This is a genomic window from Nocardia sp. NPDC049526, from assembly GCF_044465765.1.
Lineage (GTDB): Bacteria > Actinomycetota > Actinomycetes > Mycobacteriales > Mycobacteriaceae > Nocardia.
In genome coordinates, this window is the sequence record NZ_JBITMA010000015.1 from 1 (window position 1) to 56,577 (window position 56,577).

Annotated in this window: 56 protein-coding genes and 1 pseudogene (1 of these 57 only partly in view); 24 read left to right on the forward strand and 33 right to left on the reverse strand. The window is 65.7% G+C overall.

Annotation, left to right across the window (positions count from 1 at the left end):
* The 5 genes and pseudogenes from ACIBW7_RS34990 to ACIBW7_RS35010 form a co-directional block, all read right to left on the reverse strand.
* Positions 1–149: pseudogene (locus tag ACIBW7_RS34990) on the reverse strand (ATP-binding protein); the annotation flags it as partial.
* The gene (locus ACIBW7_RS34995; RefSeq protein ID WP_397053959.1) at positions 130–504 is read right to left on the reverse strand and encodes a DUF742 domain-containing protein; all 375 of its coding nucleotides are present in this window, start codon (positions 502–504) and stop codon (positions 130–132) included. The gene ACIBW7_RS34995 and the pseudogene ACIBW7_RS34990, both read right to left, overlap by 20 nt.
* Positions 501–896 carry a roadblock/LC7 domain-containing protein gene (locus ACIBW7_RS35000; RefSeq protein WP_062982063.1) on the reverse strand — a complete coding sequence of 132 codons (396 nt, stop codon included), beginning with the start codon at positions 894–896 and terminating at the stop codon, positions 501–503. Before ACIBW7_RS35000 ends, ACIBW7_RS34995 begins: the two co-directional genes overlap by 4 nt.
* The gene (locus ACIBW7_RS35005) at positions 874–3,312 is read right to left on the reverse strand and encodes a nitrate- and nitrite sensing domain-containing protein (RefSeq protein WP_397053962.1); all 2,439 of its coding nucleotides are present in this window, start codon (positions 3,310–3,312) and stop codon (positions 874–876) included. Before ACIBW7_RS35005 ends, ACIBW7_RS35000 begins: the two co-directional genes overlap by 23 nt.
* 148 nt (positions 3,313–3,460) lie before the next feature.
* The gene (locus ACIBW7_RS35010; RefSeq protein WP_397053964.1) at positions 3,461–3,829 is read right to left on the reverse strand and encodes a DoxX family protein; all 369 of its coding nucleotides are present in this window, start codon (positions 3,827–3,829) and stop codon (positions 3,461–3,463) included.
* A gap of 174 nt (positions 3,830–4,003) precedes the next feature.
* On the opposite strand from ACIBW7_RS35010, the gene ACIBW7_RS35015 reads away from it, so the two are divergent.
* Positions 4,004–5,557, forward strand: a complete 1,554-nt coding sequence (locus ACIBW7_RS35015; RefSeq protein WP_397053966.1) for a succinic semialdehyde dehydrogenase — start codon at positions 4,004–4,006, stop codon at positions 5,555–5,557.
* Positions 5,558–5,709: 152 nt separating this feature from the next.
* Here the strand turns inward: ACIBW7_RS35015 and ACIBW7_RS35020 are convergent, their stop codons facing one another.
* The 3 genes from ACIBW7_RS35020 to ACIBW7_RS35030 form a co-directional block, all read right to left on the reverse strand.
* Positions 5,710–6,114 (reverse strand): DUF779 domain-containing protein, encoded by a 405-nt coding sequence (locus tag ACIBW7_RS35020; protein WP_397053968.1) that lies wholly within the window; start codon positions 6,112–6,114, stop codon positions 5,710–5,712.
* Complete coding sequence (locus tag ACIBW7_RS35025; protein WP_397053970.1) at positions 6,114–7,631, reverse strand: aldehyde dehydrogenase family protein; 1,518 nt, start codon at positions 7,629–7,631, stop codon at positions 6,114–6,116. Before ACIBW7_RS35025 ends, ACIBW7_RS35020 begins: the two co-directional genes overlap by 1 nt.
* 87 nt (positions 7,632–7,718) lie before the next feature.
* Positions 7,719–8,939, reverse strand: a complete 1,221-nt coding sequence (locus ACIBW7_RS35030) for a transcriptional regulator (RefSeq protein ID WP_397053972.1) — start codon at positions 8,937–8,939, stop codon at positions 7,719–7,721.
* Positions 8,940–9,086: 147 nt separating this feature from the next.
* Between ACIBW7_RS35030 and ACIBW7_RS35035 the strand changes: the two genes are divergently transcribed.
* Complete coding sequence (locus tag ACIBW7_RS35035) at positions 9,087–9,512, forward strand: MmcQ/YjbR family DNA-binding protein (RefSeq protein WP_397053974.1); 426 nt, start codon at positions 9,087–9,089, stop codon at positions 9,510–9,512.
* 23 nt (positions 9,513–9,535) lie between these two features.
* Here ACIBW7_RS35035 and ACIBW7_RS35040 read toward each other — a convergent pair whose 3' ends face one another.
* The 3 genes from ACIBW7_RS35040 to ACIBW7_RS35050 are packed head-to-tail and all read right to left on the reverse strand — an operon-like array spanning position 9,536 to position 11,724.
* Positions 9,536–10,423, reverse strand: coding sequence for a TIGR03621 family F420-dependent LLM class oxidoreductase (locus ACIBW7_RS35040; protein ID WP_397053976.1), 888 nt, complete (start codon positions 10,421–10,423; stop codon positions 9,536–9,538).
* A 26-nt stretch (positions 10,424–10,449) separates the two neighbouring features.
* Positions 10,450–10,665, reverse strand: coding sequence for a hypothetical protein (locus tag ACIBW7_RS35045; RefSeq protein WP_397053978.1), 216 nt, complete (start codon positions 10,663–10,665; stop codon positions 10,450–10,452).
* A 9-nt stretch (positions 10,666–10,674) separates the two neighbouring features.
* Positions 10,675–11,724, reverse strand: a complete 1,050-nt coding sequence (locus tag ACIBW7_RS35050; RefSeq protein WP_397053980.1) for an SDR family oxidoreductase — start codon at positions 11,722–11,724, stop codon at positions 10,675–10,677.
* A 111-nt stretch (positions 11,725–11,835) separates the two neighbouring features.
* Here ACIBW7_RS35050 and ACIBW7_RS35055 point away from each other — a divergent pair, with 111 nt between their 5' ends.
* The 4 genes from ACIBW7_RS35055 to ACIBW7_RS35070 all read left to right on the forward strand — a co-directional run bounded on the left by ACIBW7_RS35055 (position 11,836) and on the right by ACIBW7_RS35070 (position 14,389).
* Positions 11,836–12,450, forward strand: a complete 615-nt coding sequence (locus ACIBW7_RS35055) for a TetR/AcrR family transcriptional regulator (protein WP_397053982.1) — start codon at positions 11,836–11,838, stop codon at positions 12,448–12,450.
* 83 nt (positions 12,451–12,533) lie between these two features.
* The gene (locus ACIBW7_RS35060) at positions 12,534–12,845 is read left to right on the forward strand and encodes a nuclear transport factor 2 family protein (RefSeq protein WP_397053984.1); all 312 of its coding nucleotides are present in this window, start codon (positions 12,534–12,536) and stop codon (positions 12,843–12,845) included.
* 14 nt (positions 12,846–12,859) lie between these two features.
* Positions 12,860–14,002, forward strand: a complete 1,143-nt coding sequence (locus ACIBW7_RS35065; RefSeq protein WP_397053986.1) for an alkaline phosphatase family protein — start codon at positions 12,860–12,862, stop codon at positions 14,000–14,002.
* Positions 14,003–14,074: 72 nt separating this feature from the next.
* Entirely contained in the window at positions 14,075–14,389 is a 315-nt protein-coding gene (locus ACIBW7_RS35070; protein ID WP_357481685.1) for a hypothetical protein, read from the forward strand.
* A gap of 77 nt (positions 14,390–14,466) precedes the next feature.
* Here ACIBW7_RS35070 and ACIBW7_RS35075 read toward each other — a convergent pair whose 3' ends face one another.
* Genes ACIBW7_RS35075 through ACIBW7_RS35085 form a run of 3 tightly spaced genes read right to left on the reverse strand, consistent with a single transcriptional unit; the run spans position 14,467 to position 15,834 of the window.
* Positions 14,467–14,679: a DUF397 domain-containing protein gene (locus ACIBW7_RS35075; RefSeq protein WP_397053988.1), complete on the reverse strand. Its 213-nt coding sequence runs from the start codon at positions 14,677–14,679 to the stop codon at positions 14,467–14,469.
* A 38-nt stretch (positions 14,680–14,717) separates the two neighbouring features.
* Positions 14,718–14,933, reverse strand: coding sequence for a DUF397 domain-containing protein (locus tag ACIBW7_RS35080; protein ID WP_327099303.1), 216 nt, complete (start codon positions 14,931–14,933; stop codon positions 14,718–14,720).
* A complete protein-coding gene (locus ACIBW7_RS35085) occupies positions 14,923–15,834 on the reverse strand; it encodes a helix-turn-helix transcriptional regulator (protein ID WP_327099302.1) in 912 nt (303 codons plus the stop codon). The genes ACIBW7_RS35080 and ACIBW7_RS35085 overlap by 11 nt, the downstream gene beginning before the upstream one ends.
* Positions 15,835–16,070: 236 nt before the next feature.
* Here ACIBW7_RS35085 and ACIBW7_RS35090 point away from each other — a divergent pair, with 236 nt between their 5' ends.
* From ACIBW7_RS35090 to ACIBW7_RS35100, 3 genes are all read left to right on the forward strand, one after another.
* Entirely contained in the window at positions 16,071–16,340 is a 270-nt protein-coding gene (locus ACIBW7_RS35090; protein WP_397053991.1) for a hypothetical protein, read from the forward strand.
* Complete coding sequence (locus ACIBW7_RS35095) at positions 16,337–16,573, forward strand: hypothetical protein (RefSeq protein ID WP_397053993.1); 237 nt, start codon at positions 16,337–16,339, stop codon at positions 16,571–16,573. The genes ACIBW7_RS35090 and ACIBW7_RS35095 overlap by 4 nt, the downstream gene beginning before the upstream one ends.
* A gap of 196 nt (positions 16,574–16,769) precedes the next feature.
* Positions 16,770–19,055 carry an ATP-binding cassette domain-containing protein gene (locus tag ACIBW7_RS35100; RefSeq protein WP_397053995.1) on the forward strand — a complete coding sequence of 762 codons (2,286 nt, stop codon included), beginning with the start codon at positions 16,770–16,772 and terminating at the stop codon, positions 19,053–19,055.
* Between the two features lie 3 nt (positions 19,056–19,058).
* On the opposite strand, the gene ACIBW7_RS35105 is transcribed toward ACIBW7_RS35100, so the two are convergent.
* From ACIBW7_RS35105 to ACIBW7_RS35115, 3 genes are all read right to left on the reverse strand, one after another.
* Complete coding sequence (locus tag ACIBW7_RS35105) at positions 19,059–19,790, reverse strand: arginase family protein (protein WP_397053997.1); 732 nt, start codon at positions 19,788–19,790, stop codon at positions 19,059–19,061.
* A 51-nt stretch (positions 19,791–19,841) separates the two neighbouring features.
* A complete protein-coding gene (locus ACIBW7_RS35110; RefSeq protein WP_397053999.1) occupies positions 19,842–20,306 on the reverse strand; it encodes a DUF4189 domain-containing protein in 465 nt (154 codons plus the stop codon).
* Between the two features lie 110 nt (positions 20,307–20,416).
* Positions 20,417–21,325 carry an NmrA family NAD(P)-binding protein gene (locus ACIBW7_RS35115; protein WP_397054001.1) on the reverse strand — a complete coding sequence of 303 codons (909 nt, stop codon included), beginning with the start codon at positions 21,323–21,325 and terminating at the stop codon, positions 20,417–20,419.
* A gap of 81 nt (positions 21,326–21,406) precedes the next feature.
* Here ACIBW7_RS35115 and ACIBW7_RS35120 point away from each other — a divergent pair, with 81 nt between their 5' ends.
* Together ACIBW7_RS35120 and ACIBW7_RS35125 are read left to right on the forward strand one after the other, a co-directional pair.
* Positions 21,407–21,817: a helix-turn-helix domain-containing protein gene (locus ACIBW7_RS35120; RefSeq protein ID WP_357481673.1), complete on the forward strand. Its 411-nt coding sequence runs from the start codon at positions 21,407–21,409 to the stop codon at positions 21,815–21,817.
* Positions 21,818–21,878: 61 nt separating this feature from the next.
* Entirely contained in the window at positions 21,879–22,535 is a 657-nt protein-coding gene (locus tag ACIBW7_RS35125; protein WP_397054003.1) for a hypothetical protein, read from the forward strand.
* A gap of 178 nt (positions 22,536–22,713) precedes the next feature.
* Here the strand turns inward: ACIBW7_RS35125 and ACIBW7_RS35130 are convergent, their stop codons facing one another.
* The gene (locus tag ACIBW7_RS35130) at positions 22,714–23,562 is read right to left on the reverse strand and encodes a helix-turn-helix transcriptional regulator (RefSeq protein ID WP_397054005.1); all 849 of its coding nucleotides are present in this window, start codon (positions 23,560–23,562) and stop codon (positions 22,714–22,716) included.
* Positions 23,563–23,663: 101 nt separating this feature from the next.
* Here ACIBW7_RS35130 and ACIBW7_RS35135 point away from each other — a divergent pair, with 101 nt between their 5' ends.
* Positions 23,664–24,383, forward strand: a complete 720-nt coding sequence (locus ACIBW7_RS35135; RefSeq protein WP_397054007.1) for an SDR family oxidoreductase — start codon at positions 23,664–23,666, stop codon at positions 24,381–24,383.
* 111 nt (positions 24,384–24,494) lie between these two features.
* Here ACIBW7_RS35135 and fabG read toward each other — a convergent pair whose 3' ends face one another.
* Positions 24,495–25,247: a 3-oxoacyl-ACP reductase FabG gene (fabG, locus tag ACIBW7_RS35140; protein WP_397054009.1), complete on the reverse strand. Its 753-nt coding sequence runs from the start codon at positions 25,245–25,247 to the stop codon at positions 24,495–24,497.
* A 34-nt stretch (positions 25,248–25,281) separates the two neighbouring features.
* On the reverse strand, positions 25,282–26,430 hold the full coding sequence (locus tag ACIBW7_RS35145; protein WP_397054011.1) for an acyl-CoA dehydrogenase family protein: 1,149 nt from the start codon (positions 26,428–26,430) through the stop codon (positions 25,282–25,284).
* 129 nt (positions 26,431–26,559) lie between these two features.
* On the opposite strand from ACIBW7_RS35145, the gene ACIBW7_RS35150 reads away from it, so the two are divergent.
* Positions 26,560–27,207 carry a TetR/AcrR family transcriptional regulator gene (locus tag ACIBW7_RS35150; RefSeq protein ID WP_397054013.1) on the forward strand — a complete coding sequence of 216 codons (648 nt, stop codon included), beginning with the start codon at positions 26,560–26,562 and terminating at the stop codon, positions 27,205–27,207.
* On the opposite strand, the gene ACIBW7_RS35155 is transcribed toward ACIBW7_RS35150, so the two are convergent.
* A complete protein-coding gene (locus ACIBW7_RS35155; protein ID WP_397054015.1) occupies positions 27,204–27,803 on the reverse strand; it encodes an HAD family hydrolase in 600 nt (199 codons plus the stop codon). The two genes, ACIBW7_RS35150 and ACIBW7_RS35155, sit on opposite strands and share 4 nt — an antisense overlap.
* 176 nt (positions 27,804–27,979) lie before the next feature.
* On the opposite strand from ACIBW7_RS35155, the gene ACIBW7_RS35160 reads away from it, so the two are divergent.
* Entirely contained in the window at positions 27,980–30,088 is a 2,109-nt protein-coding gene (locus ACIBW7_RS35160; RefSeq protein WP_397054017.1) for a serine/threonine-protein kinase, read from the forward strand.
* 118 nt (positions 30,089–30,206) lie between these two features.
* Entirely contained in the window at positions 30,207–31,295 is a 1,089-nt protein-coding gene (locus ACIBW7_RS35165) for an IS110 family transposase (protein WP_397054019.1), read from the forward strand.
* Between the two features lie 302 nt (positions 31,296–31,597).
* Here the strand turns inward: ACIBW7_RS35165 and ACIBW7_RS35170 are convergent, their stop codons facing one another.
* The 5 genes from ACIBW7_RS35170 to ACIBW7_RS35190 all read right to left on the reverse strand — a co-directional run bounded on the left by ACIBW7_RS35170 (position 31,598) and on the right by ACIBW7_RS35190 (position 37,359).
* On the reverse strand, positions 31,598–32,722 hold the full coding sequence (locus ACIBW7_RS35170; protein ID WP_397054021.1) for a BTAD domain-containing putative transcriptional regulator: 1,125 nt from the start codon (positions 32,720–32,722) through the stop codon (positions 31,598–31,600).
* A gap of 356 nt (positions 32,723–33,078) precedes the next feature.
* Positions 33,079–34,119 carry a crotonase/enoyl-CoA hydratase family protein gene (locus ACIBW7_RS35175; protein ID WP_397054023.1) on the reverse strand — a complete coding sequence of 347 codons (1,041 nt, stop codon included), beginning with the start codon at positions 34,117–34,119 and terminating at the stop codon, positions 33,079–33,081.
* 108 nt (positions 34,120–34,227) lie between these two features.
* Complete coding sequence (locus tag ACIBW7_RS35180) at positions 34,228–34,641, reverse strand: YybH family protein (RefSeq protein ID WP_397054025.1); 414 nt, start codon at positions 34,639–34,641, stop codon at positions 34,228–34,230.
* Between the two features lie 139 nt (positions 34,642–34,780).
* The gene (locus tag ACIBW7_RS35185) at positions 34,781–36,205 is read right to left on the reverse strand and encodes an APC family permease (RefSeq protein WP_397054027.1); all 1,425 of its coding nucleotides are present in this window, start codon (positions 36,203–36,205) and stop codon (positions 34,781–34,783) included.
* A gap of 266 nt (positions 36,206–36,471) precedes the next feature.
* On the reverse strand, positions 36,472–37,359 hold the full coding sequence (locus ACIBW7_RS35190; RefSeq protein ID WP_397054029.1) for an AraC family transcriptional regulator: 888 nt from the start codon (positions 37,357–37,359) through the stop codon (positions 36,472–36,474).
* A 155-nt stretch (positions 37,360–37,514) separates the two neighbouring features.
* Between ACIBW7_RS35190 and ACIBW7_RS35195 the strand changes: the two genes are divergently transcribed.
* Positions 37,515–38,645, forward strand: a complete 1,131-nt coding sequence (locus ACIBW7_RS35195) for a saccharopine dehydrogenase family protein (protein ID WP_397054031.1) — start codon at positions 37,515–37,517, stop codon at positions 38,643–38,645.
* Between the two features lie 82 nt (positions 38,646–38,727).
* Positions 38,728–40,245: a flavin-containing monooxygenase gene (locus tag ACIBW7_RS35200; protein ID WP_397054033.1), complete on the forward strand. Its 1,518-nt coding sequence runs from the start codon at positions 38,728–38,730 to the stop codon at positions 40,243–40,245.
* Positions 40,246–40,537: 292 nt separating this feature from the next.
* Here ACIBW7_RS35200 and ACIBW7_RS35205 read toward each other — a convergent pair whose 3' ends face one another.
* Positions 40,538–41,149: a TetR/AcrR family transcriptional regulator gene (locus tag ACIBW7_RS35205; RefSeq protein WP_397054035.1), complete on the reverse strand. Its 612-nt coding sequence runs from the start codon at positions 41,147–41,149 to the stop codon at positions 40,538–40,540.
* A gap of 49 nt (positions 41,150–41,198) precedes the next feature.
* Here ACIBW7_RS35205 and ACIBW7_RS35210 point away from each other — a divergent pair, with 49 nt between their 5' ends.
* Entirely contained in the window at positions 41,199–44,468 is a 3,270-nt protein-coding gene (locus ACIBW7_RS35210; protein WP_397054289.1) for a carboxyl transferase domain-containing protein, read from the forward strand.
* 19 nt (positions 44,469–44,487) lie between these two features.
* On the opposite strand, the gene ACIBW7_RS35215 is transcribed toward ACIBW7_RS35210, so the two are convergent.
* A complete protein-coding gene (locus ACIBW7_RS35215; protein ID WP_397054037.1) occupies positions 44,488–45,654 on the reverse strand; it encodes a serine hydrolase domain-containing protein in 1,167 nt (388 codons plus the stop codon).
* A 394-nt stretch (positions 45,655–46,048) separates the two neighbouring features.
* Here ACIBW7_RS35215 and ACIBW7_RS35220 point away from each other — a divergent pair, with 394 nt between their 5' ends.
* The 4 genes from ACIBW7_RS35220 to ACIBW7_RS35235 are packed head-to-tail and all read left to right on the forward strand — an operon-like array spanning position 46,049 to position 48,785.
* Positions 46,049–46,453, forward strand: coding sequence for a YciI family protein (locus tag ACIBW7_RS35220; RefSeq protein WP_397054291.1), 405 nt, complete (start codon positions 46,049–46,051; stop codon positions 46,451–46,453).
* Between the two features lie 10 nt (positions 46,454–46,463).
* The gene (locus ACIBW7_RS35225) at positions 46,464–47,708 is read left to right on the forward strand and encodes an RNA polymerase sigma factor (RefSeq protein WP_397054039.1); all 1,245 of its coding nucleotides are present in this window, start codon (positions 46,464–46,466) and stop codon (positions 47,706–47,708) included.
* A complete protein-coding gene (locus ACIBW7_RS35230; RefSeq protein ID WP_397054041.1) occupies positions 47,701–48,084 on the forward strand; it encodes an NYN domain-containing protein in 384 nt (127 codons plus the stop codon). Before ACIBW7_RS35225 ends, ACIBW7_RS35230 begins: the two co-directional genes overlap by 8 nt.
* A gap of 56 nt (positions 48,085–48,140) precedes the next feature.
* Positions 48,141–48,785 carry a pentapeptide repeat-containing protein gene (locus tag ACIBW7_RS35235; RefSeq protein WP_397054043.1) on the forward strand — a complete coding sequence of 215 codons (645 nt, stop codon included), beginning with the start codon at positions 48,141–48,143 and terminating at the stop codon, positions 48,783–48,785.
* Here the strand turns inward: ACIBW7_RS35235 and ACIBW7_RS35240 are convergent.
* Positions 48,782–50,161 carry a bifunctional lysylphosphatidylglycerol flippase/synthetase MprF gene (locus ACIBW7_RS35240; protein WP_397054045.1) on the reverse strand — a complete coding sequence of 460 codons (1,380 nt, stop codon included), beginning with the start codon at positions 50,159–50,161 and terminating at the stop codon, positions 48,782–48,784. The genes ACIBW7_RS35235 and ACIBW7_RS35240 overlap by 4 nt on opposite strands.
* Positions 50,162–50,691: 530 nt before the next feature.
* Here ACIBW7_RS35240 and ACIBW7_RS35245 point away from each other — a divergent pair.
* Complete coding sequence (locus tag ACIBW7_RS35245; protein WP_397054049.1) at positions 50,692–51,552, forward strand: SDR family oxidoreductase; 861 nt, start codon at positions 50,692–50,694, stop codon at positions 51,550–51,552.
* Between the two features lie 128 nt (positions 51,553–51,680).
* On the opposite strand, the gene ACIBW7_RS35250 is transcribed toward ACIBW7_RS35245, so the two are convergent.
* On the reverse strand, positions 51,681–52,034 hold the full coding sequence (locus tag ACIBW7_RS35250; RefSeq protein WP_397054051.1) for a hypothetical protein: 354 nt from the start codon (positions 52,032–52,034) through the stop codon (positions 51,681–51,683).
* Between the two features lie 366 nt (positions 52,035–52,400).
* Positions 52,401–53,123 carry a CAP domain-containing protein gene (locus tag ACIBW7_RS35255; RefSeq protein WP_397054053.1) on the reverse strand — a complete coding sequence of 241 codons (723 nt, stop codon included), beginning with the start codon at positions 53,121–53,123 and terminating at the stop codon, positions 52,401–52,403.
* 123 nt (positions 53,124–53,246) lie between these two features.
* Between ACIBW7_RS35255 and ACIBW7_RS35260 the strand changes: the two genes are divergently transcribed.
* Positions 53,247–54,578 carry a serine/threonine-protein kinase gene (locus tag ACIBW7_RS35260; protein WP_397054055.1) on the forward strand — a complete coding sequence of 444 codons (1,332 nt, stop codon included), beginning with the start codon at positions 53,247–53,249 and terminating at the stop codon, positions 54,576–54,578.
* 18 nt (positions 54,579–54,596) lie between these two features.
* Here ACIBW7_RS35260 and ACIBW7_RS35265 read toward each other — a convergent pair whose 3' ends face one another.
* On the reverse strand, positions 54,597–55,103 hold the full coding sequence (locus ACIBW7_RS35265; RefSeq protein ID WP_397054057.1) for a hypothetical protein: 507 nt from the start codon (positions 55,101–55,103) through the stop codon (positions 54,597–54,599).
* Between the two features lie 9 nt (positions 55,104–55,112).
* Positions 55,113–56,577, reverse strand: partial view of an ATP-binding cassette domain-containing protein gene (locus ACIBW7_RS35270; protein ID WP_397054059.1) — the 3' portion only. The gene runs 1,001 nt beyond the window's last position; 1,465 of the gene's 2,466 nt are visible here — the last part of the coding sequence; the start codon falls outside the window, past its right edge; its stop codon occupies positions 55,113–55,115.

Sequence of the window (56,577 nt, forward strand, 5' to 3'; positions counted from 1 at the left end):
TCTTCGGTGCGTAGTGGTGCGACCTCGCTGATGGAGGACACCATGGTTGTTTTGCCGACGCCGAATCCACCGGCTATGAGGATTTTGACCGAAGCCGCCAGCTGCGGTGTCGCAGCCGGCCGGGTCGGATCAAAGCTTTCGGATGCCATCCAGTACCGCTCGCAATATGTTGAGATCGCCGGGACCCGCGTCCGGCTGCACCGGCGCCCGGAAGATCAAGTGGCCCTCGCCGATCAGATCGCCGACGAGAATCTTGGTCACCGCCAAGGGAAGTTTCAGATACGCCGCCACCTCGGCGACCGACTGTGGTGCGCGGCACAGTCGTACGATATCCGCGTATTCCGGATCTGTCCGCCGCAGGGTGGGCGGCGGATCGGCCGTGACGACCACGGTGAGCATGTCCAGGTCATGGCCTGCCCCCATCACCCGCCCGCGGGTGACCGCATAAGGCCGGACCAGCGGACCGGCCTCGTCGTCGAACCATTGCCCACCGCCGCGTGTCATGGCAAACGCGCTGGGGTGGATAGATAGGTGCCGACACGTTGGACGGTGACATTCATTTCGTAGGCCACCATCCCGAGATTGGCCGACTCGGCCGCCTGTAGCGCCAGGCAGGCGTTGTCGCCGGCGGAGGTCACGAACAGCACCGCACGATCGAGTTCGATCACGGCCTGGCGGACCCCGCCGCCGTCGAAGCGGCTGCCCGCGCTGCGGGCCAGACCGTAGAGGGTGGAGGACATGGCGGCGAAATGTTCGGCGTCCTCGCGGGTCATCGCGGTCGAGCGGCCGAGCAGCAGGCCGTCGGTGGACAGCACCACCGCGTAGCGCACGCCGGCCAGTCGATCTACGAGATCGTCGAGGAGCCAGTTGAGATCACCGGGGCTGGAAGAAGTCACCGTTGCCTTCCTGTTCATCGGAGTGTTTACCGCTCGGTCCCTGATAAGTGCCGAATTGCTCGGCCCGCGCCACTTCGGGCAGCGCGGCATCGGGGACAGCGCGGCGGCCCTGCCTGGTCCCGTTTTCGATGGCGGACATCAGATCTCGGGCCTGCTCAGCAGAGCGCTCCCGCTCCGGCGGCTGCTCCGCTTCGGGCTCGGCCGGGGTCGGCTGCGCCAATTGCGGTGCGATGCTGGCCTGCCGGTTCCGGCGCGGCAGCGCGGGCCTGGTATCCGCGGCGGTCGGCTGCGGCGCCTCGAACGAGGGGCGCGGCGCCGGTGCCTCGATGGCGGGTGGTGCCACCGGGGGTGCGGTGAGCACCGCGGCCTCGGTTTCCGCACCACCGTAGGGGGAGGAGTCGACAAAGGGGACCGGATGTCGTCGCCTGCGCGCCGATTCCAGCGGTTCGGAATCCGTTGTCAGAGTAGGTACTTCATTGGCCAGCAGGGCCGACGGGATGAGCACGATGGCGCGGATGCCGCCGTAATCGGACTCCGAGAGCCGAATCGAAACCCCGTGCCGCGCGGCCAGCTGCGCCACCACGAACAGTCCGAGCCGGGAGTCCGTGGACAATGCCGCGACACCGAAATCCGGTGGATTGCGCAACATCTCGTTGACCCGGGCGATCTCGGACTCGGTCATGCCCATGCCCTGATCGCTGATCTCGACGACTACCCCCTTGCCGACCACATTGCCGCTCAACTCCACCCGCGACTGCGGCGGCGAGAACGAGGTCGCATTGTCCACCAGCTCGGCGAGCAGATGGATCAGGTCGGCCACGACCGCGCCGAGCACATGCGTCTCGGGCAGTCGCGACACACGCACCCTGGCATAGTCGAGGGTTTCGCCGACTGCACTGCGCACCAGATCGATCAGCGGCACCGGATTGCGCCACTGCCGACCCGGCTGACCACCGCCGAGAATGATCAGATTCTCGGCATTGCGGCGTTCGCGGGTGGCGAGGTGATCGAGCCGGAACAGGGTGTCCAGCAGGGCCGGATCCTCCTGGCGGTCCTCGGCCTTGTCGAGAATTTCCAGCTGCCGGTGCACCACGATCTGGCTGCGGTGCGCGATATTCAGGAATACCGCCTTCACACCCTCACGGGTGCGGGCCTCGTTCACCGCGCCCGCTACGGCCGCGGCATGCGCGTGCTGGAATGCCTTGGCCACTTGGCCGATCTCATCGTGGCCGTAATCCAGTTCCGCGGATTCGGCCTCCGGATCGATGAGTTCACCCTCGCCGAGGCGGCGCATCAGCGCGGGCAGGCGCTCATCGGCCAGGGCGAGGGTTTCACCGCGAAGCCGCTTGAGCCGGTTGATGACTCGGTTGGCCAATACGATCGCGATCAAGAACGCCAGCAGGCTGACCACGACGACACCGCCACCGGCCCATGCGGATCGCGCGGTGGCATCGGCGGCCTTGTCCTCGGCCAGCTTCTGCGAGTACTTGTTCTGGGCGATCCACACATCGATCAGTCCGCGGTTCACCTCGGTGGCCGCGCTGTGCCATTCCTGGGTGCTCAACGGCAGGGCCGGCGGCGTCGCCTGTTTGGTGCTGCTCGACGAACTCGACGAACTGGAGTTGCTACTCGTCGTATTGCGTTGGGCCAGTGCGTTTTCCATGGCGCTCAGCTGCTGCCAGGCCTGGCTCGACATCAGCGTGTGCAGGCTCTCCTGCTGATTCGGGTCCAGTTCGCCGGCCAGATTGGCGGCCTCGGCGTGATAGAAGCCGATCTGGTGCAGGAACTCCTCCACCGGAATTGGGGTCGGCCCGTTCGCATTGACGATCATGCCCGCGAGTGCGGTGCTGCGCGACATCGCCTCGGCCACCAGGAATATCCGCATACCGTCGGCGATATGCACGCCGATCTCGGCATCCGGCGCGGACCGCTCCGCGAGCTCGGTGCCGAAGGAGATGATGTCGAGCAGCCGGTTGTAGAAGTTGTAGGCGTCGGCGACCGGCAGCGTACCCGCGTCGGTGAGCGTGCGGACCTGGCTCATCGACGTCGACAGTGTCATGAAGTTCGCGGCGTTGTCGCCGATCTTCGAATCATCCACCGCCCGCAATCCGGCGGAGGCATCGATCAGGCCCTTCAGCGCGCCGTCGAGGCGCATCCGGGCCACACCGAGCGCGGGGGTGGCCGTATCGTCGCCGGTCAGCGCGGCCACCGTGAGTTGACGTTCGCCCTGGACCGCCTCCAGCAATTCGCGGGTAGAGGGTATCGCCTGCTGATTCTGCGACGCCCAGTCCTTGGCCTTATTTCCCTCGGCAACCAGATACCCCGCCGCGCCCACGCCGACCACGAGCAGAGTCAGGCTCGGCACGAGCGCGATCGCCAGAATCCGCGTTCGGACCCCGAGCCTCGCTCTGAACATCGCCATAATCTAAACCAGTTGTGACCATTTCGTTGCTCATGTCCCGCTGAGCGGGACTCGAGTTGACATACCTGCCGTACGTGGGCAGGCCCGTTCGATGAGATGTCGGACCAGCGTCAGCGGGGTGTTCTTGCCGGACTTTTGGGCGTCACAGGCCCGCGAAGCGGCCGATGGCGACCAATACGGCAATGATCAGGATCGTCGTGGTGATCGCGATATTGCGGGGTTCGTGCAGACGGATGTGCGAGCTGATCGCACCGATCATCACCACGGCGAAACCGACCGCCGCCAATGGGGTGAGCACTGGTGCGATCCCGGTCCACCACGGCACGATAATGCCGATGACACCGAGCAATTCGGCGTAGGCGGTCACGCGCACCACCGTCTTCGGGAACACCGCGACACCCGTCTGGCCCATCTCGACCAACTTCTCCTTGGATTGCGTGGCTTTCGCGATCCCGGATGCGGCGAACACGACGGCCAGCACGATCTGTCCGATCCAAAGCGCGATATTCATGATTCCTCCCTCGCTTGGGTTCAGGTGCCCATGAGACAAATCAGCTCTCGCGACCGTGACAGTTTCGGCCGAATAGGCGTTGTCATCTGCCAAACCCTGGTTGTGGCCGCTATGGCTACCGCAGGCGGCGTATGTTGTGTGTATCCCGGGGTTACTCACAAGTAGGAGGCACCGATGCCCGCGCCGAATGCCGAAGTCTTCGACCGCCTGAGTGCGCTCGCCGCGATCGCCGATCCGGACGCTCGTGCGCGCAAACACATCACCGAAACCTTCACCAGCACCGCACTCGGCAGCGTACCCGTGGGCACCGCCGATGACGTGGCCGCCGCACTCGACAAGGCCAAGGCCGCGCAGTCCCGATGGGCCGTGCGCTCGGCCGAGGACCGTGCCGCGGTACTCGAGCGATACCGCGAATTGGTCGTCGAACAGCGCGAATTCCTGATGGACGTGATCCAGGCCGAAACCGGCAAAGCGCGCTGGGCGGCCCAGGAAGAGATCATGGGCCTGATGTTCGCGGCCCGCTACTTCGCCAGGGTCGCACCCGATCTGCTCGACGCGCACCGTGTGCCCGGCGCCTTCCCGGTGCTCAACCGGGCGACCGTGCGCCACCACCCCAAGGGCGTCGTCGGTGTGGTCGCGCCGTGGAACTATCCGATGCTACTGTCCATCGGCGATTCGATCCCGGCACTGCTCGCGGGCAACGCGGTGATCGTCAAACCCGATAGCCAAACCCCGTTCTCGGCACTGGCCAGCGCCGAACTGCTCTACCAGGCCGGACTGCCCCGCGACCTGCTCGCCGTAGTCCCTGGACCGGGCACCGTGGTCGGCACCGCCATCGTGGACAACTGCGACTACCTGATGTTCACCGGCTCCTCCACGACCGGGCGCACCCTGGCCGAACAGTGCGGGCGCAGGCTCATCGGCTTCTCCGCCGAACTCGGCGGCAAGAACCCGATGATCGTCACCCGCGGCGCGAAGCTCGACAAGGCCGCCAAGGCCGCGGTGCGCGCGTGTTTCTCCAATGCGGGTCAGCTGTGTATTTCGATCGAACGGCTGTATGTGGAGAAGGCGGTCGCCGCGGAGTTCACCGAGAAGTTCGTCGCCGCCGTGCAGGCCGCGAAACTCGGTGCGACCTATGACTATTCGACCGATATCGGCAGCCTCATCTCCGAGGCGCAATTGGAGACCGTCTCCAAGCACGTCGCCGACGCGACCTCCAAGGGCGCTCAGGTGCTCGCGGGCGGCAAGGCGCGCCCGGATCTGGGACCACTGTTCTTCGAACCCACCGTGCTCGCCGATGTCACCGACGAGATGGAATGCGGCCGCAACGAAACCTTCGGCCCGCTGGTCTCGATCTACCCGGTCGACAGCGTCGAGGAGGCGATCGGGCTGGCCAACGACACCGAATACGGCCTGAACGCGAGCGTCTGGGCGGCGAGCAAGGACGCGGGGGAGCGGATCGCCGAGCGGCTGCACGCGGGCACCGTCTGCGTCGACGAGGGTTACGCCCCGGCCTGGGGCACCACCGCCGCCCCGATGGGCGGTATGGGCATCTCCGGTGTCGGGCGCAGGCACGGCCCGGACGGGCTGCTGAAGTTCACCGAACCGCAGACCGTGGTAGTCACGCGATTCATGAATCTCGATGCGCCGCCGGTGATTTCGCAGGACAAATGGCAGCGGCTGCTGATGACGCTCACCCGCAGCTTCCGTTTCCTGCCCGGCCGGTAAGACACCGGACCCCGCCGTCCCGGTCTGCAGCGGGACGGCGGGGCATCGCGGTGTCGGCCCAGGGCTGCGGACCCCTGGGCCGATCACCCGTCGGCCGCCCGCGGACGCACCCGCGGGCGTGAATCAGGCACCGGCGACTGCCTTTCCGGCAGTCAACTCATCCGATCGGCTCCCGTGCGCGGTGGCGGTCCCGCAGCCAGCACCGCTGTCTCCTCATCGGTCAGCAGTCGCGATCTGATGATGAACCGCACGCCCTCGGGCGCCTCCAGCGAGAATCCGCTGCCGCGCCCGGTCACCACATCCACGGTGAGATGGGTGTGCTTCCACAGTTCGAATTGATCGCCGCTGATCCAGAATTCGGTATGCCACGGCAGCCGACCCAGCAGTACATCGGCGCCGCCGACCCGAAATTCGCGCACTCCGAAGCACATCGGTGAACTGCCGTCGCAGCAGCCGCCGGATTGGTGGAACAGCACCGGTCCGTGCTGTTCTATCAACCGGCGCAACACTTCTCGCGCCCGGTCGGTGATCGCGACGCGGGCTACTCTGCCATGCATCAGAAAAATCCGAGTTTTGTCGGTGAATAACTGACCAGCAGATTCTTGGTCTGCTGGTAGTGCTCGAGCATCATTTTGTGGTTTTCCCGGCCGATGCCGGACTTCTTGTACCCGCCGAAGGCGGCGTGTGCGGGGTACGCGTGGAAACAGTTGGTCCATACTCGCCCTGCTTTGATCGCCCGGCCCATCCGGTAGGCGGTGGTGATATCCCTGGTCCACACCCCGGCGCCGAGGCCGTAGAGGGTGTCGTTGGCGATCATGGTCGCCTCTTCGACGGTGTCGAACCTGGTCACCGCCACCACCGGGCCGAAGATCTCCTCCTGGAAGATCCGCATCGTATTGGTGCCCTCGAAAATCGTCGGCTGGATGTAGTAGCCACCCGGCAGTCCGTCCACCTTGCGTGCTTCCCCTCCGGTGAGCACACGGGCACCTTCCCGCCTGCCGATGTCGATATAGGACAGGATCTTTTCGAATTGGTCGTTGCCGGCTTGGGCTCCGATCATGGTGGCGTCGTCGAGCGGATTACCGCCCCTGATGGCTCTGGTCCGCTCGATGCAGCGGGCCAGGAATTCGTCGTAGATCGACGAATGGATCAGTGCGCGCGAGGGACAGGTGCACACCTCGCCCTGGTTGAGCGCGAACATCACGAAACCCTCGACGGCCTTGTCCAGGAACTCGTCATCGGCGGCCATGACATCGGGCAGGAAGATATTGGGGCTCTTGCCGCCCAACTCCAGGCTGACCGGGATGATGTTCTCGCTCGCGTACTGCATGATCAACCGTCCGGTGGTGGTCTCACCGGTGAAGGCGACCTTGGCCACGCGCGGACTCGCCGCGAGCGGCTTACCCGCCTCGACACCGAAACCGTTGACCACGTTGAGGACTCCGGGCGGCAGTAGATCGGCGATGAGCTCGATCACCAGCAGAATCGACGCCGGGGTCTGCTCGGCGGGTTTGAGCACCACGCAGTTGCCCGCCGCCAGGGCCGGGGCCAGCTTCCATGCGGCCATCAGAATCGGGAAATTCCACGGGATGATCTGACCGACCACGCCGAGCGGTTCGTGGAAGTGGTAGGCGATGGTGTCGACATCGATTTCGGCGATGCTGCCCTCCTGGGCGCGGATGGCCCCGGCGAAATAGCGGAAGTGATCGACCGCCAAAGGCAGGTCGGCTGCGAGGGTTTCGCGAACGGGTTTGCCGTTGTCCCAAGTTTCGGCGATGGCGAGGGGTTCGAGGCTGTGCTCGATCCGGTCGGCGATCTTGTTGAGGATATTCGCGCGCTCCGCGGGCGAGGTGGCGGCCCATTTCCCGGCGGCGAGGTGCGCGGCTTCGAGGGCCATATCGATATCGGCCGCGGAGGAGCGCGCCACCGAGCAGAAAGTTTCGCCGTCGACCGGTGACGGGTTCTCGAAGTACCTGCCCTCGATCGGAGCCGCCCAGTCACCACCGATGAAGTTGTCGTAACGACTGGCGTAGGTGACGATGCCGGTGGCGGACCCCGGTTTGGCGTAGATCATATGTGGGCTCCTCGCGAATCTTGCCTGCCGGGCCACTATGTCCGGAGAAGGTTGGTGCGAGGTTGGTTCCGCTGTTGCAGGGGTGACTCAAGAGCGCAGCGCGGTGTACAGCCGGGCGACGACCACGGCCCGGCGCACATCGTCGGCGGGCAGCAACCGCAGCGCGTGTTCGTGCACTTCGATATCGCCGGGGGAGCGCTCGCCGAAGGCCACGGCGTGATCGGCGCGGTCACTGGCCAGTACCGCGGTGCGCACCCCGACATCGAGATGGTTGCGCCACTGAAGCACGCCCGGGGTGTCCGAACCGGGCAGCAGCGGTCCGCGGTAGAGCCAGACCGCCGAGGTGGTGTCGCCCGCCTGGATAGCGGCGAGCAGATCGACCGCGTCGCAGGAGACCGGACCGGTGAGCATGTAGCGGCGGTTGCTGATCTCACCGCCGGTGGTGCGCCGCAGATGCGAAACATCTGCCTTGAGCGTGCTGGAAGAGACCGGACGGTCGCCGTATACCGCGGCCTGCAGTTGTTCAGGAGTGAATCCGTCGGGCTCCAGCGCGAGCAGCGCCAGGATTTCCAGGTGACGCGGCGGCAATGGCACCGGCCTGCCGTCGCGGACCAGCCGTGCACCGCCCAGACATTCGAGCCGCACACCGCGCGCCGGTGTCGGTGCGGCCGCCCGCAACATCGTCTCGACCGCGGTGACAAGCGCGCGGACCGAGGTCATCACCATCGGATGCGAACGCTCCCAGGAACTGGACAGATCTAGCGCACCGACCTGGCGGCCGTCAGGTGCGTGGATCGGCGCGGAATAGCAGACCCAGCCGTGTAGCGCGGCGACCAGATGTTCGGCGGAGAACACGGTGGTCGGGCGGTCGCTGTGCAGGGCGAGCGACAATCCGTTGGTACCCATATGGCTTTCGTCCCAGCAACCGCCGGGCGCGAAGTTCACCGCCTCGGCCTGGCGGCGCAGCGCGCGATCGCCGCAGGACCAGAGGATGGTGCCCGCGGCATCGGTGACGACCGCGAGATAGCCGGAGTCCTCGGAGATGTCGCGCAGATCACCGGCTAGCTCGGTAATCGGCTGGCGCAGTGGCGATTCGGTCCAGCGATCGCGGACATCGCCCAAACCGGGCGCCTCGGTGCAATTCGGATCGACGGTCGTCAGCGAACGCTGCCAGGACTGGATGACCTCATTGCGTAGCGAGGTCGAACCTGCGGGTATGCCGAGAGTGCTACTCGGAGCCGTCGCCCAACGCGCCCATTCTTTTTCCAGTGCGGCCCGTTGTTGGGTGAGGGTGCGGAATTGTGCCACCTCGTCAACCCCATCGTCAGTGTGAGCTCACATTCGCTATCTCATGATGGCGTACGCATATAGGTCGAGTCGAGAGTTCGACGGTAAACCGACCGTCCGCCATTGAAGATTCGACTCCGCTGTGCGATCGCGGTCTACGCTGCTGATATGGCGAAAGTTTCGCGACGGGCCAAGGTGGCCGACGTGCACGAACTGGCCACCGGCATGCCGTTCGTCAACCGGGTGGACGGACCGCACGGCAATGCGGTGTACCAGGTCGGCGGCAAATCCTTCGTCTTCTTCCGCAATCCGCGCCCCGACGCATTCGACCCGGACACCGGTGAGCGCTATACCGATGTGATCGTGATCTGGGTGCCCTCGGAGTCGGACAAACTAGCACTGGTGCAGGATCCGGATTCACCGTTCTTCACCACCGGACATTTCGACGGACATATGTCGGTCCTGCTGCGCGGCAGCCGCATCGGTGAACTCAGCAAGCAGGAGTTGGCCGATGTCATCCAGGACGCCTGGCTGAGCCGGGCCTCCCGTAAACGGGCGGCCGACTGGCTGGCCGCGCACAATGTCGCGGACTGACCTGCGGTGGCATGTCTGCGAATTCAGCGCAGCAGTTCGATTACCGCGCCCATCGGCTCCATACTGCTCTCGAGCACCGAGACGTAGCTGAATCCGAACCGTTCCCGGCGCTCTTCCAACTGTCGCGCCATTTCCTTCGGCGTGCCGATCAGCAGGGCGGGCAACTCCTCTGGCCGGTCGGCGACATCGGTGGGCAGATGCGGCCCATACAGTTCCAGTGCGGCCGACCGTTCCTCCGGTGGAATTACGCGCTGCAGCAGGATATTCAGCTCGACCTCCTCGGCTCGTGACCCGAGCAACTCCCACAGGTACGTCATCCGCGCATCGGTGGCAGCGGGCCCGACGAACTGCAGCGGTCCACCGTTGTACGCCGGAGCGGCGCCGGGCAGCGCGATGACATCGGCATATTCGGACGCCACCCGCAACAGCCGATCGCCCCAACCGGCAATGACCAGTGGCGGACCCGAGGCCTGTGCGGGCCGGGGCTGATACTCGGGATCGGCGAACAACCGCCGCAATGTCGCGGCGGTCGCCGCCAGCTGCTCGACCCGCTTGCCTGCGCTCTCGAAAGTGATTCCGGCCGTTTCGAATTCCTCCCGGACATATCCGGCTCCGAGTCCCAACTCGACCCGTCCATCGGTGAGTAGATCGGCCGTCGCGGCCTCGCGCGCCAAGAGAGCCGCGTTGTAGAACGGCGTATTCAATACGAACGTCGTCAGCCGAACCCGCTCGGTCGCCTCGGCCGCGAGAATCATTGCCGGAAACGGTGCGGGCAAACCCAGATGGTCGGCCACACCGACCACGTCGTACCCGAGTTCCTCGGCCCTGCGACACTTTCGTATCCATTCCGCCCGCGAAGCGGGAGCGAGCAGAGTGACACCGAACCGGAACTTGCGTCGCGCAGTCGTCACCCTTCCTGTCTACCAGGCCGAACCGATCAGCACGGCGCGATCGCCAGTCCCACCCAAACCATCCCGGCCGAGGTCACTACCGCCGCCAGCACCGGCCCCGGTCGGCGCAACCTGGCCGAACCGACGATCCGGCGCAACGCATTTCGCCATTGCGGCGCATCGGATTTCGTCTCCGGTGTCCGCCTGCCCAAACAGCGTCGGACCAACCCGATGGTGCCGATGATGAGTGTCGCGATCAGCATGGCCCCGCCCTACGCATTCACCGCTGTCCGATGCGCCGACGCACCGGCAGCCCGCGGCACGATGCCGAATTCGATCAAACTCTCCGCGGTATCCAGCACCGTCTCGCGCACCGGCCGCATCGACCATCCGAGCTCACGCCGAGCCTTCTCGCAGCTGAGCTGCTCGGTACGACCCAACGTCGGCACGGTCAATCGAATCCCCTTGTCGAACAAGGCAATCGCTCGCACGAGAATATCCGGGATCACGCGAGTCGGTACCCGGTATCCACGCGGCCCGAACTCCTCGGCCAACGTCCGCCCCATATCCGCCATCCAGACATGTTCGCCCGCGCAGATATACCGATTCCCGACCGCTTCGGGAGCCTCCAACGCCAGCCGATGCGCCACCGCGAGATCCCGCACATCCACCACTGCCCATCCCACCCGCGGTGAACCCGGCGCATCGCGGGCGAGCAGTCGGCGCACCGGCTCGTGCGAGGTGCTCGTCGCCGCGGATTGCAATGGTCCCAACACCATTCCGGGATTCACCACCACCAGATCGAGATCCGAATTCGCGGCGAAATCCCATGCCGCCCGTTCGGCCAGCGTCTTGCTCTTCTGATAGGCCGCACTGCGTTCGACCACCGACCAATCGGCCTCGGTGCGTACCGCATCCGTCTCGTGGCCATAGGTGATCGCAGCGATCGAGGAGGTGAGCACGACCCGCTGAACACCACCGTCGGCACACGCCCGCAAAACCCGCAATGTCCCGTCGACCGCGGTATCGATCAGTTCCCGTTCGTCGTCCGGTGGCGTCGCCGGAAACGGTGATGCCACGTGCAGGACGGACGCGCAGCCCGAAACGGCGGCCGCCCACCCCGCATCGTCGTCGAGATCCGCCGCCACGAACTCCAACTCACCGCCGAGTCGATCCGCAAGTGCCACCAGATGTGCGCGTTTATCCGCTTTTCCGAGGTCGCGAACCGTGCCACGCACGGCATATCCGTGCTCGAGCAGTTCGGCGATGACGTGTCCGGCGACGAATCCTGTTGCGCCGGTGACGAGTACCCGTGAGCTCATATGCTTACCCGCTTCGAAGGAGGGAATGCGGCCAGCCCATCTGAGCGCCGCTCAGATAATCTAAGCACTGCATAGTTAGGCTGTCCAGCAGGCGTCGAATACGCTCGATTGGTGACGCGGACCAGTTACCACCACGGCGCGCTGCGCGACACGCTCCTCGCTGCCTGCCTGCGGCTGATCGAGACCGAGGGCCTCGGTGCGGTGAGCCTGCGTCGGGTGGCCCGCGAGGCGGGCGTGAGCACCGGCGCGCCGTACCACCATTTCGCTGATCGCTCGGCCCTGCTCGCCGCACTGTCGACCCAGGGTTTCCGACAGCTCGGCAGCGACTTGGCCGACGCCCGAGCCGCCGCCGAGACACCGCTGCAAGCGTTGACCGCGCTGGCCGAAACCTATGTGCGGTTCTCCCAGGAAAATCCCGGCTACTTCCGTCTGATGTTCCGCCCGGAACTCTCGCAACCCGATAAGCATCCGGATGCCAGTGCGGCCGGCGACGCGGCCTTCGATGTCCTCGCCGACACCATCGCCGAAGCCGTCGCCGCAGGATTGCTACCCGCCGATAAAGCCGACACGCTGGCCATCATGTGGTGGAGCCTGGCGCACGGCATGGCCTCGCTGTGGCTGGACGGTCAGCTCGAAAAACGCAGCATCCAACTCGGCACCACCGCGCCGACGCTGGTCGAGGACATCATGCGCACTTTCACCGCGCTCGTCGGCCCGAGCGCGTGACACCCGCGCGAGCGCGCGCCACTAGAGTGAAGCCGAACGTTTGCTCCTCCGATGCACCCGCACTCTTCGAGAGGGATGTTCCGATGACACAGCAGCTCGATCCCACGGTCCAGGAATTCGTCACCGCGCTCAACGACAGCGATCAGGACCGGTTCTACGCCATTCTCACCGACGACGCCACCATGTCCGATGACGGCGTGGAGCGCAACCTCGTCCAGTGGACCGACTCCGAGATCTTCGTCAGCAATGGGCGCATGAATGTCGAATCGGTCGGCGACAACGGCACCGAACTGGTTGCCGACTACACGAATTCCCGCTGGGGTTCGATGCGCACCGCGTGGCGCTTCACCGTCCGCGACGGCAAAATCAGTCGATTCGAGACCGGCCAGGCCTGAGTACCCTCGAGTCCGTGTTCATCACGCCCCGTTACGGCACGGGCTCCCTGGCTGATCTGTTCCCCTCCCTCCTCGCCGGGCTCGGCGTGCCCGGCGAGGTCGACCGGCTCGGCCTCGAGCTCGCCGCCGACCGGATCTGCGTGCTGCTGATCGACGGTCTCGGCGCGGATGCACTCGCCGCGAATTCCGATGCGGCGCCATTCTTGTCGGCACTGGCGCAGCGCACGCTGACGGCCGGCTTCCCGAGTACGACGACGGTCAGCCTGAGCTCACTCGGCGTCGGCGCGCCGCCCGGCGAACACGGGTTCACCGGATACCTGATACACGTGCCCGGCTACGACCGGCTGGTGAATGCGCTGACCTGGCGGCTACACGGCGCGGGACCGAAGATCGACCTGCTGCAGGATCTGGTGCCGGAGCAATTCCAGCCCACCGCCACGGTTTTCGAGCGCGCCGTGGCCGACGGTATCGCGGTGGCCCAGGTGGCTCCGCGACTGCAGGCAGGGTCCGGGCTGACCAGGGCGGTGCTGCGCGGCTGCGAATTCCGCCCCTATGTTTCCGTCGGCGATTTCGTCGACGGCGTCGCCACCGCATTGCGCGCGGGCCCGCGCTCGCTGGTCTACGCCTACCACGGCAACCTCGATACGACCGGTCATGTGCGCGGACCATCCTCGGACGCTTGGCTTTTGGAGCTCGCGCACGTCGACCGGCTGGCCGCCACCATCGCCGAACATCTGCCACCCGATGCCGCGCTCATCGTCACCGCCGACCACGGCATGGTGGAACTCACCGACCGCGTCGACTTCGACAAGACCGAGGTACTGCGCGAGGGTGTACGGCTACTCGGTGGCGAGCCGCGCGCCCGCCACGTCTATACCGTCGACGGCGCGACCGTCGATGTGGCGGCGACCTGGCGGGAATACCTGGGCGCCGACTTCGATGTCGTTCCCCGCTCCGAGGCGATCGATCGCGGCTGGTTCGGTCCCACCGTGGCACCGCATATCGTCCAGCGCATCGGCGATCTCGTGGTCGCGGCAAGTGGTCCGCGCGGTGTCGTGCGCACCGGTGCCGAACCGCTCGAGTCCATGCTGATCGGCCATCATGGTTCGCTCACATCGGCGGAGATGAATGTGCCGCTGCGCACGTTCCGACCGTAATCGTGGCGTTGCCCTAGGCTGTACGGCGTTGTCGCGGGCATGGTCGCCCGCCGAACCGCCAGGAGGATCTCTATGAACGCCACGCTCTTACGCACCGGACTCGGGGTCGCGGCGGTCGCGGCACTGCTGGCCGGATGCAGCGATATCGAGCGGGCGCTCAATCAGGGTGGCGACACGACCTGCCGGGATTACGTCAAACAGGATCAGGACACCAAGCGCACGACGATCACGAAATTCATCAAGCAGCAGACCAACGACGATCACGAGCCCGCAGGCACCGCGGTCGATGCCACGATGATCCAGGTGGACCTGCTGTGCGGCGCCCAGGTCAATCAGGACACCCCGATCAAAAAGGCTGATATCGCAGGCATTTTCCTCAACAAGTAGTCCGAATACGCGGCAGGCGGACACGCAAAGCGGCCTCCAGCAGATCGAAAACTGAGGGCCGCTTTGCTATTTCGGGACTACGGACGGTCGAACTCGCCATCGTTCACGCCAGCGGTGAAGGCGTCCCACTCGCCGGGCGTGAAGACCAGGGCGGGGCCGGTCGGGTTTTTCGAGTCCCGCATGCCGACGTGCCCGCCGTCGAGGAATGCCACCTCAACGCAGTCTTTTCCGGCTTCACTGCGTCGGGACTTGAACCAGTGCGCGCCAGCCAGGTCGCCATCAAGATTCACTGCCATGACTCCTTGCTATCTCTATCGGGAATCGGGACTTACGGACGGTCGAACTCGCCGTCGTTCACGCCTGCCGTGAAGGCGTCCCACTCGGACGGAGTGAACACCAGCGCCGCGCGGGTGGGGTTCTTCGAGTCACGTACACCGACCGCGCCCCCGTCGAGCCAGGCAACCTCCACGCATTCGCCGCTGGTCCCCGAGCTGCGGCTTGATTTGAACCACTTCGCCCCTGCTAGGTCGACTTCAGCGTTCACAGTTGTAACTCCTCGCCATCTCTCTCAATAGGGTGCGGCTCGAGCGAGCGTCCATCGTCGCCCCGGCCAACGTACGGAACGTGTGCCGACAGCGCTGCACGTCGTCGCGCTTCTCCAGGTACGCATCCCCTGTGTAACTTTCCGCGTAGACGACCGCCGGTTCCACCGGTTTGCCTTGTCCGTCCTTCGGGAAGGTCATCACGATGAATGGGGTGACCAGCCTGCCAATCGGCAAGCCAGCTTCTTGCCTGAGTATGCGTACCTCGATGTTGTCGAGCGTACTCATGTCCGCCGCGTGCCTGCACTGATCAGCCATCACCTGTGCGCCGCCGATGATGGTCCGCAGCGCGTTCTCGTGGATCACGGCCGTGAGCTTGCACGGGTTCCGGGGCCGCGTGAGCAGATTCTGACGCCGCGCAAGAACCGCTGCCACCCGTTCCAACCCCTCGTCCGGGATTCGCGGCCGCTTAGCTCGGTTCATGGCCTGCGCGTAGTCGTGAGTTTGGAGCAGACCGGGGATGATGAGCGGCTGAAATATAGCCAATTCGCTTGCGGCGGATTCGAGTTCGATGTAGGTGTTGAACTTCGGTTCCAGTAGGTCGCTGTAGGTGCGCAGCCAGGACCGGACCGGGGCCTGTCCCGCAAGTTCCTTCCACGCCACAAGGTCTTCCGCGTCGATCCCGTACAGCCCACCCAGGGCATCAAGATCTGTCGCCCTGACGGTTTTGTTGCGGCCGTTCTCCAGTCTGCTAATCGTTGCGTTACCCCAGCCGAGTGTTCGCGCGGCCACCTCCAAGCTCAGGCCCGCCCGCGTCCGTGCTTCTCGCAATAAACGGCCCAGTTGCCTACGCGGCAATGTGGTTCCGTTGTCCTCTGGCCCATCATCGTCTTCGGTCGTCACCCCTTGCGATCCCCTTCCGGCGTGCGATGCAGCTTCCTTCCGTGGCGGAAGAAGCGTAACTGTGCCAGCGGAAGGATTACTGCGCTTTCACTTGAGTTTCGCCAGTTCGCAATTGCGCCTGTCCGAACGTTGGCACCTGACACACCCTTTGCGTCATGTCCATGCCGAAACGAGAGCTTCCACAACGGGATCCGTTCACCGGGCCGCCAGTCGCGTACAGCGGTGCACCGCCTGAGTTGGTCGAGCAGGTCGCGGCTGCAGTCCGGGAGTGGGCAGGCCCGGCGATAGCTCCATCCGTGCGTCGCCTGCTCGACGACTTCCACAGGGACACGCAGCAGAAACTCGACCTCGCTCCCATCGACAGCCGTCCGATGTTTCAGGGTGCGGACGGTTCGCTGATGCCGGTCGACGAGGACGGATGGATTTCCGATTCGGACGCCGATCTCGACCACGCCGACGCAATCACCATTCAGCCCACAGATGTTCGCGACATCGAGGAGTCGTGAGTCCGAAACACCATGAACCCAAGGATGTTTCGCCTCGTCCCGACGAACCGGATGTGCACCTCAGCGTATTCCTGCGCGGCGTGCGCCTCGACTACGCCGCCTGCCTCACCGCCGCGCTGATATTCACGCGTGAGCACCAGAGGCGGCACTACGCCGACGCGGTCACCATCGACCTCGGCGAAACCAGTCGCTATCCGCGCCTGCCGTGCGAACGCCTCTTCCTCGGTTCATGAGATGGGACGTAGAGCCGCGGAAGGCGAAATTCAAGAGCCGCAACGGAATCCGCCGAGCTGTTGGACCTTCCCGGGTGAAAACCGAAGAAAGCGCTGGTCAGGGCAGTCTGGCTATATTATGCGCATACTGCATTAATGTGATCTGCATCACATTCCGCCGGGCATTTTGTCGGTGGTGCATGGCATGGTTGGCGGCATGCCTTTTGCCGATTCCGTCGTCGCCACGGATGCCATCCGCGTGCTCGGTGCCAGTGAGCACAATCTGCGCAATGTGTCTTTGGAAATTCCCAAGAACAAGATCACCGTCTTTACCGGCGTCTCCGGGTCGGGGAAATCGTCGATCGTCTTCGACACCATTGCCGTGGAGTCCCAGCGTCAGCTGTATGCGACATTTCCGGCGTTCATTCTCAACTTCCTGCCGCGCTATGAGCGGCCGCACGCCGAGGCGATCGAGAACCTGACGGCTCCGGTCATCATCGACCAGCAGCCCGTCGGCGGCGGGCCGCGCTCGACCGTCGGGACGATGACCGATATCTACTCGATGGTGCGGGCGATGTTCGCCCGATTCGGTTCACCCTCAGCCGGATTCGTCTACAACTACTCGTTCAATGTGCCGCAGGGCATGTGCCCGGACTGCGATGGACTCGGGGTCACGGTCCGGGCCGATCCGGATCGCTTGGTCGACCGGAGCAAATCGCTGAACGAGGGCGCGATTCTGCTGCCCGGTTATGCGGTGGACAGTGGCGAGTGGCAGATGTACGGCAAATCCGGGCGCTTCGATCCGGACAAGAAACTGGCCGACTACACCGAGGACGAATTCACCGACCTGCTCTACGGCACCGGCGGCAAGGTGGAGCTGACCTTCGCCAAGGGCACATGGAAGGCCAATTACGAAGGGCTGGCAGCCAAATTCACGCGCACCCGGTTGCAGCGCGACACCTCCACGCTCAGCGAGAAGACGCGCGAACAGATGCAGAAATTCCTCACCGAGGGTGTCTGCGCTACCTGTCGTGGCGCTCGGCTCAACGAAGCGGCATTGGCCACGAAGATCGATGGCCGCAATATCGCCGACTGGTCCGGACTGCAGATCACCGATCTGATGGTGGTAGTCGATGAGATCAGCGATCCGGCCGCGCTCGGACTGGCCGCGGCGATCCGGACCGCGCTGCAGCGGGTGACCGATATCGGACTCGGATATCTGAGCCTGGATCGGCCGACCTCGACCCTGTCCGGCGGTGAGGGGCAGCGGCTCAAGATGATCAAACATCTGTCGAGCACGCTGATCGGGATGACCTATGTTTTCGACGAGCCGAGCGTCGGATTGCATCCGCGTGACGTCGGCCGGTTGAACGACCTGCTGAAGGCGCTGCGGGACAAGGGCAATACGGTGCTGGTGGTCGAGCACGATCCGGATGTCATCCAGATCGCCGACCACATCGTCGATGTCGGGCCGCGTGCCGGTCTGCACGGCGGGCAGGTGGTGTTCGAGGGCACCTTCACCGAACTGCGGACCGCGGATACACCGACGGGTGCGGGACTGCGCAGACCGTTCACGGTGAAGGAGACCTTCCGTAAGTCGAACGGCGCGTTGCTGATCGAGCATGCGAATGTGCACAACCTGAAAGATGTGACCGTCGAGGTGCCGACCGGCATTCTCACCTCGATCACCGGCGTCGCCGGCTCCGGTAAGAGCAGCCTCATCCGTGATGTGTTCGTCCGGAAGTATCCGGATGCGATCTTCGTCGACCAGTCGGCGATCGGGGCATCGTCGCGGTCCACGCCCGCAACGTATCTGGGCCTGATGGACCCGATCAGGAAGCTGTTCGCCAAGGCGACGGGGAAGTCGCCCGGCCTGTTCAGTTTCAACTCGACCGGAGCCTGTAAACAGTGCGAGGGTCGCGGCGTGATCATTACCGAGATCGCCTATATGGACCCGGTGACCACCCACTGCGATGCCTGTGACGGACGACGGTTCTCCGACGAGGTGCTGGCACTGACCTTGCGCGACAAGTCGATTGCCGATGTGCTGGCGATGTCGGCCGAAGAAGCCCTCGGTTTCTTCACCGAAAAGGCACTGTCCACAAAGCTGCGCACGATGAACGAGGTAGGCCTGGACTATCTGAGCCTCGGCCAGGCCATGAGCACCCTGTCCGGCGGCGAACGCCAACGCATCAAACTGGCGACTCAACTCCAGAACACCGGCACCGTCTACGTCCTCGACGAACCGACCACCGGTCTGCACATGTCGGATGTGGACACCCTGCTCGCCCTGATGGACGGCTTGGTCGACCGCGGCAATACGGTGGTGGTGATCGAACACAATCTCGACGTGGTGGCCCACTCCGACTGGGTGATCGATCTCGGACCCGACGGCGGCAAGGACGGCGGTGAAATCGTTTTCACCGGAACCCCCGCCGAATTGCTGACCCACCCCACCTCCCTCACCGGCGAGTACCTGCGCAAATACAAGGCCGCCGGGTAGGGATCAGGCGGAGTCGACGAGGGAGCGCACGTGCGCGGCGGCGGTGGCGTCGTCGCGCCACGTGCAGGCCAGGCCGAAGGCGGCTACTCGGCCGGTGACGAGAACAGCTCGTACGGCGGCTGAGACCTCGGCCAGGGTGGGGCCGTCGGGGGCCGGGAAGAGCAGGCCTGGGAGGTCATCCGGGGTGACCACGTCGAAGTCGATGTGAAGGTAGAGCGGGCCGTCCGGGAGGTCGCCGATGTCCTCGACCGGACGGTGCCGGATCTGCGCGGTGCGCAGGTACTCGACCTCCGGTGGGTCGAGATCGCGGCCGCCGACCAGGACGGCGCGGTCTTCGGGGATGTCGCGCAAGCCGATTCGGTCGGCAATGAGGTGACGGCCGTAGCCGACGAGCATGCGCAACGGGAAGCCACCGAGGTAGCCGGACGCGGAGGTCTCGAGGGTTTGCACGTCGCCGTGCCCGTCGAACCAGACGAGCGCGGGATCCAGACCGGCCCTTTGCAATCCGGCCACCGTGCCGAGCGCGGTCGTGCAATCGCCGGAGGCGACGATCGCGCGTTCACCCCGAATCGCGGACTCCGCAACCCGGTCCGCCACCGCGTCGTACAGCACGGCCATCCGCGCCCATGGATCATCGACCTCCGGCAGCTCGGCCGTCACCACCGCATCCGGGGTGATCGGAACATCCATCTCCGGCCGGTATTCATCGAGGTGGTACGGCACGAGCAAGCGCATCTACCGAGCCTATTCGGGGCCGAAGCACGCGGCCACCCAATTAGGACGGCGTCAGGGCCGCGGGAGCGTACGCCCGCCCGGTGCTGATGGGCCGCCTCGGTCCGTGCATATCGACAGGACGACATGGGCGGGTGCTGGTGACGCTGAACCGGTGCTCGGGAATTTGGGAGCGCGCAGGCCGAGGCCGTTGACGGCGGATTGTTCGGCATCGGCGAGGTCCACGCCCCAGGCCCACGCCAGGCTGTCATCCGGTGCTTCGGCGACCGCGCCACAGGCATTGACGAAATAGACATAGGCCGAGCAGTCAGGACCGCCGCCGCAGCGGGCGTCGGCTGCCCGCCCGGCCTCGGCGGGGCCGGCGTAGTTCACCTCGGCGGCCACGCGGCCGGTTTGGAACGAGATCGCGATCGCGCCGTAGAGATCACCGCTCGCATGTGCCGTTCCGGTAACCGCGCCTGTCAACGCGGTCACCGATACGGTGGTGAATGCCACAGCGGCCCAACGTGATACAGACATGTCAATCCTCCCGTATGACATCAAGAACCGCTCATCGTGCCCGAAGCGTCCGATTCGATCAAGGCCATGCCATACGTGCGCGCACCGTGGTAGCCATCAACCTGCCCGGCTCATTGCGCCGCGTTCACCGACACAGACAGGTACCCACCCGCCCGCACCGCGCCGGTGATGAGTGCGCGAACGTCACGTGGTGCACTCGGCAGCAGGTCGAGCAGGTCGGTGCTCGACGCTTCGAGCAGTCCGGCACCGAGGTTCGCGAACAACGAGAGCGTGTGCGTGATCTGATAGGGCTCCAATCCGCTGCCCTGCAACATATCCCGCATTTCGCCGAGCGAGATCGGCGCGTATCGCACCGGGCGACCGAGGGATTCGCTGAGAATCTCGGCGATATCCGCGCCACCGACCGCGGTCACACCCTCCAGCTCGTATACCTTGCCCGCATGCCTGCTCCGCCGCCCGGCGACCAGATCGCGCTCGGTCTCCGCGGCCACCCGGACGGCCACCTCGGCCAGATCCTCGCGCGCCACCACTGATATTCGGCCGGTGCCGAATGCCGCGGCGAACACCCCCGATTCGGCCGAGGCGGCCGCACCGGCGACGGCGAGCCCGACCGGAACCTCCGCGTAGAGACCGTTGCGCAGGACGGTCACGTCGAATGGTGCTGTGGTCAGCCGCTTTTCGGTCCACCGATGGGGCAGGGCAATGGTCATCAGCTCCCCGGAACCCGCGAGGCTGGTGTAGATCACGTGCCGGACCCCCGCCGCCGCGGCGGCGTCGATCACCGCACCGTGGCGAGCCAACACCACATCGTCTTCGGCATATCCGGCCGAAATCAGTACCAGGACGTCGACATCCCGCAGTCCCGCGGACAGCGTTGTCGGATCATCGAAATCGATTCGGCGCGTGGTGTTGTCGTCACCGGAGCGGCTGCCCGCCGCTACTGTCAGTCCGTCGAGGGTGGACAGGCCGCGGTGGACGAGGCCGCCGAGGGATCCGGAGATGCCGGTTACCAGGATCATCGCAACGCTCCCGATTGTTGTAGTTGCTGGATTCGTCCCCAGCATCGATGGCCGCGGCGTGCGGCATAAGGAGGCACTTTCATGTCGGTCACGAACACGGCGATCACCGCGCAGGTCGCGGGCACTATTCCCGACGGGCCATGTGGCGATGACGACTGCGGCATCCGCGATGTGCTCGACAGGCTGGGGGATCGGTGGACGGTATTGGTGATCGTCGAATTGAGTAAAGGGGTGCGTCGTTTCCGTGAATTGGAGCGGGCGATTCCCGGGATCTCACAGCGGATGTTGACACTGACCACCAAGCGGCTGTGCCGCGACGGCATGGTGGAACGCATCGCGTATCCGACGATTCCACCGCAGGTCGAATACCGGCTCACCGAGACCGGCCAGAGCCTGGCCGAGGCCATCGGCGCACTCGCCGACTGGTCGCGCGACCACAAGGACCGCATCGCCGACGCCCGCCGACGCTGGGACGCCGAGCACACCGACTGAACACCTGTCGCGCGCGGGCGAACAGCGCTTGAATGGAAGCATCCCCACAGGGAGGTTTCCGATGACCCTTACCGCTCGTAACCTGCTCGACGGGATCCAAGCCGAGCTGGCCCCGCACGACGACGACAACCCCATGGTTGCGCTCATCTCGGTGGGCAAAGCGCCACGCGCGGTCTTCGCGGCGATCGCCGCCGAGGAACAGCGCATCACCAGCAGCGACTGGCGCAGCTTCCACGCCTTGGCGGCGCGGGCGGACGAACCGCACGTCAGAGTCTTCCTCGACGACCTCCCACCAGGCGAGCGGCAGGCACTCGCGCTGTTGGACGCGCTCGTGGCGGCGGCCGGACCCGACCAGGGCATGGAGCTACCCAGAGCGGGGTGCCAGGCCTACCCGGCCTATGTCGCCTGGTTGGCACTGAACGCCGAGCCTTCCGCCGCCGCGGCGGGTATCTACGCGAATGTCGCCGTTTTCGGCCGCTACTGCCGGGCCGTCGCCGACGGCATGCGCGCGCACTACGAGTTCGACGCCACGGCCTGCGCATTCTTCGACCTCTTCGCCGCCGATGCACCCGAAGTCGAACAGCGTGCCCTCGCCGCAATCCAGGCCGGAATCGACAGCGGACGATTGAATCCGAACGACGCACACTTGTACGCCAGACTCTTCCAGAACTACGAACTCATGTTCTGGAACACCCTCGCCGACGAGTTCGCGGGATAACACCGCCACCTGCGTGCCCGCGGCGTGGAACTCCCCGCGGTTGCGCACAGCTTCGGGTCTGTCGCATATCCAATGGCTACTGCGCAGAATGTACACCTTGTGCGAGGTGCTCAAAAGCTGTGCGAGCTAAGGCTTTCTCGACCGCGCAGTGCGATACCGCGCGATCGGATGTCCGGTGCTAGCGCTGTTCGCTCAGCTGCTGGGTTCCGGTGATCCGGAGCAGTTCGAGTGCCGAGGCGGCGGGGGTGTCGGGGGCCGCCGAGTACACGACCACGGCCTGGTCGCTGTCGGGGACGAACAGGGCATCGCAATCCAGGACCAACCGCCCGACCTCGGGATGATCGATGGTCTTGGTTGCGCTGCGCCAGTTGCCGGTACTCCCTTCGCGCCACAGTCGGTCGAATCGCGTACTGCGCGAACGTAGTTCGGCGATGAGACGAGCCAGGTCCGGATCGTCGGGATAGGCCGCCTTCGCGCTGCGCAGCGAGCTGACCCAGGATTCGGCGGCCGCCTCGGCCTCGGCGGGGGTGAAGACCACACGGGATGGTTCGGTCCCGAGGAAGGACTGCCAGATGATGTTGCGCCGGGCGGGCGACCACGCGGAGAAGTCCCCGAGCAATGCCGCTGCCATCGAATTCCAGGCCAGCACATCCGCTTTCGCGGAGATCACCAGTGCGGGCAGATCCGCCATCCGATCCAGCAGTCGCAGCACGCTCGGTCGCACCACCATGTTGATGCGGCCTTCCTGCGGGGGCGCCGAACCGGCCAGCCGGAACAGCAGATCGCGTTCGGGATCCGCGAGCCGGAGGGCGCGGGCGAGCGCGCCGAGCACCGCCACCGACGGTCGCGGTCCGCGCCCCTGTTCGAGCCGGACCACATAGTCGACACTGACACCGGCCAGTTGCGCGACCTCCTCGCGCCGCAGCCCCGGCACCTGGCGGCGTGAACCGCTGGGCAGCCCGACATCGCGCGGCCGCACCCGGGCACGGGCCTGCCGCAGCAGCTTGGCGAGTTCGGCGCGATCCATGCCTCGATGATGCCGCAGCGCGCGGGCGCCGGGGTGGTACTGCCGGTCCCAGGAGTTATCGGCCCTGGAGCGAGATTCAGGTGACGGGCCAAGGTCGAGTCATGACCAACACGACAACAGCCCTGGTGACCGGGGCGAACAAGGGAATCGGCCGCGAAACGGTCCGCCGGCTGGCCGAACTGGGCTGGCAGGTATTCCTCGGTGCCCGCGACGCGGAGCGAGGTAAGGCGGCCGCGTTCGAACTCGCCGAACAGGGTTTGCAGGTCGAGTTCGTCCAGTTGGATGTGACGTCCGTCGAATCGATCGCGACAGCCGCCGAGACCATCGCGGGCCGGACGCCGCATCTGGATGTTCTGATCAACAATGCGGGTATCGGCGGTACGCGCGCCACTCCCGCCGATACGGTGGCCGGCGATTTCCGAAATGTCTTCGAGACCAACGTTTTCGGGCCTGTGCAGGTGACCCACGCCTTTCTCCCGCTACTGCGCACGGCCGCCAACCCGCGCATCGTGATGGTGTCCAGCGGCATCGGTTCGATTGCCATCACCTCCGATCCGAGCCGGATCGAATCGCAGATCCTCGGGCTGGTCTACCCCTCCTCGAAGACCGCATTGAACATGATCACCACGCAGTACTCCCGCGAACTGCCGCAGATGCGGGTCAATGCCGCCGATCCCGGTTATACCGCAACGGATTTGAACGGGAACTCAGGGCATCAAACGGTCACCGAGGGCACCGATGCCATCGTGCATCTCGCGACCATCGGTCCCGACGGCCCCACCGGCGGCTTCTTCGATCGCGTCGGCAGGGTGCCCTGGTGAGCCCTCGACCAGCGATCTCACTTATGGGCTGCTCCCTCGGCCGACAGCCGTGTCCGCCGCTGACGGCGATCACCTGCCATTCTCAGACCAACCCGGTCGCTACCAGCGAATTCAGCGTGCTCCGCCGTTGACGTACAGCGTCTGGCCGCTGACATAGGACGCCTCGTCACTGGCCAGAAACGCGATCACCGCGGCAACCTCCTCGGGCTGTCCCACGCGGCCCAGCGGAGTCCGCTCGGCCACAGCCTTCTGGTGGTCTTCGGCCGTGACCCCGACCCGATTCGCGGTCGCGGCCGTCATCGCGGTGGCAATGTAGCCGGGCGCGACGGCATTGACATTGATGTTGTACGGCCCGAGCTCGATGGCCAGCGTCGCGGTCAGGCCCTGGATGCCGGCCTTCGCGGCGGCATAATTCGCCTGACCACGGTTGCCGAGCGCCGAGCGGCTGGACAGCGAAACGATCTTGCCGTAGCGCTGGGCGACCATGTATTCCTGGGCCGCCTGGGTGCAGTGGAAGACACCGGTCAGATTGACCGCGAGCACCGCATTCCAGTCGTCCTCGGAGAGCCGGAAGAACAGATCGTCGCGGGTGATGCCCGCATTGTTGACCAGAATGTCCGGCCCGCCGAGATCCGTTGCGATATCGGCGAATACGGATTCCACCGAGGCACGGTCGGTGACATCGCAGACATAACTGCGGGCGGCGCCGCCCGCCGCGCCGATCCGTTCGACGGTGTCCTCGGGTGCAGTGCGGTCGAGCACCGCGACCTGTGCGCCTTGGGCGGCGAGTAGCTGCGCGGTGGCCGCGCCGATACCCTGTGCCGCGCCGGTGACCACGGCGACCCGGTCGGTGAATCTGGTCATCGAACATCCTCCTCGGGAGTTGATACGGCGGTCTTCAGAATGCGTCGACTCCGGTCAGCGCACGACCGATCAGCAGCTTCTGGATCTGGCTTGTGCCCTCGTACAGGGTCATCACCTTGGCGTCGCGCAGATATTTGCCGACTGGGAATTCATCGATATAGCCATAACCGCCGAAAACCTGCAGCGCCCGATCGGCGGCACGCACCGCGGCCTCACTCGCGAACAATTTGGCCTTCGACGACTCGACGGCGAATTCGGCACCGCGGTCGATCAGATCGGCTACCCGCCACACCAGCAGCCGGGCGGCATCCACATCGAGGGCGATATCGGCGAGCAACTCCTGCACCAGCTGATGCCCCGCGATCGGCTTGCCGAATTGCTCGCGCTCGGTGGCATATCCGACGGCGGCGTCCAGGCATGCCTGCGCGATACCGACACAACCGGCGGCCACCGACATCCGCCCCTTGGCCAGCGCCGCCATCGCGACGGTGAAACCCTTACCCTCATCGTGCAATCGGGCGCTGTCGGGGACCCGGACGCCGTCGAGTACCAGTTCGGCGGTGGCCTGCCCGCGCAGTCCGAGCTTGCCGTGGATGGTGCGGGCGGTGAAGCCGGGGGAGTCGGTCGGGACCAGGAATGCGGTGATGCCGCGATGTCCTCGGCCGCCGGTGCGGGCGAAGACGAGGGCGACATCGGCCCAGGTGCCATTGGTAATGAACATCTTGGTCCCGGACAACACCCAGTCATCACCGTCGCGGACCGCGCGGGTGCGCAATTGCGCCGCATCGGAACCGGTCCCGGGTTCGGTGAGGCCGAAGCAACCGAGTGCGGCACCCGTGGTCAGGCGTGGCAGCCAGGTGCGCTTCTGCTCCTCGGTGCCGTAGTGGTTGATCGACTTGGTGACCAAACCTAAAGATACGGAGACGATTCCGCGTACGGCGGAGTCACCGCGCCCGAGTTCCTCGAGTACCAGACAGTAGGTCAGATGGTCGCCGCCACTGCCGCCGTACTCCTCGGGAATGGTCAGGCCGAGGAACCCGACTTCGCCCAGTTTGGACACGATCGCGGTATCGACGGATTCGGCCCGGTCCCACGCCGTCGCATGCGGCGCGATCTCGCGGTCGACGAATTCGGTGGCGAGGCGCTTGGCTGCGGCCTGTTCGTCGGAGAGTTCCAGGTTCATCACGACTCCGGGGCAAGAAAACTAACAGCGGAAGTTTCTCGTATGGTAACCATCGATAAACTAGCGATGCAAGTTTGATGTTGTGGGTATCCGCCGTGTGACACTGGATTGATCGACCAGGAGGATTTCGTGGGAAGACCCCGCCGCCCCTTGCTGAGCCGCGATCGCATTGTGTCGGCCGCGCTGGATCTGGTGGATGCCGAAGGACTGGAGGCGGTTTCGATGCGCCGACTCGCCACCGAACTCGGCGTGCAGGGCCCCTCGCTCTACAACCACGTGGCCACCAAGGACGATCTGCTCGATGCGATGGTCGATGCCGTCCTCGGCAAGATCGATCTGTCCATGTTCACCGATATCTCGGATTGGCGGGTGGCACTGCGCGATTGGGCCAGGTCGTATCGGGCGGCCCTGGCGGCGCATCCGAAGGTGGTGCCCGCCTTGAACCAGGGCATGGGTCGACGGTCGAATGCGTTGCGGCAGGCCGATGCGGTCTTCGGCGGTCTCGTGGCGGCGGGCTGGCCGCGCCGCGAGGCCACCCAGGTGGGTGCGCTCATGCGCTTCTTCGTCACCGGGTCGACGCTGGGGTCGTTCGCGGGCGGGTTCCCGGAGGACGCGGCGGTCTATCGCGGGAATTATCCGCATCTGGACGAGGCGCATCTGCTGTCAGGGCGGCAGCGCGATATCGATGACGCCGCCTTCGAGACCGGGTTGCGCGCGTTGCTGGACGGGTTGTCGTTGCGGTTCGAGGCGCTGGAGGGTGCGGCGGGCGGGCGCTAGCGGGCGGCCAGCCAGTCCGGGAATTCGGTCAGCTCACCGAGGACGAAATCCGCTCCCGCCGTGCGCAATTCGTCGGCATCACAGGGGCCGGTCGTGACCCCGAGCGCGTAGACGTCCGCCGCCCGCGCCCCGCGCATGTCGCCCTCGTGATCGCCGACGAACAGGTCCGCGCCATGCTCGCGCAATGCCGCCGCCTTGCCGTCCGACCACAGATCACCGACCACCTCATCGATCCGCCACCCGAGTTCGGCGACGTGCAGCCGGGCCAGCGGTTCGTGCTTACCGGTCACGATGAGCACCCGTCCGCCGCGTGCACGGACGGCATCCAATGCGGCATCGGCGCCGGGCATGGCCGGAATGTAGGGCACGATCGACGGATACATCTCGCGATAGCGGGTCACGAGTGCCGGAATGAGCTCCTCGGGCGCACCAGCGTCGGCCAGCAGCATCGCCAGCGGCGGGCCGAGCCGGTCGGCCAGTTCGGCAGCACGCAGTGGCAGGCCGAACTCCGTGGCCAACTGCTCGATCGCCTTGCACACACCCGGCCGGGAATCGATCAGCGTCATATCGAGGTCGAAACCGACGGTCCAGGTCATCCCATGACTCTATCGTCGAGGCTCGATCGGCCGCGCGACAGCACCAGCGGTTAACCAAACACGGCACGGCGAAGATCAATCAGGGGGAACATTTCCGCAGGCGGCGCGAAAAGCAGGTCGCCGACCTTACAGTTGACCGACAGCGAAGGGCTCCGGTCTGCATCGCGGAGGACGAGATGACGAGCCAGCGCCAGCCACTGACCGTGGGCTCGATATTCGGGCACTACCGGTTGGATCGGCTGCTCGGGCGCGGAGGCATGGGCGAGGTGTACGAGGCCTACGACATGCGCAAGCGCCGCAGTGTGGCGATCAAGGTGCTCCTCGAACGGCTCGCGCAGGACGACGGGTACCGCGAGCGGTTCCAGCGCGAAGCCGACGCCGCCGCGCGGCTGCGCGAACCGCATGTCATCCCGATTCACGATTACGGCGAGATCGACGGTCACCTCTACATCGATATGCGTCTGGTGGACGGCGTGAGCCTGCCGTCGGTACTGCAGAGCAAAGGGCCGATGCCTGTGCAGCAGGCGGTGGCGGTGATCCGGCAGATCGCGTCGGCATTGGATGCCGCGCATGCCGAAGGGCTGGTCCACCGTGACGTCAAACCGGACAACATCCTGCTCACGCCGGAAGGTTTCGCCTATCTGGTCGACTTCGGTATCGCACATTCCGATGCCGATCACGGGTTGACGACCCACGGTGCGGTGATCGGCTCGTTCAGCTATATGGCGCCGGAACGGTTCCGTGCCGAGCACACGACTCCCGCGGTCGATGTTTACTCGCTGGCGTGCGTGCTCTACGAATGCCTCACCGGGGCGCGGCCGTATCGGGGCACCACCGACGCCGAGATCATCAGCGCGCATCTGTTCGAGCCGGTGCCGCGACCGAGCACGAACCGGCCGAACGTGACGCCCGCGCTCGATACCGTCATCGAGCGCGGTATGGCCAAGAATGTGCGCGAACGTTACCGGGCGGCGGGGGACCTCGCGCAGGCGGCGGAGGCGGCGCTGACGAGTGCGGGTGCGGTTACCGAAGGGCACACGGCGGTGTCCGCGACCGGGGTGCACGATGAACGCACCTCGAATGGCGAAGCGGGACAAGGCAGCTCGCCCGATACCGCGACTCGTGACGATCTCTCATCTGTTGTCCGGAAACCCGATACGGAGCGATCCGATGTCGAGCGGCCCGAAGCCGAGACACGCGATACTCAGGGGGTCACGGTCGCCGAACCGCGCCGCCGACGCCGCATGCTGACCGCGCTCGTCCTGGTACTCGCCGCCGTGATCGCCGCTGGAGCTGGATTGGGAGCCTGGACCTTGCTCGGCGATCGCAAGGGCACCGCGGTCGCTGATGCCACCGCATTGCGCGGCGCCGATATCGAGTTGCTGAAGATCGTCGCCCAAACCGGCCGCAAACGATCCACCTGCCAGCATGAGCAGCCTGATGCCTCCACCACCGTCGCGGTCATCTTCTGCCCGGACCACCCCGCGGCCAGTGAGTCGGCGGTCCGATACATGCGGTTCCGCAATCTCGACGCAATGCACGACTACTACAACCTCCTGATTCGCACGTTCCAGGCCACCAACTGCCCGGGTGACCCCGCCGGCCCGGACGGCCCGGTGATGTACGAGGGCAAGGAGATCGGTCGCAAGGCGTGTGTCGCCAACCGCGCCGAGGCACCCGACGCGCCGAAACCATCCCTGCTGCTGACCGATGAGCCCCAGCTGGCACTGGCCTTCTTCATCTGGCCGTCGCCGAGCGACCAGCCGCTGCGCGACTACCTTTCCAAGTTCGCCGCCACCCAGTTCCTGACCGCCGAAGCCGCCCGAGACCCGGACTTTTTCACCCCCGAGGACCGCGTCGTCTTCGGGGATCTCGGCAGTGCCTTCGGTCCGGGGAACTGTCGGCACGTGCCGCCGCCCGGCGGCACGGTGAACGCCGCCATCGCGTGCAGTACGCCGCCCGATTATCCGTCCGCACTGTTCTACGGATTCCCGGACAGCCAGTCGGCCGACACCCTGTACCGGGCCGATATCGGAGTGCTCGGTGGACACGGCTGCGGTGGCGGGGGCACCGACGAGGTGTGGCGCAGCGAGGGCAAGGATATCGGCCGATTCTTCTGCTTCCTGGACAACGATCCGGATATCGGCACCCGGACCTGCCTGATCGCCGTGCACTCCGATGCCCACCTGATCGCCCAGTTCTGCACGCTGGTACCGGAAAACCCGCTCCCCGGACCGAAAACCGAAGCCCAACTACGGGACTGGTTCGATAAGCACGCCAGCTAGACGGTATGGAGGCCCACTGAGTTTGGGGGCCGGAGGCCTCGATTCTGCAAAACCGCGTGGGTTGCCGGGGTGAAACTCACTTCGGTAGAGCCACATTTGCAGGTCAGGAGGGCCTCCGGTGAGTATCGAGCGTACGAGTGTCGGGCTGGATGTGCACGCGTTATCGGTGGTGGCGTGTGCCATCGACAACGAGACCGGGCAGCTGAAGCGGCAGCGGTTGTGCCCGGATCCAGGACAGATCCTGGCGTGGTTGACCGGGCTGGCGGGGCCGGTCCGAGTGGTTTACGAGGCCGGGCCGACCGGGTTCGGTCTGTACCGGGCGTTGACCGCGGCCGGGATCGACACCATCGTGGCCGCACCGTCGAAACTGCAACGCCCGGCCGGGGACCGGATCAAGACCGACGCTCGCGATGCCCTGCATCTGGCGCGGCTACTGCGGCTGGGCGAGATCGTGGCGGTGGCGGTGCCGACCGTGGCCCAGGAAGCGGCTCGTGATCTGGTCCGTGCCCGCGAGGACGCGCGCGGTGATCTGATGCGGGCCCGGCACCGACTGTCGAAACTGCTTCTGCGGCAAGGGATCGTGTATTCCGGTGGGTCTGCGTGGACCGGGACGCATGATCTGTGGCTGCGTGGGCAGCGCTTCGACCAGGCCGCGTTACAGACCGCGTTCGACACCGACTACGAGGCGATGACGCTGACCAAGACCCGCCGCGACCGGCTCGATGCCGCGATCACCGCGATGGCCGCCGACAGCGACTACACCCCGGTGGTGCGCCGGTTGGGGTGTCTGCGCGGGATCTCGACCCTGACCGGGTTCGCCCTCGCGGTGGAAATCGGGAACTGGGATCGGTTCACCGGCAAGACGATCGGCGCCTACCTGGGCCTGGTCCCCACCGAATATTCCTCCGGCGCCACCCGCACGCAAGGATCGATCACCAAGACCGGCAACACCCACGCCCGGCGTCTACTGGTCGAGGCCGCCTGGCACCACCGCCGCTCCTACCGAAACCCGACCGCCACCATGGGCGCACGATGGGCGCTGGCCCCGGCCGTGGCCCGCGTGCGCGGCCACGCCGGCAACCACCGACTGCACCACCGGTGGGAGCAGTTCACCGCCCACCACAAACGCCCCGTGATCGCCAACGTTGCCGTCGCCCGTGAACTCGCTGGCTGGTGCTGGTCACTGGCCATCCTCGATGACGGCTGACGCCGTCCCGAGACCGCGGCCAGGCGAGTCAACCCTCGAGTCGGCGTGCGGGACGATCCGTGACACAACTATGGGCAGCAACGCTTTTCGCGTCGCGATGCCCGACGCTAGACCAGCGGCGCCGTCCCCATCGAACAGTCGTCCTGCGGTAACCAACCCGCGCATATCAGTCTGACCACGCCGTCGCCAACTACGACACGACCCGAGACAAACCCCCCGCCCAACCGCACACGAAAGCGGTCCCGGCAACCGACGTTACCGGGACCGCTTTCACCTGCCACTTGACAGAACACGCCTACATATCAGTTGTGCGGCATGATGCCGAAGGTGAATTCGGTGTCGCCGATGCGGATCGTCACACCATCGGTGAGCGCGGCGCCGTCGATGACCCGAACACCGCCGACGAACACACCGTTGGAGGACAACAGATCCTTCAGCACGCACGTCACCCCATTGCTGACGATCACGGCGTGATGGCGGCTGACCTTGCCGTCGTCGAGCACGATGTCGTTATCGGGCAGCCGGCCGATGCGGGTGAACGGGCCCGTGATCGGGAACGCCTGCCCGGTCGAATCCCGAAGGTATGCTTGGGATCCGGGTGCTATCAGGTCGACGACGGTGGTGGCGCGCAGTGCCGATGCGACGGCATCGGCGGGCGGGGTGAGCGGTTCCTGGCGCAGCATCTTGGCTTCGAGTTCGCGTATCGAGGCCACCGGATCGATGCCGAGTTCATCGGCGAGTGTCACCCGCAACCGGCGCAGCGCCTCGAGTGCGTCGCTCTGTCGACCGCTCACGTACAGCGCGGTGATCAGTTGCTCCCACAGCGGTTCGCGCAGCGGATATCTGTCGGCCATTTCGGCCAGCTCGGCGAGGACGCCGTCGGCCCGGCCCTGCGCGATCTCGGCCTGGGCGCGGGCCTCGATGACACCGATCCGTTCGTCGTCCAGGGCGGTGGCGAAGGCGTCGGCGAAGCCGAGGCCCTGCAGGTCCGCCAGCGCCGTGCCGCGCCACTGCACGAGCGCGCTGGAGAGCACCTCGCTGGCCACCGAGAACCGGCCCGCGGCCATGGCCCGCAATCCGGATTCCTTGCGCGTACGGAACCGCTGAACATCGCAGCTGTCGGCGGGCACCGTGATCCGGTAGCCCGTGCCGGCGCGCGAAAGGATCGTGCGCGCGTCGAGTCCGGCATCCCGCAGTGGCTTTCGCAGATTCGACACGATGGTGTGCAGGCTGATCCGGATATCAGGCGGCGGATTCTCTTCCCATACCGCCTGTGCCAGCGCTTCCGTCGACACCGGCCGGTTCGCATTTATCACCAGATACGCCAATACCGCACGCTGTTTGACACCACCGAGCGGTTGCACGACCTCATCGATCGTCAACTGCACCGGCCCGAGCACCCCGAACTCCGCCCGCATATCCGACATCCCCCGGTCCTCCCGTTCTCGAATTTCTATCGAGCGCCACGACCCCGCCGTTTCCGGTATCAATCGTGGCAGCGGGTGCCGCGTTCGGGGACCACGCCGTGGAAGAAGTATCGGACGATCACGCCTGTCGTGCATCCGACATCGTTGACGTCCTCTCCCGCTTGGAGGCGGGAGATTCCGGTCTGTGCGGGTTATGCCGCGCTTCCGGAGTTCCTGCTTCGACGCCGGTCGCTCGGCCGAGGCCAAGTCTGACACCAGCTCCACAGGCGTTGGGCTGTCCGCACGTCCTGCGGCCAGAATGTTCTTCGCGGCGTTCACATCCCGATCGTGGATGGTGCCGCACGTGCGCTAGCGCGTTATTCCTCGGCGCGGAACTGGGCGCGCTTGTAGTCGCCGTATGGTTCGTCGCGTTCGCGCACAGCCTCGCGGAAACCCACGGTGGCCGAACGCAGTTGGAAGGCGTAACCCTCACGCGTGTGGCGCGAGATCCCGTCGAACACCGTGCTGATCATCGCGGAATTCGTCACGCCCTGCGAATGCAGCGCCGAATTGAGCGCCAGTTTGGCCATCATCAGCTGGTTGATCGGCATGCGTGCGATGCGTGCCACCAATGCCTCGGCGCGCTCGTCGAGTTCGTCGGCTGGACACGATTCGACCGCGAGGCCCCATTCCTCGGCCTGCTTTCCGCTGATGCAGTCACCGGTGAACAGCAGCCGCTTGGCGCGCTGATCGCCGAGGCGATGGGCCCACATGCCCGCCGCCGGAATACCCCATACGCGGGTGGGCGGGTAGCCGATTTTGGTGTCGTCGGCACAGATGATCTGGTCGGAGTAGAGCGCGATATCGGTACCGCCCGCGATGGCGAAGCCGTGCAGTTTCGCGACGGTCGGCTTGTTCGCGTTCATGAGGCTGGCGAAACCGCGGTTGAACCGGCTCATCATGGCGTAGTCGATCATCGGATCCCAAGTGCCCAAGGGATTGTGATTGGCCGCCTGCACCACCGGATCGGCTACCGTGCCGGTGGTGTCGGTCGAGCTGTCGACACCGTGGCTGCCCTGTTCGGCGAACATGTCCAGGTCATAGCCGCCGCAGAAACCCTTGCCGCGCCCGGATACCAGGATGACGTGCACCCGCGGATCCAGGTCGGCCCGCTCGACCGCGTGCGCGAGATCGACCGGGGTGTCCGGGGTGATCGTATTGCCCTTCTCCGGGCGGTTGAAGGTAATGCGCGCGATGCGCCCGTCGCGCTCGTAGGTGAGTGTGCGGTACTCGCGTTCGCCGACGGGCTCGGGCCGGTCCCGCCACGGCGAATCGGGTACCTCCGTCCAGTTCTCGTACCAGGCCGCTGGGCGGGTGCCCGCATGGTTCGAAAAGGGTTCGCTATCAGGCTGATTCACGTGGAACTCCCGGTGCACTCGATGCCGTATTCGCGGCAACGGTGCACCGCGCCACCGGCGGTCGCTGCATCGTTGCGCTCGATGCCACCGTAGCGAACCAGGCTGAGTTCAGGCCTCGGGTGCCGCGGTGTCGTCGGGGAAGGAGTGGTGTTCGTGCACCACGACCCAGCGTCCGTACCATTTGCGCAGACCGAAGGTGATCCGCAGGCGCTTGGCCGGATCGCGGGCGAAATCCTCCGCGGTGCCGCACAGCAGCAGCGCATGCGCGAATGCCACGTCTGCGCCCGCCTCTACCTCCAGCGAAACGATGTCGAATGTCGCACCCGAGGCCTGCCATTCGAAGAAGCCGGGCCAGGTATCCCGATAGGCGTCGATGCCACGCACACCTTCATTCGGCGGGGGCACATCGAACATCACGATATCGTCGGCGTGATCGGTGACTACACCGGCAAGGTCGCCGGTATGCACCGCCGCCGCCCACCGCTCGATCAGGATTCGGATCTGCTTCTCGTCATCGGACATATCGGGTCGTCGTCCTCTCCGGCCCGGCCGCCGGGGTGTGCGCCGTGGCTCTTACCCAGAGAGCGTGCCGAATTCACCTCTGGGACGCAATGTCTGGGAATGCATTCGTGCAAGATCCCAATGGCGAATATCGCGCCGGTTACCGGTCGGCAGAAACCGTTGAGTCAGTTATGGTCGGGTCGGCGAGGGTGGAGCGTTTACGGCAGTAGCCCAGGTAGACCGCAATGCCGACGAGCACCCAGACCGCGAAACGCACCCAGGTCAGCCCGTCCAATGTGGTTGCCAGCAGTACGCAGCCGATCAGCGCGAGAATGGGCACCAGCGGCACCCATGGGGTGCGGAACGGCCGTTCCCGATTCGGTTCCAGCTTTCGCAACACCAGCACTCCGACACAAACAACCGCGAAAGCCGACAGCGCACCGATATTCACCAATTCCACGACGATATCGATCGGCAGCAGACCGGCAATGGTCGCGCAGACGACACCGAGCAGCAGTGTCAGCCGGACCGGAGTGGCGCGTTTACCGGTTTCGGCGAGACCGCGCGGCAGCAGTCGGTCGCGGCACATCGCGAACATCAGCCGGACCTGTGCGTAGACGATCAGCAACAGGCCCTTCGTGAGCGCGATGATCGAGGCGATCACGATGACATTGCCGATCCAGCCGACCTGCAAATTCCCGAAGGCGGTCGCGATCGGCGAGGCGTTGTTCAGGGTGGCGAATGGTGCGATGCCGGTGAGTACGGCGCTGACCAGTGCGTAGAGCAAGGTGGCGATCAGGACCGTGCCGATGATCGCGAACGGGATATCGCGGCGTGGGTTGCGCGCCTCCTCGGCGGATGCGGCGACGACGTCGAATCCGAGGAAGGCGAAGAAGGCGATCGCGGCGCCGCCGACGATGCCACCGAATCCGAATGGCGCGAACGGGGTCCAGTTGCCGATATCGATATGCGGTGTGCCGATCGCGACGACCAGGACCAGCACGCCGATCGTCACGGCCACCAGCGCCTTGGTGATCCGGGCCGTCAGCGAGACCTCGCCGACGAGCACCGCGACGATGACACCGATGATGAGCACGGCGGGCAGGTTGACGATGCCGCCCTCGGACGGGCCCGCGGTGATCGCGCCGGGCAGGGCGACGCCGAACATGGAGTCCAGCGCCGAGACGACGCTGCCGGACCAGCCGATCGCCACGGCCGCGCCCGCGATGACGAATTCGAGCAGCAGATTCCAGCCGACCAGGAACGCCGGACCTTCGCCGAGGGTGGCGTAGGTATAGGTGTAGGCACTGCCGGAGACCGGCACCATGGCCGCCAGCTCGCTGTAGCAGAGCGCGACCAGCACACAGACAGTCCCGGCCAGCAGGAACGACAGCACAATCGACGGCCCGGCCTTCTCGGCGGCGGCGACCCCGGTGATGACGAAGATGCCCGCCCCGACGATCGTGCCCACCCCCATGGCCGTGAGGTCGATCCGACCCAGGCTGCGCTTCAGGGTCGGCGACCCGCCTGCGGGGCTGGTCGCGGTGTCGGGCAGGCGGCGGCGCCACCGGGTTGGGCTGGTCATGAACTCCCTTTACTGCGTGTTCCGGCTCCGCCCGACCGGCGGAGTCGGCTGTCCATTGTGGTCGAGGGAGTCGGTGCGCTCGACGCCGGGGCGGTCGCGGGCGATCGGCAAGCAATCCATGGTCGCGGTTGCGTGGCGTGCAGTTGCGCGTCGAGTGCACGGTTGCAACGTTCGCAATCAGACTCCCGCCGCAATCACCGGGCAAGTACAGACTCGCGCGCTTTTCTGATCGCCCGCACCGAGCCACCGGCATTTCGGTGCTGCGGTCAGGCTGCCCGGGTGCGGTATCGGCCGGGTGCGGTTCCGAATTCGCGTTTGAAAGCCTTGGCGAAGGCGTACTCGGAGGTGTAGCCGCAACGGCGGGCAATGCCCCGCAGTGGTTCATCGGTATCGCGGAGCAACCGCACTGCGAGGGTCATCCGCCACCAGGTCAGATAGGACTGTGGTGTGCTGCCGACGATGCTGGCGAACCGGTGCGCAAACGCCGAGCGCGACAACCCGGCTTGCATGCCAAGGCTTTTCACCGTCCACGGCGCGGCAGGGTCACGGTGCATGGCGTGCAGTGCGGACGAAATCGCCGGATCGCTGAGCGCTGCGCTCCAGCCGGATATGCCGGTCTGTTCCCGATGCCAGGCTCTCAGCATGTACAGCAAGAGCACCTCCAGCAGTGCCGCGATCACGCCCGAGGTGCCGGGCAGGTTCTCGGTGTCCAATTCGAGGCCGAGCAGGTCGATCGCCCCGCGCAGTGACGAGTGCCGTCCCACGCGGGCGGGCAGGTGGACCACATCGGGCAGTTCGGCCAGGAGCGGATGAATTCGTCCTTGATCGAGACGGTATGCACCGCACAGCAGCACCGTAAGGGCACCACTTCCTGTCGCAGCAACTGCGGGAGAGCCGGTTTCGGCCAGTGGCGTGGTCGGGCTGTCGGCCAGTGCGTGGCCCAGTTCCCGGGGTAGGAATGCGACATCGCCGACTTCTAGGCGAATCGGCTCACCGTGCGCCCGCAGCAGCCAGCACGATCCCTGTAACACCACGTGGAAGCCGGCGCCGTCCTGGGGTGGGAACCGCACTCCCCATGGGGCGCGTATCTGCGTGCGCGAAGAGTGCGGCGTGCCGATGCGCATGGCCGCGACGGCGTCGGTGAGGACATCCACTCGCCCGATCATACGGTTGGCATTGCAGAGTGTGGACGAACAGACATCTTTTCCGGCCTTCTGGATATTTGGCGTCCCGTCTTCAATGCATAGCGTCTTGTCGTAAGCCGATCGTTCATCGGTGTTCCGATAAGAAGAGCTGAGGTAGTCACACCATGAGAATTGCCGTCTACGGGGCAACCGGATTCACCGGCGGGCTCGTTGTGGCCGAGATCCGTCGCCGAGGCATGGATCCGGTGCTGGTGGGGCGGGACGAGACAAGACTGCGCGCTGCGGCCGATACCGCCGGAGCGACCGGCGCCGAACTCCGCGTCGCAGGTCTCGACCACACTGCTGCGCTGGCGGCCGCCTTCGATGGATGCGCGGCGGTAGTGAATTGTGCCGGCCCGTTCACGCTGTGGGGCGAACCGGTTGTCCAGGCGGCGATCGCCGCCCGGTCTCACTACGTGGACACCGCGGGCGAGCAGCACTACATCCACCACATCCTCGACGAGTACGGCGAGCCGGCGGCCCGCGCGGGCGTCACTGTCGTGCCTGCCATGGCCGACGACGGTGGCCCCGGCGACCTCATCGCCCACCTCGCCGCTGCTCCGCTAACAGCCGTCGACGACCTGGTCATCGCTGATCTCCGCCTACCCGGTAGCGCCTCTCGGGGCACCGCCCGCTCGATGGCCTCGGTATTCGCCGAAGGAGCACTCGAATACAGCGACGGAGCATGGCGTCCGGCCGCCGTCTCCCCACAGTCTCCGATCACCCCGCCCGGAGAGCCGGATCCGGTGCCGGTCGAAACATTCGCACTCCCCGGTGTGGTGACGATTCCGCGCCACGTCCGGGCCCGTCGCGTGCGTAGTGCGATCCGTTCCGAGGTCGCCGGGCTATTCACCGCATTGACCCCCGACATCGTCGAAACGATCCCGACCACCGTCGACGAAGAAGCCCGCCGCGCCGGGCGGTGGCTGATGCTGGCCGAAGCCACGGCCCCTGACGGAACCCGATCACGTGGCTGGGTGACCGGCACCGACGGCTATCGGCTCACCGCGGTGATCGCTGTCGAAGCTGCCCGCCGTCTTGCGACCGGCCGCCAACCGCACGGGGCCCTCACGCCTGCGCAAGCGTTCGACCCCACCTCGTTCCTCGACTTCCTCACCGGCGATGAAGTGACCTGGAAGACCGAAACGACTACACCCCGAGACGGCATCGCCGTGGCGGCACGCGCGAAGATACCGGGATCCCCGAACATCGAGAGCGCTCCGCCAACGAAGCATTTGTCGGACCAGGACGGCTAGACGTTACTGGGGATAACAGGTAATCTTGGGAGACGGTCGGGCAAGGGTGCTCGGGTGTGAGCAGACGAAACGGATTACCTCAATGACGCGGCATGTCGACGTACTGATCATCGGCGCGGGCCTGTCCGGCATCGGGATGGCGTGCCATCTCACCCGCGAGCAGACCGGACGCAGCTATACGATCCTGGAACGCCGTTCCACCATCGGCGGGACCTGGGATCTGTTCCGGTACCCGGGCATCCGCTCCGACTCCGACATGTTGACCTTCGGCTTCGGCTTCCGTCCATGGATCGGCACCAAGGTACTCGCCGACGGACCGCACATCCGCCAGTACATCGAAGACACCGCCGCGGAATACGGCGTCACCGAGCACATACGCTTCGGGCGCAAGATGACCAAGGCCAGCTGGTCGAGCGAAGCCGAGCTGTGGACCGTCGAGGCGCTCGACGAGCAGACCGGCGAGACCGAGATCTACACCAGCAACTTCCTCGTCGGCTGCACCGGCTACTACGACTACGACAACGGATACCGCCCGCGGTTCCCGGGCGAGGCGGACTTCCGCGGGCAGATCGTGCATCCACAGCACTGGCCGGAGGGACTCGACTACCGCGGAAAGCGCGTAGTGGTGATCGGCAGCGGCGCGACCGCGATAACGCTGGTTCCGGCGATGGCCGACGACACCGCGCACATCACCATGCTGCAGCGCTCGCCCACCTACATCACCGCACTGCCGGCCGACGACCCGGTAGCGGTCGGCATGAAATACGCGCGCGTGCCGGAGAAGATCGCCTATCGGGCCGGCCGGGCACGCAATATCGCCTTGCAGCGGGCCAGCTTCCAGCTCTCGCGCACCAATCCCGAGTTGCCGAAGAAGCTGCTGCTCGCCGCGGTGCGGATGCAACTCGGCAAGCAGATCGATATGCGGCACTTCACTCCGTCGTACAACCCGTGGGACCAGCGGCTGTGCGTCGTCCCGAACGGCGACCTGTTCAAGGTGCTGCGCAGCGGTAAGGCATCGATCGTCACCGATCACATCGACCGCCTCACCGAAACCGGCATTCGGCTCGCATCCGGGGAGGAACTACCCGCCGATATCGTCATCAGCGCAACCGGTCTCACCGTGCAGATCCTCGGCGGCGCTGCGCTCGACGTGGACGGGGAGCCGGTGTCGACTCGCGAGCACGTGGTTTACAAGGGCGCCCTGCTCGATGGCATCCCCAACGCGATGCTGGTCCTCGGCTACACGAACGCATCGTGGACGCTGAAGGCAGATCTGGCCGCCGAATACTTCTGCCGCCTCCTCAACCACATGAAGGCCCACGGCTACACCAAGGTCGTCGCGATCGCCGAAGACGCCGATCGCTCCGATCAGTCACTGATGGGTGGCGCCCTGACCTCCGGTTACATCCAACGCGGCGACGGCGTCATGCCCCGCCAGGGCGCCCGTGGCCCCTGGCGGGTCATCAACAACTACTTCCGCGACCGCGCGCTACTACGCAAGGCCCCCCTGGAGGACGGGGTACTCACCTTCGACGGTGCTGCAGGTGCCGCCCGGCCCGGCCGCAAGCCGAGAGGCCAGGCGGGCAAGCGGATCGCCTAGGCGCGGCAGCCGAGGTGCGCTATTGCCGTTGAACCCGGTGCCGCGGGGTCGATGCATGTGGGTCGGGTTGAGCCCCAGCGAGTTTCGGCAACGGGTCGCCGCTGAAGCACGGCGCTGCAGCCCACGCCGCGATGCAGGCTGAAGCCGTTCGCATAGCCGGTGCCCGGGCCCGGCTTCTCGAACAGCAGGCACCGTGCACCTGCGAGCCAGGCGGAAGGCGCGGGCCTGGGTTGGCAAGAGTGCCGCGAATTCGGCAGGCGGCGATAGGGGGCATATCCGGGATTCGGGTGAATCAGCTTGGAGCCAATAGGGTTTCGGCAACCGTCTGCATGTGGACCAGGTAGGTGGCGCGGGCGCGTGGGGTGGCGTCTGCGCGGCTGAGGGTGCCGCGGGTCAGGGCGTAGCCGATGGTTTCGGCGATGATTCGTGGCGGGACGGTGGGGGAGATGCGGCCTGCGGCGTGGAGGCGTTCGAGGTAGCGGGTGAAGCGGCGGATGGGGCGTTCGGCGATTTCCCGGGCGAGTACGGCGACTCGGTCGTCGACGGCACCTCGTTCATCGATGAGGCGCAGCATGGGGCCGGCATTGCGGACCGCGGCGGCGAAGGCATCGATGGTGGCCGCCAGCATCACTCGGGGATCGTCGGTATCGATATCGGGTTCCTGGGCGGTGAGGAAATCGTCGCGGACCCGGGCGGCGAGGGCGAGGAAGATTTCATCCTTGGAAGCGAAGTAGACATACATCGTCGCGCGGGAAACGCCTGCGGCGGCGGTGATATCGGCGACGGTGGTCTTCTCGTAGCCGCGCTCGGCGAAGACGCGGGCGGCGGCCTCGAGTAGCGCGCGATGGCGATCGGTATCGGATCGTTCCCGCGCCGCGCGCACCGACCAGCCTGCCTGTGTCATGGACTCATGGTCGTTGACATTGACGTCAATGTCAACGCAGACTGTCGGCATGCATGTGGTGGTGGCGAACAGGGGTGAGGTGGCGGTCCGGGTGATCCGGACGGCACGCGAGCGGAATTACTCCACCCTCGCGCTCTACACCGGTGAAGAGGCGGCGGGCCTGCCGGTGCTCCTGGCCGATGACGCGGTCCAGTTGCCGGGCATCGGTGCCGCCGCATATCTCGACATCGCCGCTGTAGTCGCCGCGGCCAAGGGCGCCTGCGCCGATGCGCTGGTGCATCCCGGCTACGGATTCCTCAGTGAGAGTGCCGATTTCGCGGCGGCATGTGCGGCCGCCGGTCTGGTGTTCGTCGGGCCTTCACCTGAGGTACTGCGCATTTTCGGCAATAAATTGTCGGCGCGCGAGGCCGCACGCCAGGTCGGAGTCGCGGTCCTGCCCGCGACGTCCGTCGGCGCGGACCTGGCGGAAATTTCCGCGTTCTTCGCCGACCACCCCAACGGTGTGATGCTGAAGGCCGCAGCCGGGGGCGGCGGACGTGGCATGCGTGCGGTCCAAACCGCGGACGCACTCGCCGAATCACTCGACCGCTGCCGGTCCGAAGCGCGCGCCGGTTTCGGCGATGACACCGTATACGCCGAAGCGCTGGCCGCGGATGCGCGCCATATCGAGGTCCAGGTCATCGCGGACGGACACCGAGCCATCACCCTCGGCGACCGCGACTGCAGTATCCAACGCCGCCACCAGAAACTCGTCGAAATCGCTCCGGCCCCGAATCTGCCTGCCGCCCTTCGAGAACGACTCCATCGCGACGCCATCCGCATAGCGGAATCGGTCTGCTGCCGCGGCGTAATCACCGTCGAATTCCTGGTCACCGCGACCGACGCCTGGTTCCTCGAGGTCAACCCGCGCCTCCAGGTCGAACACACCGTCACCGAGGCGGTAACCGGCGTGGACCTGGTGGCAGTCCAACTCGATCTGGCCCGCGGTGCTGCCCTGCACGACCTCGCTATCGGCGACCTTGCGCCGGACACGACGGGTCGTGATGTTCGAGCGAATGGCTTTGTGCGGGGGGTCGCGGTGCAGGCGCGCGTCAACGCCGAGCTGGTCACGGTGGGTGGGGAGGTTCTGCCGAGTACCGGTGTGCTGACGGAATTCGCCGCGCCGACCGGGGTGGGCGTTCGGGTGGATACCGCGGCGTTCACGGGCATGCGGCAGGGGGCGAAGTTCGATTCCTTGCTGGCGAAGGTTATCGCGCAGGCGCCGACGTATTCGGCTACCGTGCGGCGGTGTTCGGATGCGTTGGCGGAAACCGTGATTGCCGGTGTCGATACCAACACGAGTTTGCTGCGTGCGGTGTTGGATCAGCTCGCCGATGGGGTCAGTGTTTCCACTTCATGGTTCGAGGAGAGCATCGGCGAACTTCTCGGTCGGGCAGTCGATTACGTGCCTACTGTGGCCCAGCGCGCGGTCGACTCGGCGACAGGAGATCCCTCGCATGCGCTCGCCGAGCATCGAAATCCGGCGGCAGCGGCCGATATCCAGGTTGCGCTCGAAGACGATGAGCAGGGCATGCGATCGCCCATGGGCGGTACCGTCGTGACCTTGGCGGAGCCGGGCAGCATTGTTGCGGCCGGCGCGGAAGTCGTTGTACTCGAGGCAATGAAGATGCAGCATGTGCTGCGGGCCGAGCGGCCGCTGCGGGTGTCGCGCCATCTGGTGACACCGGGTGCGACGGTCGATCCGCATGCGTTGCTATTGACTTGGGTCGCGACCGATCATGACGGTCCGGCCGCCGATATCGAGGCTGTCGACCTGGATGCGGTCCGTACTGATCTGCGTGAAGTGCGCGCGCGGCATCGAATCGGACTCGATGTGGGCCGCCCGGCCGCTGTCGCGAAAAGGCATAAGCTCGGCCGCCGTACCGCCCGGGAGAACATCGCCGACCTCGTCGACGAGGACAGCTTCCTCGAATACGGCGCCCTCGCCGTCGCCGCACAGCGCCTACGCCGCAGCCCCGAGGATTTGATCGCCAACACACCCGCGGACGGGCTGATCGGCGGCATCGCCACCATCAACGCCGACCGATTCGGCGCGGAAGCCGCGCGGGCACTGGTCATGTCCTACGACTACACCGTGCTGGCCGGCACCCAGGGCATGCGCAATCACGCCAAAACCGATCGCATGCTGGAACTCGCACACGAACAGCGCATACCCGTGGTGTTCTTTACCGAGGGCGGCGGCGGGCGACCGGGGGATACCGACTACTCGGGCATCTCGGGCCTCGATGTGACCACCTTCCGTGCGATGGGCGCGCTGTCGGGTCGAGTCCCGTTGGTAGGCATCGTCTCCGGACGCTGCTTCGCGGGCAATGCGGCGCTGCTCGGCATGTGCGATGTGGTCATCGCGACCCCCGATGCCAATATCGGTATGGGCGGTCCGGCAATGATCGAGGGCGGCGGACTCGGGGTCTACGCACCCGAAGACATCGGCCCCATCGACGTCCAACGCCGCAACGGTGTCGTGCACATCGTCGCTGCGGACGAGGCGGACGCGGTCGCCACAGCCCGTCGCTATCTCTCGTATTTCCAAGGGCCACTACAGGATTGGACGGCACCGGATCCACGCGTCGCCCGCCACGTGGTGCCCGAGAACCGGCTGCGCGCCTTCGACATCCGCGAAGTCATCGCCGCGGTAGCCGACCTCGACTCGATCGTCGAACTGCGCCGGGACTGGGGCGTCGGCGTGGTCACGGCACTCATCCGCGTCGAAGGCCGCCCCTTCGGGCTCATCGCCAACGACTGCCACCACCTCGGCGGTGCGATCGATGCCCCCGCCGCCGACAAGCTCAGCGCATTCCTGCAACTCTGCAACGCCCACCGCCTGCCGATCGTATCCCTGTGCGACACACCGGGTTTCATGGTCGGTCCGGAGGCGGAGAAGGAAGCGACCGTCACCAAGTTCAGCAAGCTGTTCATCGACTCCGCCGCGCTGACCGTCCCACTCGGCACCGTCATCATCCGCAAGGGCTACGGCCTCGGCGCACAGGCCATGGCCGCAGGCTCCTTCCGCGCCCCGCGCTTCGTAATCGCCTGGCCCACCGGCGAAATCGGCGGTATGGGCCTGGAGGGTGCGGTCCGGCTCGGCTTCGCCAAAGAACTCGCGGCTATCGAAGACTCCGATAAACGCCAGGAAGCCTTCGACAACCTCGTCCAGCTCGCCTATGCCAACGGCAAGGCTCTGACCGCCGCCACCGTCCTGGAACTCGACGACGTCATCGACCCGGCCGACACCCGAGGTTGGATCCGCACCCTGCGCTGAACCGCGCGTCGGTCCAGTGCTAGGCGATGGCGTTGGTCACCGCGTCGACGAGGTTGCGGGCACGCAGGTCAGGTGCGCCTTCGATGATGTAGTTGGTGACGTATGCGAAGGCGATGCCGGTGTCCGGATCGGCGAAGGCGAGGGAGCCGCCGCGGCCTGGATGCCCGAAGGACTTGGGGCCTCCTAGTGCGAAACCTTCGGTGGGGAGCATGTATCCGGAGGCGTAGCGGTTGGGCAACATTATGACGCGGTCGATGCCAGCGGTTTGTTCGCGGGTTGCGGCGGCGAGAGTTTCGGGGGTCAGCAGGCGGGCGCCGTCGACCTCGCCGATGGTTGCCGCGTAGAGCCGGGCGAGGCCGCGCGCGGTGCCGATGCCGTTGCTCGACGGGATCTCGGCGGCATGCACCGTGGGATCGTTGAAATCGATATCGGCCGGATCGGTGACCTGGAAGGCACGGTTGACCAGCGCCTCCGGATCACGCATCGCGACGACCATCGGCCGGAATTCCTCCGGAACGAACTCGTCCGGAACCGCTGCCAGATCGATCTTGGGCGCGAACACGAGTCGGCTGACACGATGCCGTTCGGACTCGGGCAAACCGATGAAGAACTCGACACCGAACGGTCCGGCGATATCCTCGGCCAGAATCCGCCCGACGGTTCGCCCCGCCGCGCGCTGGATGACCTCACCGACGAGCCAGGCGAAAGTCCGCCCGTGGTAGCCGTGCGCGGTGCCGGGCGGCCAATTCGGCGTCTGCGCGGCAAGCGCCTCCACCATCGGCCCCCACGCCAGTGCATCCGCCAGCGGCACGGGCTTATCCAGCGCCGCGAGTCCCGCCTGATGGGTCAACAGCCATCGCACCGGTATGTCGTCCTTACCCGCCGCCGCGAATTCCGGCCAGTACCGCGCGACCGGCGCGTCCAGATCGAGTTCACCACGCTGGGCGAGCAGATGCGCGACCGTCGCGGTGACGCCCTTGGTCGACGAATAGACCAGCTGCAGCGTGTCCTGCTCCCACGGCCGCTCGCCCTCCGGATCGGCAAACCCACCCCACAAATCCACCACCGGCCTGCCATCCCGATACACCGCGACCGCCGCTCCGACATCTCCCTGCTCGGCGAAATTCGCCGCGAATACCTCCCGCACCGCCTCGAACCCGGACGCGACAACTCCATCGATCACCATGTCCCCCAGCATGTCACGTGTTGCGCTTCCTACGGCGGCCGCAGACGTACCCGGCATTTCGGGTACCGCACCACGATGGATGATCGTCAACTCTTACGGCACGCAGCGGAGACCTCGAACGTCGAAGGCCGGGCGGCCATCGATGCACGGCGTCCAGACGCGGTCGACCGCCGTTATCCGGTGACGTCGCCAGATCGGCTGCTCGATGTCGGTCTCCACCGCAGCAGGGTCTCATCAGCATCGGCGCAGCATCGCGTGATCGGCCGCGCACACCCAACTAGTGCGGTCGGAAGTATTTTCGGCGGACATGTCCGAGAATGGTCAGCGGCTGCGACGTATCTGACGAGCGGCGCCAACAGGACGCCGCCAGAGCGGAGGAGTTGTCGTGAAATACATGATCCTGAGCTACGGCTCGCAGCAGGACTACGAAGGCATGGTCGGCAAGGACACCGGCAAACCCGCATGGAGTGCCGAGGATTTCGCGGCCATGGCCGAGTTCATGGGCAACCTCAACAAGAAGTTGGCGGAATCCGGAGAGCTGGTCGAGACGCGCGGTCTGGCCGAACCGGTGCACACCCGCCGCATCACCACCAAGAACGGTGCACCGTTCGTGACCGACGGTCCCTACGCCGAAACGCAGGAGGTGCTCGCCGGATATTGGATCGTGGAATGCGAGAGCTTCGACCGCGCCACCGAAATCGCGGCCGAACTCGGTAAATGCCCGGCCCCGCCGCACATCGCCGATACGGCCTACGCCGATGTCCGGCCCATCGCGGAGTCCGCACCCGAATTCGGCTGAGCCCCTTCCGATGTCGGATATCGGGGTCGAGGACCTGTTGCGCATCTGCGCGCCGCAGGTCCTCGCCGCGCTGATTCGGCGCTACGGTCATTTCGACACCGCGGAGGATGCGGTGCAGGAGGCACTGCTCGCCGCCGCGACCCAGTGGCCCGAAGGTGGCATTCCGGACAACCCGCGCGCCTGGCTGATCACCGTCGCCTCCCGCCGCCTGACCGACCTGCTGCGCAACGAACAGGCCCGCCGCAGGCGCGAAGACACCGTGGCGCGCTGGGCACTGCCCGAGGACTGGCTCACCCCGCCTGCCGATCGCGAACCCACCGACTCCGACGACACTCTCGTCCTGCTGTTCCTGTGCTGCCACCCGTCGCTCTCGCCCACCGCACAGGTGGCACTGACGCTGCGCGCGGTCGGCGGCTTGACCACCACCGAAATCGCCCGCGCCTTCCTGGTGTCCGAGGCGACCATGACCAAACGCATCGGCCGCGCCAAGAAGACGATCAAGGACAGCGGAGTCGGCTTCGCCGCACCCGTCGGCGCTCACCGCGACGCGCGCCTGGCCGCCGTGCTGCACGTGCTGTATCTGGTCTTCACCGAGGGCTATGCCAGCACCTCGGGATCGAGCCTGCACCGCGTCGAACTCTCCGCCGAGGCCATCCGCCTGACCCGTCTGGTGCACCGCCTGCTGCCCGACGACGCCGAAGTCACCGGCCTGCTCGCACTCATGCTGCTCACCGATGCCCGCCGACCCGCACGCACCGGACCCACCGGCGAACTCGTTCCGATGGAAGACCAGAACCGCGCACTCTGGCACACCGAAGCCATCACCGAGGGCATCGCGCTGATCACAGCGGCGTTGCCGCAGGGCGTACCCGGTCCGTATCAGCTGCAAGCTGCCATCGCGGCGCTGCACGATGAGGCGCCGACCTACGAGGCCACCGATTGGCCGCAGATCATGCTGCTCTACGAACGGCTGCTGGTTTTGGTCGACAATCCGATCATCGCCCTCAACCACACTGTGGCCGTCGCCATGGCTCGCGGACCGATGGCGGGCTTGAAACTCGTCGACGATCTGGCCGACAGCGGCAAGCTGGCGGGGGACCACCGCCTCACAGCCGTACGTGCCCATCTGTTGGAATCGATGGGGGACCGGGCCGGTGCCCGCGAGGCATATCTGCTCGCCGCACAACAGGCGATGAGCCTCCCGCAACAGCGCTACCTGCACACCCGCGCCGCCCGCCTCGGCGCCGATGAGTAGAAAGGAAGCGATGCTGATCGTCGTGGATGCCGCGAATGTCGTGGGCTCGCGTCCCGATGGCTGGTGGCGCGATCGTGCGGGTGCGGCTCGGCGACTGCTCATGCGGTTGAGCTCGCTGGAACTCACCCAACCCGCCGAAGTGGTCGTCGTGCTGGAGGGTGCGGCGAAGGCCGCGGGATCCGAGGAATTCGTAGGCGTGCGCGTGGTGCTGGCGGACGGTTCGGGAGACGACGCGATCGTCGATGTCGTGGCCGCGGCCGCCGAGCAGGACGGGATCACCGTCGTAACGGCCGATCGTGGACTCCGCGAGCGAATCGAAGCCCTCGGCGCCGAATCGGTGGGCCCGCGCTGGCTGCTCGACCGCATCGACCCCTGAGCTGTCGGATCCGACTGGTAGACAAGGAGAACCGTCGCCGAACCCGGAGGTCAACCGTGCCCAACGAACTCGAGGATCTGCCCTACGCGCGCTATCTCACGCCGCTGGAGAGCGATCTCGAACCCGAGGGCGACTACGACTGCGTGCACGTCTCCGGCGGCGACATCGATGACATCGAGGCCGGCAATTCCAGGTTCTCCGAAACCGTCTTCACCTCGCTTGCGATCAACCGCGGCAGCCTGCGGTTCTCCCGCTTCACCGATGTCTGGCAGCGCAACGTGCGCTGGGTCGGCACCGACCTGTCCGATACCTCCTGGCAGGACGTCGAATTGATCGCCGGTGCACTGTCGGGGGTCGATGCGGGCGGTGCCAACTTGCGTCGAGTGCGCTTCGAGGGCTGCAAGTTCGACTCCGTGAACTTCCGCAAGGCCAAACTACGCGAGGTGCAATTCGTCGATTGCGTGCTGCGCCACACCGACTTCGGTGATGCCGAGCTGACCAAGGTCACCTTCCCCGGCACCACTGTGGAAGGGCTGCTGATCAACCGTGCGCGGCTACAGCAGGTCGACCTCCGCGGTGCGGCGCACCTCGATGTCGCCGAGGGCCTCGATGCCTTGCGCGGGGCTACCATCACCCCGCTCCAACTGCTCGATCTGGCACCCGTATTCGCCAAGGCGATCGGTCTTACCGTCCGCGACTAGTGCTGCTTGCGGTGCGGCACGAATTCCAATGTGAGCAGAGCCGCGGCAGCCAGTAGTACCTCGCGCCACCGGATCAACACGAACCGCTGGTCCGACATCGCTTGGAACTTGCGCAGGAATCGGTACAGCGATTCCAGCCGGATCAGCGGATCACCCAGGTGCACGAGGACATAGATCAGCTTTCCGGTCCGCGAACGCTCCTTCTCGGCGAACAGCTCCGGAAAGGGGGCGAATGCCAGTGAGATCCGTTCGATGCCCTGCGCGCGGGCATGATCGACGAGATCGATGATCATCCGCTCGTCCAGTCCGTTCGGTGCATCCTTGCGCCGCCACGGCACATCCAAGCTCAGCTCGCGGCCCCGGCCGGAGACACCGTAGCGCTGGAAGCCCGCCACGCGCCCGTCCGCATCCCTGGCCAGCACCAGCAGCATGCCGGGATTCCGCCCGTCCAAGAGGTGGTCGAGGATCATCGAGAAGCCACGATTCTGCCGACCGGTACGCCACTCGTCGACGATATCCAGCAGTTCGGCCCGCAGCGGTTCGGTCAGGTCGGTCTCGTTGATGACCTCGGTGGTCACCCCGAAATTCCGGCTGCGGCTCACGCCTTGGCGCAGATTGCGGAAGGAACGCCCGACCATGGCGAATGTCGCGACATTGATGACCACATCGCGGCCGACCGGAATCGCGCGCAACCCCCGATGTTCGATCGCCCGATGCCGCCACATCTCGGCCATATCCGGGCTGGCACCGAGCACCGCGACCCGCCAGCCGTGATTCGCCGCGAATTCGGAGAAGTCCGTGAGCAGTGCCGGGAAGTCGGCGCGATCGCCGATCGGATCACCGGCGACCACCGCGACCCCGAAGCGGGCCCGATAGCCGATCGCGGCGGTCGAATTCACGTTGAAGTAGTAGGACTTCGACGAATGCAGCGCGAAGGCGGCGAGTGGATCGCGGTGGGTTCGGCCGACGAGTTCGGCGACCCGATACAACTGCTCGGGCTGGGGCCGACTCGACTGCGGCAGCATCAGGATGAATCCGGTCGCGGCCAGGAAGACGAATCCGAAGCCCGGATGCGAGGCGCGATAGGCGGCGTTGGCGGCCGCCAGCACGAAGACCGCGACGGTGAAATGCGGCAACGTGATCGGCCGACGCAGATGCAGTCCGCGCACCACGAACAGTCCGGCGATCGAAGCGGCGATGAACCAGCCGTGGTCCTCCCCGGGTGCGGCGCGACCGGCCTCGTAGACCAGCCCAACACTCATCAGCAACAGGGCGATGGAGATCAGCGGGCGGACGGCCGGCGTGGTGGTGATCGAGGCGTCGCGATACCCGGCGAGCGTGGAACTCCGTGCCGTCGTTTCGCGTCCCTCAGCCACGTCTGCCCCCCATTAGGCCGGCGGGTCCGAACAGGTTCCCCATGTGGTCCTCCCGATGATCCTGTACACGCAACAATATTGGGAACATGGGATGAGTGCTCGAACATTCCTGGCACACCAAGATCATTGGAGTCCGCCAGTGTTCGCCCGGCAACCGCGCCATGCTGAAGCTGGTGCGTAGGCCTCGATCGGGCCGGGGCGAGCGCGCCGTTGGCCGCTGCAATCGAGTATGCCACCGCAGTGCACATGGACAAGGGCCTTTCCGTGGCCATATTCCCGACGATCGGCCCTGGTATCGACGCCATGACATCAGCTTCATCGCTTGTATATCGCCTCGGTGCCGGTCTGTGTGAACGGCAGTGATGCTCCGACAGGTCGACATGAGCACGATTTCATGGTCGACAGCTATCGTTCAGCGAGCCGTGTATCAATCGCATCTCGGTATCTGTCGACCGGTGGCCGAGTATTGCGTCCGAGATGGACATCAGATCTATAGACAGCAGTGTTCGTAATTGTCTATCGTTTGGTTCATGACGAAGTTCCACGGCAAGAGCTGCCTCATCACCGGAGCGGCGAGTGGATTGGGGCGCAGTACCGCGCTGGCTGTTGTCGCCAAGGGCGCATCGGTCGTCCTGACCGATATCGATGATGCCGGACTACAGAACACCGCCGATGAAGTGCGCGCGCGGGGTGGTGTCGTGCACCTGGCCGCGCCCGCCGACGTCAGCGATTACGACGCCGTGGTAGCGCTGGCCGCGAAGGCGCACGCCGAGGTGGACAGCGTCGATATCGTGATGAATGTGGCAGGCATCGCCACCTGGGGGACCGTCGATCGGCTCACGCACACGCAGTGGCGACGCACCATCGATATCGATCTGATGGGCCCTATCCATGTGATCGAGGAGTTCGTGCCGCGCATGATCGAGGCCGGGCGAGGTGGACATCTTGTCAATGTGGCCTCGGCCGCGGGCCTCTTCGGGCTCCCCTGGCATGCGCCCTACAGTGCGGGCAAGTTCGGATTGCGTGGCGTTTCGGAGGTGTTGCGCTTCGATCTGCGGCAGCACCGGATCGGTGTCAGCCTGGTCTGCCCCGGCGCGATGGCGACGCCGATGGTGGACAGCGTCGATATCGCGGGCGTCGATCGGCAGGGCGCGGCGGTGCAGCAGGCGGTTTCGCTGTTCATGCGGCATGCGGTCACGCCGGAGCAGGCGGCCCGATCGATCGTGCGCGGGGTCGAGCGCAATAAGTACATGGTTTTCACCTCGCCGGATATCCGGGTCGGCTATCTCGCGCAGCGCTACTTTCCGCCGTCCTACAACCTCGCGATGCGCGGGCTGAACTGGGCGATGAGCCGCTATATCGACAAGGCACCCGCGTCGACCGAGGTGTAACCGAATACGACCGGCCACGGCTCAGTCGAAGCGCTGCCCGCCGCGGGAGCAGTTGGACCGATGATCCCGATGCGGCCGCCGGTTGTCCCTTGGTTCGTGCGCCGCTGATCAGCTATTTCCGGGACCGGTCACCGAGGACCCATCCACTCGATCACAGATTGCCCCGGCTGAGCGGGCTCGAGTTCGAGTCCCGGGCCGCCGCGGACAAATGGCTCGGTATTGCTGGAGCCACCCGCGCGGGCGTCCTCGGCGAATTCCTGCAAGCTCGTCGGCCTGCGGTCGTCGATGACGGGTTCTTCCAGGTCGACGTCATAGTCATCGTCGACCAACTGCTCGGACGGGGTTGGTTGATCTTCTGTCAACTGAGCCAGCTCCTTCTCGTTCCTGCCATCACCCGATGAAGGCGGATCTGACTGAGTGAGAAGCGCACCCGTGGCAATGGCCAAGGCGGCCATCACGGCACCTCTGAACAGATTCTTCATACTGCGACCGACCTATGTGCGACTTCGAAATCCATTGCGGTTACAACTGATCGAACCTCTATGGCGAAGGCTTGCGTACACGGACGAGCGGTCACCCGACATTCCCGGTAGCTCCCGTCACCACGATCATTTCCGTTATCCTATCGCTGATTTCGCTGCGGCCCCGATCACTCCAGTGGTCGACATCGTCTTCAGCCGGTGGACCACCCCGATCCTGTGGACGTTCAACGAGTTCGGGCGGCAACGATTCGGCGACCTGTGACGCGGCCTGGCACCGCTGTTCGCGTCGGTCGCCGAATGGTCGGTCAACCTCGACAAGGCCGGACAGGCCCGGGCGGATTACGACGCGAAGCAGCGGTAGGGCGATCACTTGCACGACGCGAAGTGTTGGACGTAGAGGCCTGCCTGGTCGGGTGCGGTGCCGGGTTGGGCGAGGCCGTAGACCGCGCCGGGGCCGAGCAACGTCGAGTCTTTGTCGAGGATGTTGGCTCGATGGGTGTCCGAATGCATCCAGGCGTCGACGATCGCGCGGGCGGTGGATCGGTTGCCGGTGCCCCAGGCGGTGTTCTCCGCCCAGTGCACCAAAGTCTTACCGGGGGCGCAGGGTTGGGCGGCGGCGATGCGCTTGCCGATCTGCACCGTGGCCTCCTGATTGTCGTCGGCGGTGGTGCGTGGGGTCTCGGGGTGGATGTGCCATTTCACCGTTTCCTGCTTGGTGCTGCCGACCCACCAGTTGAGGCGGTCCGCCTCGGTGCCGTACTTCTCCGCCGAGTCGACGAGTTGCATATTCCATTCGAGGGCGGGGATGCCGCGTTGGCTGCGTTCGGCATTGGTCAGGCACAGGACCGCCTTTTCGATCTCGTGGCGGTAGGCGAGGTCGGGGAACAGATCCCGCAGTCGGCTGCGTGAGCCGGAGGTGCCGGTTGGCGCCTTGTCCGGCGGGATTACCGGATCATCGGCGTGTGCGCAGTCGGGAGCCGCTGCGGCCGTGGGCATTTCGGTGAGGGGGAGCACTGCGATCGTCAGGCCCGCGATCGCGGCCAGTAAGGCTGCGGCGGGGCGGCGGATCGGGTGTTTCGATGGGCTCATGCCGATGAGATTCGCGGCTGCGACCAATGAAACACCAACGGGGAACCAATGTGGTCGGACAATACCCCCGAACAGTGCTAAACTCCGAAAACTACGACAGCTCAGCGTAATCGGCGAGGGAGAATGCTGAGACCATTGTTGCCGGATGATCCGACGGCTATCGGTACGTTCGTGTTACACGGCCGCCTGGGCGAGGGTGGAATGGGTGTCGTATTCCAGGGATTCAGCCCGGACGGCACTGTGGTCGCGATAAAGATGCCGCATACCCAATTGGCGCGGGATGCCGAGTTCCGGGCCAGATTCCGACAGGAGGTCACCGCGGCCCAGCGAGTGCACGGACGGCGCATAGCGGAGGTGGTGGACGCCGATATCGAAGCGGAGCGGCCGTGGCTGGCGAATTCCTTCGTATCCGGGGAATCGATGGCAGAGGCCATTCGAGAACGCGGCGCGATGTCGTCGGCACAGCTCTACGATTTCGCGAGCGGGCTCGCCGAAGCGCTGGAGTGCATACACCGCGCGGATGTCATTCATCGGGATTTGAAGCCGGACAACATCATTCTGACGTGGGACGGTCCGCGGGTCATCGATTTCGGTATCGCCCGGGTTATCGATGCCACCCGCCTCACCGAACCGGGACGCATCATCGGCACATTGGCGTGGATGCCGCCGGAAATGCTCGGCAACCAGGAGGTAGGACCGCCCGCGGATATCTTCGCCTGGGGCGCGCTGGTCGCCTTCGCGGCGACCGGTCGGCCACCGTTCCACGCCGATACCCAGGCGGCGGTAATAGCGCGGATCATTCGGGACGATCCGGATCTCACCGAGGTGCCCGGCCGATACCGGCGCATGGTCCTCGCGGCGATGACCAAGGATCCCGATGCCCGGCCGACCGCCCGGGAATTGGTGGATTTCCTTGCGGCACAAGCCAGGGACGAGCGGAGCGGTCGGCGCAAACAAACGGTTGCGGAACCGGCCGATGAGGTCACCGCACCGAACGAGGAGGCGGACGCGATCACCGCGGCCGACGAAGTCACCTCGCGCCGGCCAGACAGCGTGCCCGCATCGAATGAGGTCACCGAACTCGTAGCGGCAGAGGAAAGGCTGATGCGATCCACCGAGCCACAACGTAGACGCACCACGCCGCGCAATATTGCGGTTACCCCAGCCGATCGGCCTGTCGTCAACCAAGCGCCGCCAGGTACGCCGGTCCTCAAACGCGATCCAGATCCCCGAACACCGATGGTCGTGATCATAATTCTTTTGTCGCTCTCGGGATTCGGCCTCGTGCTGGGGCCGGTCGCGATCATGCGCGGACTCAGAGAACGAATTCACGCCCGACGCGCATTCGTCGCACCGCCTGCATCGGCCGCACACTGGACCCGGCTCGGCTGGATTTCCGTTGCGATATCAGTTGTTGTGCTCGTGATCGTATTCCGGCTCGGCGCACTACATTGACGACTCGCCGCACGCGGATCAGTTCTGTGATTCGGTCTCCGAATTGAAGGTGATACTGATCAACTCGCCGGGCATATATCGCTGGCCCCGATTCGCTACGAAGAATTCACAGACCGCAGACATGCGGCCGGAGCCGGATTGCACATTCGCGGCACCAGGAAAGATCTGGGTGCCACCGCCTTTCACGGGCACCGGCCGGTAGGTTACCGGCGACTCCGCGCCCTCCTGCGTACCGAATTCCAGCGATGCGATTCCGCTCAGCCATACGGTTTCTCCGGTGCGCAACTTGAATCCGGCACCATCGGTAGTGCAGTACCGCAGCGAATTCGGTTCGAAGGTGACCTGTTGATTTGTTCGCAATGTAATGGTCCCGCCCGGAATCCGTCCGGTACGCACCGTCGTCGGACGCGTTCCGCCCGGCTCCGGCGACTGCTGGACCTGACGGGGTGCGGCGGGCGAGCATCCGGCCACACCGAGACTCACCAGAGCAAACACGCTCAGCAGCAAGCGGATTCGTGATGTCATACCCAGCTCCTATTTCAGGGCCATCAGCTGCTGCCGCAGCACCCGAATGGTCAATGCGGTGGCGACGATCGCGATCACGACCAGCACCGCCGCGGCCGTCGCGACATGATGCAGATCGTGGGTCCAGATCAAATCGGCGAACGGCTTCTGCTGGCCCGGTGGCGGATCGGCCCCATCGGTGAGTCCGGTATCGGCACCGATCCCGGCCGCCGCCCACCGCGACGGCGCGGCATAGGCGAACGTCCGCAGTACTGCACCGGGCGTACCTTCGAATGGCGGTGCGAGCCCGGTCATCACCACCTGTAGCGCCAGCACGCCCATCAGCACGAAAACCGCCTGGCGCAATGATTTCGAACATGCCGACACCAGTAGTCCGAGCGCCATCGCGGCCAGCGGCAGCGTAATCGCGAACAGCAGCAGTCCGTAGGGTTCCGGCAGCACCGGTTTCGTGGGCCCGGACTTGATTCCGAGATATCCGATGGTCGATGCCACACCCAGCAGCACCGCGAGCGGTGTACAGGTGATCGCACGCGCCAACACCACCGACGCCGCCGAAATGCCCCAGCGCGCTTCGCGTTCGATGACCACGCGATCGTCGACGATGGCGGCGAAGGATTGCGCCATCGAGAAGAAGGTGAGACAGACGATCAAGGCGATCATGACCGAACTGACCGCACGCGGATCACCGCCGAGCCCTTTGTCGGAAGCGGCCGCACCGAGCATGGCGGTCAAGCCGATGCCTGCCGCCGAACCCAGTGCGAGCGTGCGGATTCCATTGCGCTGGCGGGCCCATTCCCGACCGATCAGGCGCGGCAGATGCCGGTGCAGCGAACCACGCATGGGCGCGGGCACCGGATGCTCGGCCGGTTGCGGGGTCGAGGGTGCGGCAGACTGCCCGGCCTGCCGGTCGGCTCGCAACCGGTCCATCACCTCGGCATAGCTGTCGACACCGAAGGCACCCAGCAACTCTCGGGGTGGCCCGAAGAATCCGAGCCGCCCGCGACCGGTCACCGCGAGCACCTTGTCGGCGCAGTCGACATTGACCATCGAATGGGTGACGACAATGACCGCGCAACCGGTTTCGGCGACCACCCGCAACCGCTGCATCATGGCGCGGTCCAAGCCCTCGTCCAGGCCGGAGGTCGGCTCGTCCAGGACCAGCAACTGCGGATCGCTCAGCAATTCCATGGCGGTCGAGACGCGCTTGCGCTGACCGCCCGACAGCGTGTCGATCCGCTTGCCGACCTCACCCGCCAGCTCCATCTCGGCGATCACGGTGTCGACCCGGGCCGCCCGCTCGGTTCGGGTGGTATCGCTGGCCGTGCGCAAGCCCGCAACCCACAGCAGCGCGTCGCGCACCGCGAGGTCGCCGAACATGGCGGGCTGTTGTGGCACAAAGGAAACGAGATGACTGGCTTGCATGCGGGAGGCGACCAGGTCGACTTGTCCAAGCCGCAACGAGCCGGCCGCCAGC

Coding starts and splice junctions, on each gene's coding strand:
- ACIBW7_RS34995 (WP_397053959.1), bottom strand. CDS start 504: ATGACACGCGGCGGTGGGCAATGGTTCGACGACGAGGCCGGTCCGCTG.
- ACIBW7_RS35005 (WP_397053962.1), bottom strand. CDS start 3,312: ATGTTCAGAGCGAGGCTCGGGGTCCGAACGCGGATTCTGGCGATCGCG.
- ACIBW7_RS35010 (WP_397053964.1), bottom strand. CDS start 3,829: ATGAATATCGCGCTTTGGATCGGACAGATCGTGCTGGCCGTCGTGTTC.
- ACIBW7_RS35015 (WP_397053966.1), top strand. CDS start 4,004: ATGCCCGCGCCGAATGCCGAAGTCTTCGACCGCCTGAGTGCGCTCGCC.
- ACIBW7_RS35020 (WP_397053968.1), bottom strand. CDS start 6,114: ATGCATGGCAGAGTAGCCCGCGTCGCGATCACCGACCGGGCGCGAGAA.
- ACIBW7_RS35025 (WP_397053970.1), bottom strand. CDS start 7,631: ATGATCTACGCCAAACCGGGGTCCGCCACCGGCATCGTCACCTACGCC.
- ACIBW7_RS35035 (WP_397053974.1), top strand. CDS start 9,087: ATGGCGAAAGTTTCGCGACGGGCCAAGGTGGCCGACGTGCACGAACTG.
- ACIBW7_RS35045 (WP_397053978.1), bottom strand. CDS start 10,665: ATGCTGATCGCGACACTCATCATCGGCACCATCGGGTTGGTCCGACGC.
- ACIBW7_RS35050 (WP_397053980.1), bottom strand. CDS start 11,724: ATGAGCTCACGGGTACTCGTCACCGGCGCAACAGGATTCGTCGCCGGA.
- ACIBW7_RS35060 (WP_397053984.1), top strand. CDS start 12,534: ATGACACAGCAGCTCGATCCCACGGTCCAGGAATTCGTCACCGCGCTC.
- ACIBW7_RS35070 (WP_357481685.1), top strand. CDS start 14,075: ATGAACGCCACGCTCTTACGCACCGGACTCGGGGTCGCGGCGGTCGCG.
- ACIBW7_RS35100 (WP_397053995.1), top strand. CDS start 16,770: ATGCCTTTTGCCGATTCCGTCGTCGCCACGGATGCCATCCGCGTGCTC.
- ACIBW7_RS35105 (WP_397053997.1), bottom strand. CDS start 19,790: ATGCGCTTGCTCGTGCCGTACCACCTCGATGAATACCGGCCGGAGATG.
- ACIBW7_RS35110 (WP_397053999.1), bottom strand. CDS start 20,306: ATGTCTGTATCACGTTGGGCCGCTGTGGCATTCACCACCGTATCGGTG.
- ACIBW7_RS35115 (WP_397054001.1), bottom strand. CDS start 21,325: ATGATCCTGGTAACCGGCATCTCCGGATCCCTCGGCGGCCTCGTCCAC.
- ACIBW7_RS35120 (WP_357481673.1), top strand. CDS start 21,407: ATGTCGGTCACGAACACGGCGATCACCGCGCAGGTCGCGGGCACTATT.
- ACIBW7_RS35125 (WP_397054003.1), top strand. CDS start 21,879: ATGACCCTTACCGCTCGTAACCTGCTCGACGGGATCCAAGCCGAGCTG.
- ACIBW7_RS35130 (WP_397054005.1), bottom strand. CDS start 23,562: ATGGATCGCGCCGAACTCGCCAAGCTGCTGCGGCAGGCCCGTGCCCGG.
- ACIBW7_RS35135 (WP_397054007.1), top strand. CDS start 23,664: ATGACCAACACGACAACAGCCCTGGTGACCGGGGCGAACAAGGGAATC.
- fabG (WP_397054009.1), bottom strand. CDS start 25,247: ATGACCAGATTCACCGACCGGGTCGCCGTGGTCACCGGCGCGGCACAG.
- ACIBW7_RS35145 (WP_397054011.1), bottom strand. CDS start 26,430: ATGAACCTGGAACTCTCCGACGAACAGGCCGCAGCCAAGCGCCTCGCC.
- ACIBW7_RS35155 (WP_397054015.1), bottom strand. CDS start 27,803: ATGACCTGGACCGTCGGTTTCGACCTCGATATGACGCTGATCGATTCC.
- ACIBW7_RS35160 (WP_397054017.1), top strand. CDS start 27,980: ATGACGAGCCAGCGCCAGCCACTGACCGTGGGCTCGATATTCGGGCAC.
- ACIBW7_RS35170 (WP_397054021.1), bottom strand. CDS start 32,722: ATGTCGGATATGCGGGCGGAGTTCGGGGTGCTCGGGCCGGTGCAGTTG.
- ACIBW7_RS35180 (WP_397054025.1), bottom strand. CDS start 34,641: ATGTCCGATGACGAGAAGCAGATCCGAATCCTGATCGAGCGGTGGGCG.
- ACIBW7_RS35185 (WP_397054027.1), bottom strand. CDS start 36,205: ATGACCAGCCCAACCCGGTGGCGCCGCCGCCTGCCCGACACCGCGACC.
- ACIBW7_RS35195 (WP_397054031.1), top strand. CDS start 37,515: ATGAGAATTGCCGTCTACGGGGCAACCGGATTCACCGGCGGGCTCGTT.
- ACIBW7_RS35200 (WP_397054033.1), top strand. CDS start 38,728: ATGACGCGGCATGTCGACGTACTGATCATCGGCGCGGGCCTGTCCGGC.
- ACIBW7_RS35205 (WP_397054035.1), bottom strand. CDS start 41,149: ATGACACAGGCAGGCTGGTCGGTGCGCGCGGCGCGGGAACGATCCGAT.
- ACIBW7_RS35210 (WP_397054289.1), top strand. CDS start 41,199: ATGCATGTGGTGGTGGCGAACAGGGGTGAGGTGGCGGTCCGGGTGATC.
- ACIBW7_RS35215 (WP_397054037.1), bottom strand. CDS start 45,654: ATGGTGATCGATGGAGTTGTCGCGTCCGGGTTCGAGGCGGTGCGGGAG.
- ACIBW7_RS35220 (WP_397054291.1), top strand. CDS start 46,049: ATGATCCTGAGCTACGGCTCGCAGCAGGACTACGAAGGCATGGTCGGC.
- ACIBW7_RS35225 (WP_397054039.1), top strand. CDS start 46,464: ATGTCGGATATCGGGGTCGAGGACCTGTTGCGCATCTGCGCGCCGCAG.
- ACIBW7_RS35230 (WP_397054041.1), top strand. CDS start 47,701: ATGAGTAGAAAGGAAGCGATGCTGATCGTCGTGGATGCCGCGAATGTC.
- ACIBW7_RS35245 (WP_397054049.1), top strand. CDS start 50,692: ATGACGAAGTTCCACGGCAAGAGCTGCCTCATCACCGGAGCGGCGAGT.
- ACIBW7_RS35250 (WP_397054051.1), bottom strand. CDS start 52,034: ATGAAGAATCTGTTCAGAGGTGCCGTGATGGCCGCCTTGGCCATTGCC.
- ACIBW7_RS35255 (WP_397054053.1), bottom strand. CDS start 53,123: ATGAGCCCATCGAAACACCCGATCCGCCGCCCCGCCGCAGCCTTACTG.
- ACIBW7_RS35260 (WP_397054055.1), top strand. CDS start 53,247: ATGCTGAGACCATTGTTGCCGGATGATCCGACGGCTATCGGTACGTTC.
- ACIBW7_RS35265 (WP_397054057.1), bottom strand. CDS start 55,103: ATGACATCACGAATCCGCTTGCTGCTGAGCGTGTTTGCTCTGGTGAGT.